The organism is Pseudomonas sp. GW821-FHT07F01, assembly GCF_059418825.1.
This window is the reverse complement of the sequence record NZ_JBWKQO010000009.1, coordinates 114555-168221: the sequence shown is the minus strand read 5'-3', so window position 1 is coordinate 168221 and position 53667 is coordinate 114555. Positions and strand designations below refer to the sequence as shown.

Below are 53667 nucleotides of genomic sequence, written 5' to 3'. Positions count from 1 at the left end.
GAACCAAGAATAGGGGCCAGTTGGGATGGCGGCGAATCAAGGCTGGCTATCGGTGCGATAGCCAGTAGAGGGGGGTAGAGGCACTCGGATCAGAGTTTCAGCTGGCCTATGGCTTTGCTCAACTCACCGGCCAGGGTCGCCAGTTCACTGCTGGTGGTGGCCGAGGCAACGGTCTGTTGCACGGTGTTCTCGGTGACATCGCGAATGCTCACTACCGCCCGGTTCATTTCTTCCGCTACCTGGCTCTGCTGTTCCGCTGCGACAGCGATCTGCGTGTTGCTTTCGCGCATCTGGGCTACGGCACCGGTGATTTCCGCCAGTGCCGCGCCGGCTTCCTGGGCCTGTTGCACGCAGTCATCGGCCTTGAACGAGCTTTCCTGCATGAAATCCACGGCATCCCGGGTACCGGCCTGCAGGGCCGAGACCATGCTGGTGATCTCGTCGGTGGAGGTCTGCACACGTTTGGCCAGGTTGCGCACTTCATCTGCTACCACGGCAAAACCGCGGCCCATTTCCCCTGCTCGAGCGGCTTCGATGGCGGCATTGAGTGCCAGCAGGTTGGTCTGCTCGGCGATGCTGTGGATAACGTTGACCACGCCATTGATCTTCTGGCTGTCCTCGGCGAGCTTCTGAATCATCTCGGCGGTCTGCTGCACGCCATTGGAAAGCCCGGCGATGGATTTCTGCACCCGGCCCACCACTTCATGGCCGGTACCGGCCAGGGTGTCGGCGGTCTGCGACAGGTCCCGGGTGGCACCGGCATGCTGGGCGATGTGATAGACGGTGGCGGACATCTCGTTGATGGCCGTGGCGGCCTGATCGGTTTCGCTCTGCTGGCCGAGCATGCCGTGGCGTACATCGTTCATGCTCGAGGCCAGGCGTGCGGCGCCCTGGTCCAGCTGCCGGGCGGTATTGGCCACGGTATTGACTACCCGCTGGTATCCCGCCTGCATGGCATTGAAGGCGCTGGCCATCTGACCCACCTCGTCCTTGCAGGACAGCGGCACGCGAGCAGACAGGTCGCCGGTCTTCTCCACGTGCAGCATGACGTCCTTGAGGGTGTTGAGTTGGCTGAGGAGAAAACGGATCAGCAACTGCGAGGCGCAGAGCATGGCGAACATCAGGATGAACACTGCGACGGCGTAATTGGTGAAACGATCGCTGAAGACCTGGGCCAGGCTCGGGGCGTAGGCCAGTACGGCGACCTGCTGGCCGTCGGCGCGCTGGATCACGTCAGCGCCCAGTAGCGGATTTTCACCGAACAGCGGCATCGGGTTGAGCTCGACCCAGCCGTTGGCGCCGTTGAGTTCGCTGAGAGTCTGCTCGTTGAGGCTGGGGGTCTGTCCCCGGGAGAAATACAGCAGGTGTTCGGCGCTGGGCAGCGCCTGTCCTTCGGGCCAGGCGCCGAGCAGCTTCGCCTCGGCCTGGGCCGCAGCCTGGGCTGTCTGGCTGCGAGCCTGTTGCTCCAGTTGCACGGCGTACAGCACCAATAACAAGGTGGTGACGAAGGCGACTGCATTGACCGCCCAGAATTTGTACTTCAGCGAGATATTGCTAAGCCAGGCACCCATGGAAGGTCTTCTCTGATTGAGCGAAACAGTATTGGCAAGGTGCCATTATTGTGCCGCCATGATCTCGGAAAAATCTTGATGTGGGTCAAGCAATCTCTGGCAAGCGAAAAAACGCCCGAGAGCAGGCGGTACTGTGGCTTGCAAGGTCTTCCAGGGTTTCACCGCGGTGCAACGCAACTTCTCGTAAAACCTCGGTCAGATAGGCCGGTTCGTTACGACCATTTTTCGGCTTTGGCCGCAAGCTGCGGGGTAGCAGGTAGGGGGCATCACTTTCCAGCATCAGGCGCCCGCGGGGGATGTCGCGTACCAGCGGGTGCAGGTGGGTGCCGCGGCGTTCGTCGCAGATCCAGCCTGTGATGCCGATGTGCAGGTCCAAATCGAGGTAGCTGAACAGGGCCTTTTGTTCACCGGTAAAGCAGTGGACTACAGCAGCCGGCAAGCGATCACGGAAATCCCGCAGGATGTCCAGCAAGCGCAGGTTGGCGTCACGTTCGTGGAGAAACACTGGCAACTGCAACTCGACAGCCAGGGCCAGGTGTTCTTCCAGGACTTTTTCCTGTTGCGGGCGGGGAGAGAAGTCCCGGTTGAAGTCCAGGCCGCATTCGCCCACGGCGCGTACCCGCGGCTCTCCAAGTAGAGCGCGCAAGCGTCGCGGGCTGTCGGCATTCCAGTCGCTGGCGCTGTGGGGATGCAGCCCGGCGGTGGCAAACAGTCTCTGCCCGTCGGCGTCCAGTTTCTGGCACAACTCCAGGGCCTGTTCACTGCCTTCGACGCTGGTTCCGGTGAGGACCAACTGGCACACCCCAGCCTCATAAGCACGATTGAGAACGGCTTGGTGTTTTTCGGCAAAACTGGGATTGGTCAGGTTGACGCCGATATCGATGAGTTGCATGGTGCTATCTCCGCCTGCGGCCGGAAAGCATATCAGAGCTGTAGATTTATAAGAAAAACCAAGAACTACAACGAGTTATAGCTGTCTTTTGCTGCCGGACCAGAGCAACGGCCACGTTCTTCAGCGCCATTGCACGGGTCTTTCGCAGCTTGCCAGCGCTCAAGGCGCTCTGTTTCTGGCAATCAATTCTTCAAAAAACGACGAAGGGTTGAACAGTATTCTTTGCGGAGAACGGATGACCCGATCCTTGATATTGCTCGCGCTGTGCCTGTCATTGCTGCTGCCCTTGCCGGCGCTGGCGCGCTTGCCCGGGCCACTGGAAGCACACGCCACGGGAAAAGTGCGCGACCTGGCGGAAATCCGCAGCAGCCGGGTACTCCGGGTGCTGGTCAATCAGAGCCGCAATAGCTCCGGAGAAGTCCAAGGCCAGGCCATAGGTGTCGAGTACCACCGCCTGCGCTCGTTCGAGCAGTACCTCAATGGCCATGCTCGCGACGGCCAGGAAATCAGCCTGAAGATCATTCCCAAAGCCAAGGATCAATTGCTGGGTGCATTGCAGCGGGGCGAGGGCGACCTGGTGGCGCCTGGTGAGCTGCTGGAAGCCCAGCCCGGAAATGCGGTCAGCTCCAGCGACCCGATCGTCAGTAATGTTCCCCTGCTGCTGGTCGGGATCAAGGGTGAGCGCCGTTATACACGGATCGAACAGCTGTCCGGCAAGACCCTGACCCTGACTACCGGTAGTGCGGCGGGGGACGCGGTCAGCCAGATCAATCAGAAGCTGGCCCTGCACAAGCTGGCGCCGATCAAGGTGGAGTGGGTCGACCCCAGCCTGGCGGTGGAGGATGTGCTGGAAATGGTCCAGGGCGGCATTTTCCACCTGACGGTTGTCGAGCAGCCGATTGCCGAACGCTGGAGCAAGATCCTGCCCAAATTGCGTTTGGACAGGCAGTTGAAGATCAGTGAGCCGGGTGAAGAACACTGGTTTGTCCGGCGCGATGCGTCGATGCTGCGGGCGAGTATCGACCGCTTCCTCAAGACCTATAAGGCGCCGGCGGATCAGGATGTGGCGTTCCTGCGTATCTACCGACGCCAGTATCAGGTGCACTATCCCCTGGCCCGGGCCGACCGTCAGCGTCTGGAAAAACTGCGTCCGGTTTTGCAGAAGCATGCCGGCGAACAGGGCATGGACTGGCTGAACCTGGCGGCGCTGGCGTTCAAGGAGTCAGCGTTGCAACCCCCTTCCAGAAGCGGCAGCGGCCCTACCGGGCTGATGCAGATCACGCCTTCGGCAGCGCAGCGGGTCGGGGTCAACAATATTCAGTCCGTAGATAGCAATGTGCAGGCAGGGGCCAAGTACCTGGCGATGATTCGCCGTAAATTTTTTGCCAGCCCCAAACTCAATGAGCGCGAGCGCATGGCATTTGTGCTGGCGGCCTACAACATGGGGCCGGAGCGGGTGCAGGGTATGCGCAGTGAAGCCCGGCGGCGGGGGCTCAACCCCAACCAGTGGTTCTTCCAGGTGGAGCGCATCGCCATGGAGCAAGTGGGCATGGGGGCCGTCAGCTATGTTAATAGCGTCAACAAATACTATCTGGCCTTTGATCGTGAACGAGACTCCCTGGAGCCTCCGGAGCGAAAAGTTGCGTCACGTAAATAATCTAAAAAATCGATTATTAGCTTGGGTAATTTCCGCTTTTAACATGATTAAAACTGATTAGTATGGCGACCAACTTTCCTACCTTCACACAGGACTACACAGCATGAGCACACTGACCAACAAGCTACTGGGCACTCGCGCGGGCTACGGCTTGACCGTACTGCGGATCTTCGTCGGCATCATCTTCGTGGCTCACGGCTCGCAGAAACTCTTTGGCTGGTTTGGTGGTGGCGGTCTGGCGGGAACGGCGCAGTGGATGGAGAGTATCGGCCTGGCTCCCGGCTATTTGATGGCGTTGTTATCGGGGGGCACCGAATTCTTTGCCGGTCTGGCATTGATCATTGGTCTGCTGGCGCGTCCCGCTGCATTGGGCCTGTCGTTTACCTTGCTGGTGGCGATTTTCTCGGTGCATATCAGCCATGGCCTGTTCATGGCCAACAACGGTTATGAGTTCGCTCTTGCACTGCTTGGCGGCACTGTCGCAGTTCTGATTGAGGGGGCCGGCAAGCTGTCTCTGGATGCGGCAATCGCCAAGTAAGTCGATGCGCGGGCGGTGTTCCAGAGGCTCTGGATCAGCCGTCGGCAAAGTTATCCCAGGCCTGCGAATGCAGGCCTTTTTCGTTGCTGACAAATCTTGACACTGACCTGTCGGCTTCTCTAGGATGCTGCTCATGCGCCGATTTAAACAGCTACTTGCGGGGCGCCAGGTGAGTCGAAAGATCACTGATAGAAGCTATAGTCAGGCTTCGAAATACCGCTAAAGCGCTGGTTCGGTGTTGCCTCTCACCTGCCCGGCAGAAATCTGAGGCAGAGACACAATACGATGAATGCACCACGCCCCCTTGTACGTCTTGCGCCGATCACGGCGAGTCTTTCCCAGCGCAATCCGAAAATCCTCCTGGGTGGCAAGCACCAGCCCACACTATTGCGTTATCTCGACGGTTGGCCACGACGTTCCCCGGGCCCAGCGGCGTTTCTGATTCAATTTGTCGAAGAAGGTGAGTCCCTGGCACGCTTTGCCAGCGACAGCTTCGATCTGGCGGTCATTCCGGCACCCAGTGCTGCGGATGCTGCTGAAGTCATCAAGCAACTGACCCGCGTCGCTCGCCAGGGGTTGATCATCCGCCGCCAGTTCAGCAGTTGACCCGCCGGTAGTGCATCACGGCTGCTGAACTGCGCCTTGTACAGATCGGAATTCCATTGAACAGAAACCGACTGGAACGTCTTCAGTCGTGGCGGCTGTCCGTCATTTGATGGCGATTAATGGCTTGATGATCAAACTACGGCATTGCGTTTGGCCAATTCGGCCAAGGCCACCAGGTTGGAAACATTGAAACGCTTGAGTAACCGCACTTTGTAGGTGCTGACGGTCTTGTGACTGATCAACAGCGCATCGGCAATCTGCTGGTTGTTCAGACCGGTAGCCAGCAGTTTCAGCACTGTTATTTCGCGGTCGGTCAGGCGGGAAATCAACACACTCTCCTGGTTGGCGGCGTTGGTGTTCTGCTGCAGGATATTAATGGTGTCTTCCGGAAAGTAGCTGTACCCGGAAAGGATGGCCTTTACCGCATTGGCCAATTCGTGAAGGTTCTCGGTCTTGCACAGAAAGCCAGCGGCTCCGGCTTGCAGGCAGCGCAGGGCGAAGTTTTTCGAATCACTTGAGGTCAGTACCAGGGTCTTGACGTGCAGCCCGGCGGACTTGATGTGCGCGATGACCGAGAAACCATCCAGGTTGGGGATGCCCAGGTCGAGGATCAGCAGGTCCGGCAGGTGCTTGCGCACCAGTTGCACTGCATCGGCACCGTTGTCGGCTTCGGCGACGATATTGTGATGATGAGGATCCAGCACCGACCTGATGGCCAGTCTGATCAGTGGATGGTCATCGACGATAATGATGTTGCCCATGTGGTACTTTCCCTTTGTTTTTGAGGTGTTGGTAGTTATTGGCCAGCTCTGTGGGGAATGGGTATCAAGCAGTGTGGCGTGCCGATTGCCGACGCTCTTGTCGAACCTATGCCCTGGGCCGTACGGCTCGGCTGTTTGGCCCTATGATTGGCTGACCTCTCTGAAATCTAAATCGGACAAATCTGATAGTGATGTCCATAGATCGGTGGCAGATGCCGCTCATGACGTGCCGGCTTTGTCGGCTCATACAACTAATGCGCAGCATGCATAAGGCTGGAGGCTGATTAGCCAATTGAGTACCAAGCTCATCACACAGGATGGTTACGACGCTCTGAAACAAGAGCTGGACTATTTATGGCGGGAGAAGCGCCCGGATATCACGCAGAAGGTCACCTGGGCGGCCTCGCTGGGCGATCGCAGCGAGAATGCGGACTATCAGTACAACAAGAAGCTTCTGCGGGAAATCGATCGTCGGGTGCGCTACATACGCAAGCGCCTGGAAGACATGAAGGTGGTTTCCTACGCGCCGGAACAGGAGGGACGGGTGTTCTTTGGTGCTTGGGTCGAAGTCGAAAACGAGGCGGCCGAGATCAAGCGCTTTCGTATCGTCGGTTACGACGAGATCTACCTGCGCAAGGACTACATCTCCATCGACTCGCCCATGGCCAGGGCGTTACTGAAGAAGGAAGTGGGTGACGAGGCCGTTGTCCACACCCCGGCAGGTGAAACCTGCTGGTGGATCAACCAGATCGATTATGTGAAGTAGGCTCGCCGACCTGGGCAGGCGAGCCTTGGGCTTTCAACCTTCGCGCAATACATTCAGCGGGCTGGCGTTCAATGCTCGACGGGTACCGAAAACTCCCGCCCCGCCTACCAGCAGCGCCCCCACCAGAGGCAACAGTAACAGCCATGGATGCGGGTGCCAGGGCAGATCGAAAGCGAACCGGTAGAGCACCAGGCTGACCAGTTCGCACCCCAGTGCCGCCAGCAGGCCGCTGACTGCGCCCAGCAGGCCGAACTCGATCCGCCTGGCTTTCACCAGCAGTTGCCGCTCGGCCCCGAGGGCACGCAGCAGCGCCCCCTGGCGAATGCGTTCGTCCAGGGTGGCCTGGAGCCCGGAAAACAGCACTGCCATTCCTGCCGCCAGGACAAACAGCAACACATACTCCACCGCCAGGGTGACCTGGGCCAGGATGCTGCGCAGTTGTTCCAGCAGGGCTTCGACCTGAAGGATGGTCACTGCCGGGAAGGCCCGGGACAGCTCGACAATCTGCTGATCGTGCCCAGGGCTCAGGTAGAAGCTGGTCAAGTAGGTGGCGGGCAGATCCTTCAAGGTGCCCGGTTGGAAGATCATGAAGAAGTTCGGCTGGAAGTTGTCCCAGTTGATGCTGCGCAGGCTGGTGACCCGGGCCTCCCGGTTGGCGCCGGCGACCGTGAAGGTCAGGTGATCACCCAGCTTAAGCTTCAGGCTCTGCGCCACCTTGGCCTCGACCGAGACGCCGGGCAACCCGTCATCCGGCTGGGCTGACCACCAACTGCCCTCGATAATGCTGTTGCCGCTGGGCAGATTGGCGGCCCAGGTCAGGCTCAGATCGCGTTGTATAGCCCGATCACCGCTGGAATCCTTGCTGACGATCTCCCTTACCGGCTCGCCATTGATGCTCACCAGGCGCCCCGGAACCACGGGGTACAAGGGCGCCGAAGGGGCGGAGAGCTGCACCAGGCGCTCGCTGAAGGCCTGTTTTTCCGCCGGCAGAATGTTCAGTGCGAAGTAGTTGGGGGCATTTTTCGGCAATTGGTTTTGCCAGGTGTCCAGCAGTTCGCCCCGCAGCAGGGCAATCAGCGCCATGGACAACAGTATCAGGCCGAAAGCCAGGGATTGCCCGGCCGCAGCCAGGGGGTGACGCAGCAACTGGCCCAGGCCCAGGCGCCAGGGCAGGGCGGCGCGGGCCAGCAGGCGCCGCAGGCTTTGCAACAGCAGCAGCAACAAGCCACCCAATACCAGTGCCGCCAGCACGCCACCGCCCAGCAGGGCGAAGGTCAGCACCAGGTCCAGGCTCAAGCGCCACATGATCAGGCCCAGGGCCAACAGAGCGGCGCCGTAGATCATCCAGGTGCTGGAGGGGATTGGCAGCAGGTCGCGCCGCAGTACGCGCAGCGGCGGCACCCGTCCCAGCGCAGCCAGGGGCGGCAAGGCGAATCCGGCCAGGGCCACCAGCCCGGTACCGATGCCGGCGATGGCGGGTAGCAATCCTCCGGGTGGTACGTCGTTGGGCAGCAGGTCATGTAGCAGGTAAAACAGGCCGAGCTGGGCCAGCCATCCCAGCAACGCCCCACTGAGGCTGGCCAGCAGACCCAGAACGCCCAGCTGTACGCTGAACAGCAGCATGGTTTCCCGGCGTGAGAGGCCCAGGCAGCGAAGCAGGGCGCTGGCATCAAAGCGTCGCGCGGCGAAGCGATTGGCTGACAAGGCTACTGCAACCCCTGACAGCAGCACCGCTACCAGGCTGGCCATGTTCAGATAACGTTCGGCCTTGCCCAGGGCTCCACCGATCTGCTGGTTGCCATCGCGGGCATCCTGCAGCCGCTGGTTGGCGGCCAGCGCCGGCTTGATCTGTTGACGATAGGCCTCAAGCGCCGGAGCCGGTCCGCGCCACAGTTCCTTGAAGCTGACCCGGCTGCCAGGCTGGACCACGCCGGTGGCTTGCAGATCTTGCAGGTTGATCAGGACCCGTGGCGTCAGGCTGTAGAAGTTGCCGGCCCGGTCAGGCTCGTAGGTCAGCACCCTGGCCAGGCGCAAGGTTTTCATGCCGACGTCGATGCTGTCGCCGATCTTGAGGTCCAGCGCAGTCAGCAAGCGCGGTTCGACCCAGGCGTCTCCGGGCGCGGGACCGCCGCCGGGCTCTTCGACCCCATAGGGGGCTGGGGCACTCTTGAGCTGCCCCCTCAGGGGGTAGGCTTCGTCGACGGCCTTGATGCTGGAGAGCTGGATCGCATTGTCGGTGGCAATGACGCTGGAGAACTCGACTATCCGCGCATGATCCAGCCCCAGTTTCAGGCCGCTGTCGAGCTGTTCCGGGCGTGCTGGGGAACTGCCTTCCAGCAGCAGATCGGCGCCGAGGAACTCGGTGGCGCGCAACAGCATGGCGCCGTTCAAGCGTGCACCGAAGTAGCCGATGGCCGTGCTGGCCGCAACCGCTACCAGCAAGGCGAAGAACAGTACCCGCAACTCACCGGCACGGGCATCGCGCAATAGTTGGCGGACAGCGAGGCTGAACAGGCGCGGCAGCGGCAGACGTGCCATCAGGGCTCCAGAGGGGCGACCAGCAGGCCCGCTTCAAGACGGATCAGGCGCCGGCAACGATGGGCCAGGCGTTCATCATGGGTCACCAGCACCAGGGTGGTGCCGCTTTCCTTGTTGAGTTCGAACAGCAGGTCGCTGATGCGTTCACCGGTATGGCTGTCGAGGTTGCCAGTGGGTTCATCGGCAAACAGCACATCGGGTTCGGCAGCGAAGGCCCGGGCAATGGCAACGCGCTGTTGTTCGCCACCGGAAAGCTGGCGTGGCGAGTGGCTAAGGCGCTGGCCAAGGCCAACCCGCTGCAGCAGTTCGGTGGCCCGCTCGCGGGCATCGCGACGGCCGTCGAGCTCCAGGGGCAGCATGACGTTTTCCAGGGCATTGAGGCTGTCGAGCAATTGGAAGGACTGAAAGACAAATCCTACATGCTCGGCCCGGATACGGGCCCGCTGATCCTCGTCCAGCTGGCTCAGGGCCTGGCCGGCGAGGGTGACTTCGCCGCTGCTGGGCAGGTCGAGCCCCGCCAGCAAGCCAAGCAGGGTCGATTTGCCGGAGCCGGAGGCGCCGACGATGGCCAGGCTGTCGCCCTGGTTCAGCTCGAGGCTGAGTTCATGCAGGATGGTCAGTTCACCTTCCGCGCTGGGAACCACTTTGCTAAGGTTCCGCGCAGTGAGAATGCTTGCGCCCATGGAGAATCCGATGCGTGTATGGTTTTTGAGTGCCGGCCTGGCCTTGATGTGCATGGCCCAGAACGCAGCGGCGGGTACGGTCCTGATCGTTGGCGATAGTATCAGTGCGGCTTTCGGCCTGGATACCCGTCAGGGCTGGGTAGCCCTGCTGGAAAAGAGGCTCAAGGACCAGGGTTTTAACGACAGGGTAGTCAATGCCTCGGTCAGTGGTGACACCAGTGCCGGGGGCCAGGCGCGGCTGCCGGCGCTGCTTGCAGAGCATAAGCCTGAAGTGGTGATTCTCGAGTTGGGGGGTAACGATGGCTTGCGCGGCCAGCCGCCCAGGCAATTGCAACAAAATCTTGCTTCGATGATCGACAGCTCCCAGGCCCAGGGTGCCAAGGTGCTGCTTTTAGGCATGCAATTGCCGCCCAACTATGGCGTGCGCTATACCCAGGCCTTTTCCCAGGTCTACAGCCAGTTGGCCAGCGAGAAAAAGGTGGCCTTGGTGCCGTTTTTTCTTGACGGGGTCGGGGGGCATCCCGAACTGATGCAGGCAGACGGTCTGCACCCTGCGGCAGCGGCCCAGGGCAAGTTGCTGGAAAATGTCTGGCCGACGCTAAAACCGCTGCTTTGACGCTTTTCTAGTGACAGTGTTTCGGCTAATGTGGCGCCCCCGATTTGGAGCCCCCGATGCCGCGTCCCGCCTGGTCCCTGTTTGCCTATCAACTGATCGAGCCTGATGAGCAGCTTGACCTGTTCGCCTGCCAGGAAGTTCGGGTGCATCTGGTGACGCGTCAACTGGAGTTGGGCGGCTCTGCCGACCGCACCTTGTGCGGCACTTTGTTGCCCGCGCAACCGCGCTGGTCGAGCGTGGATCGGACGATTTTCCAGGACCAGCGACTCTGCCCGTTGTGCCGGGCGATTCTGGAGTCGCAAAAACGTGGCACTCCGCCAATCTGGCCTGAGCTGCGTTTCGAGTTGTAGGCGGTCGCCAGCAGGCCGTTTCGACAGGGAATTCATGTGTCTGCGCTTGTCTCCCCGGCCTGGCTGCCGAAGCCGGAGGGCGGGGTGTACAATCGTGTTTCTTTCATTCGTTGTTCATGCGAAGGATTATCCGGATGTTGCCCCGCCTCCCTGTCGTCACCCGCTGCCTGACACTCGCCGCCTTGTGTGTGGCCGGTCCTGTTGCCGCATTGGAATTGCCTCTACCGCCGCCGGGTGAAGACATCGTCGGCCAGGTACAGGTGATCAAGGCCAAGTACGAGGATACCTTCGCCGACCTGGGTACGACCTACGACCTGGGTTACCTGGAAATGGTCGCGGCCAACCCGGGGGTCGATCCCTGGCTGCCGGGGGCGGGCACCGAGGTGATCCTGCCTACGCGTTTCATTCTGCCGCCCGGGCCGCGCGAAGGCATCGTGATCAACCTGGCCGAATATCGACTGTACTACTACCCCAAGGGTCGGAACGTGGTCTACACCTTCCCGCTGGGTATTGGTCGTGAAGGCTGGGGGTCACCGATCGCGCACACCAGCATTACCGCGAAAACCCCGAATCCGACCTGGACGCCCCCGGCGTCGATCAAGGCCGAGCATGCCGCCGACGGTGACCCCTTGCCGAACGTGGTACCTGCCGGGCCGGACAACCCCTTGGGGCCATTCAAGTTCACCCTTGGCACACCGGGTTACCTGATTCACGGTTCGAACAAGAAGTTCGGTATCGGCATGCGCACCAGCCACGGTTGTTTCCGCATGCTCAACAACAACGTGCTGGAAATGGCCGGCATGGTGCCAGTGGGAACTTCGGTGCGCATCATCAACGATCCGTACAAGTTCGGTATCAGCGGCGGGAAAGTCTACCTGGAAGCTCATACGCCGTTGGATGACAAAGGCAATCCTTCGGTGGTCGACAAGCACACCGCAGTGATCAATGCCTTGCTCAAGCGTGAGGACCTGGCTAACAACCTGCGCATGAACTGGGATGTGGTGCGGGATGTAGTGGCAGCCGAAGATGGCTTGCCGGTGGAGATCGCCGTGCCGACGACAGCGCCTGTGACAACAATGTCCAACGCGACCTACGATTTGCAGCAGTAAGCGCTTAAGTGCAACCCGCCGATACCTGCTGGTAGCGGCGGGTTTTTTATTGCCGGTGAAGAACTCCGGGCAATAAAAAAGCCGATCCAAAAAATGGATCGGCTCGATAACAATCCCGAGGGACTATTACTTGCGGCTAGCTTTTTCCAGCATACGCAGAGCGCGCTCGTTAGCTTCGTCAGCAGTCTGTTGTGCTTTTTGAGCAGCAGCCAGAGCTTCATCAGCTTTACGATAGGCTTCGTCTGCACGAGCCTGAGCACGAGCTGCTGCGTCTTCAGTAGCAGTCAGACGAGCTTCGGTTTCTTTGGATACGCTGCTGCAACCGGTAGCCAGAACTGCGGCCAGAGCCAGAGCAGAGAATTTCAGAACGTTGTTCATCGTGTTCCCCTTCAAGGACTTTCTATTAGTAGCTATCACCTCAGAGTGAGGAAATAGCCGGCGTACATACTACCCATTACTTGTAGTAAGTAAACTGACGTAGCGCAAGAAGCAAAAAAAATTCTAGGCGCTGTTTCTTTTTCGAGCAACTTTTTAGCGGGTTGTATAAAAAATATTCAGCGGCGAAGCTCCGGGGCCGAATGCTGCTTGTTTGCCAGCATCGTTATCGGAGTTTCCGGGCGCTGTTTCAGAGCCTAGGCTAAAGTCGGTCTATATTGTGTCGACTGCACTTTTCTTCAGAATTTGTTCAGCCCTGAACCTATGTTTAAGCATCTTGTGGGTGACTTTAAGAGGCGTCGCTCGTCTTATGTTTCAGCATCCGGCGATGTACCGTCTCAAGACGTTTAGGTATCGATCCCGACTAAGGCTCGTACTCAGCCTCAACAAGGTTTTGCGCCGATCTGTGACGAGTGTGGCTTGAGCATTTGTGCCAATGGCGCCTATATTTTGTAACGTGCTGATGGCGCAAGAGCGAGAGCTTCTACGGGCGGCCGACAGGCACGAGGTGGCGTAAGTTGTTCCTTCGCCGGAAAAACATCGGTAAGGTAGGGGTCAGCATTCCAGACCCGCAAGGAGTAGTGATGAGCGAGGCGTTGTCCATCCACCATGACCAGGCTGGTCATCAGTTCGAGACCAATGTGGACGGTCATCGTGCCTACCTGACCTATATGGACCTGGGTAAGCAGACCCTGGATATCTATCGCACTTTCGTGCCCAACGCACTGCGTGGACGCGGTATTGCCGCGGCGTTGACCGAGCAGGCGCTGGAGTACGCCGAACGCATGGGCTACACAGTGATTCCGTCCTGCTCGTACGTAGAGCGCTATATGGAGCGTCATCAGCGTCACGCAGCAAAGCTCTGACCGGGGCGACCATGAAAAACGCCGGGCTTGGCCCGGCGTTTTTGTGTCTGCAGGAAAGGATCAGCTGCGATCGCGTTTCGGCAAGACGTCCTTGAGCTTGGCGTGCATGCCGCGCAGGGTCTTCTCGGTACTTTCCCAGTCGATGCAGGCATCGGTGATCGATACGCCGTACTGAAGTTCCGACAGGTTCTTCGGAATCGCCTGGCAACCCCAGTTCAAGTGACTTTCCACCATCAGGCCGATGATCGACTGGTTGCCCTCGAGGATCTGGTTAGCCACGTTTTCCATGACCAGCGGCTGCAGTGCCGGGTCCTTGTTGGAGTTGGCGTGGCTGCAGTCGATCATGATGTTCGGCTTGATCTTGGCCTTGCTCAGGGCCTGCTCGCAGACGGCGACGCTGACCGAGTCATAGTTGGGCTTGCCGTTGCCGCCGCGCAGTACCACGTGGCCGTAGGCGTTGCCTTTGGTGGTGACGATCGACACGCCGCCCTGGGGGTTGATCCCCAGGAAACGGTGAGGGCTGGAAACCGACTGCAAGGCGTTGATTGCCACAGTCAGGCCACCGTCGGTGCCGTTCTTGAAGCCCACGGCCGAGGACAGGCCCGAAGCCATTTCGCGGTGAGTCTGGGATTCGGTGGTACGTGCACCAATGGCCGACCAGCTGATCAGGTCCTGCAAGTATTGCGGGGAGATCGGGTCCAGGGCTTCAGTGGCAGTAGGCAGGCCCATTTCAGCCAGGTCCAGCAGCAATTGGCGACCAATGTGCAGGCCGTCCTGGATCTTGAACGAGTCGTCCAGGTAAGGGTCGTTGATCAGGCCTTTCCAGCCGACGGTGGTCCGCGGTTTCTCGAAATAAACGCGCATCACCAGGTACAGGGTGTCGGAGACTTCAGCCGCCAGTGCCTTGAGCCGCTCGGCGTATTCGTGGGCTGCCTTGATGTCGTGGATCGAGCAGGGCCCAATGACGATGAACAGGCGGTGATCAGTGCCGTCGAGGATATTGCGGATCACTTCGCGACCCTTGGTCACGGTGCGCAAGGCGGTGTCGCTCAGCGGGATGTCTCGTTTGAGTTGATCAGGGGTGATCAGGGTCTCGTTGGAGGCGACGTTAAGGTCGTTGATCGGTAAATCAGCCATCGTGTTACTCGTCAGGTCACGGGTGCCGGCCGCCAGCGATCCCCGCGCGGCGGAGCACAGCGGATTTGAGCGCGTCGGGGAGCGGAACCTTAGCGCGTTAGCCGGTGACTCTACAATGGGCAGGTGGCGGTTTTATTGGGCTATGGCTGCACAAAAGCCTGGTGCACACGGTCTTCGGAATAGTCTTCTGCGTGCTGCTCGACCCAATCCAGCGCCAGCGCCTCAATGCATTGCTGTTCGCTCTGAGGTTCATGCAGGCGACAGTAGCGGGCGATCTGGCACACCTGCTCACCCATGCGCGCGCCGAACAGCGTTTGTTCGTCGACGAAAGCGATGCCCACCAGGTAGCCACGCTTGCGTTTCAGGCACCAGGCGACATAGCCGTTGTAACGGGCGTTATCCCCCAACGTTGGCATGTACACCTCCAGCGCGGTACCGCGGCGCCAGGCACGGTGGTAATTGCACGCCATGCCACCGAGGCTGATAGTGTGCAACCGCTGGCGTGAAATACAGGCGTGCTTGCGCAAGGTCAGTTCAACCGGAACATCATCAGGATGAGGCAGAAAACGTCCCATGACCGCAGACTCCGAGTGTCGTCCATTTGACATTGTTTCCCCCAGTATAGTGCTCGAATTGGAACTGACCGATTTCGATATCGACCAGCAATTACTGGGCCTGGGCGGCGTTTCCCTGGTTGTTTTCACCAGTGTCGGCTGTTCCAGTTGCCGTTGGGCCCGGGCGCGGTTGCCGGAGTTGGAGCTACCCATCGACCGTCTTTGCTGGGTCGATGCGGGCGATAATGGCGGTGCGGTTCAGCGCTATCAGGTGTTCCACTTGCCGGCTTTGTTCGTGGTCCGCGACGGTGAGTTTCATGGAGCGCTACAGTCGCGCCTGACGCAGCAGGATCTCAGCGAGAGCCTGCGTCAGGCGCTTAATCGAATACCAGAGGAGTTGCCTTGATGGGTGCAGGCCGTAAACCGCGTGTAGGCATTATCGGGACCGGAGCGATCGGAGGTTTTTACGGGGTGATGCTGGCACGTGCCGGTTTCGACGTGCACTTTTTATTGCGCAGCGAATATCCGGCAGTGCTCGAGCATGGGCTGCAAGTCAACAGCAGCCAGCACGGCAAGCTGACGTTGAAGCCGGCGCAGGCCTACGCCAATGCCGAACAGATGCCGCCTTGCGACTGGCTGCTGGTGGGCGCCAAGACCACCAGCAACCTTGATCTGGCGCCGGCGATCATTCAGGCCGCGGCCACCGATGCCAAGGTTCTGGTACTGCAGAATGGGCTGGATGTCGAAGACGACCTGCGCGCGGTGCTTCCCGATTCGCTGCATCTTCTGGGCGGCTTGTGCTTTATTTGTGTGCACCGCGCCGGGCCCGGGCAGATCGAGCACCAGGCGCTTGGCGCGGTAAACCTTGGTTACCACAGTGGCCCGGCCAGTGCCGATGCGACCCTGAGCCAGGCGATTGTCGAGGAGGGCGCCGCGCTGTTTCGCGAGGCGGGGCTCGATTCCCAGGCCATGGGCAACCTGCAGCAGGCGCGCTGGCAGAAGCTGGTGTGGAATGTCCCGTATAACGGCCTGTCGGTTCTGCTCCGAGCCAGTACCACGCCACTGATGGCCGACCCCGCCAGCCGCGAGCTGATCCAGGACCTGATGCAGGAAGTGCTGCAGGGGGCGGCGGCTTGCGGGCATGCCATCCCCGCGGCCTATGCGCAGCAACTGTTCAAGTCCACCGAGCACATGCCGGATTACTGGCCCAGCATGTACCATGATTTCCTGCACCAGCGTCCTCTGGAACTGGCAGCTATCTATGCTGCACCCTTGGCGGCAGCGCGGGCCGCAGGTTGTGAGCTGCCGAAGATCCAGGCGTTGTACCAGGCCTTGAGTTTCATCGACCGGCACCACGCCTGAGTTGGGCTTATTACCTTTAAGGGGATGAAATATGGCAAAGGGCCTGGATGGCAAGCTGGTGGTGGCGATCTCGTCGCGGGCGCTGTTCGACCTGGGCGACAGCCACAAGGTCTATCTGGCCCAGGGGGTCGAGGCCTATCGGCAGTACCAGATCGAACATGAAGAGGAAGTCCTCGAGCCCGGTGATGCCTTCCCTCTGGTCAAGAAACTCCTCAGCCTGAATGCCAGCCTGGGCCGAGCCCGGGTCGAGGTGGTGCTGGTCTCGCGCAACAGTGCCGACACCGGGTTGCGTGTGTTCAACTCGATCGAGCACTACGGCCTGGGCATTTCCCGAGCAGCCTTCGTCGGCGGCCGCAGCCCTTATCCCTATCTGGCGGCCTTTGGCAGCGACCTGTTTCTCTCCACCCATGCCGATGATGTGCGCAGTGCACTAGAGGCCGGCTTTGCTGCGGCAACCATTCTGTCCGGCGGCACCCGGCGCGCTGAAAATGGCGAACTGCGCATCGCGTTCGACGGTGATGCGGTGCTGTTTTCCGATGACTCGGAGCGTATCTACCAGTCCGGCGGCCTGGAGGCATTCCAGGCCAGTGAGCGGCAGTCGGCACGAGAACCGTTGCCGGGCGGGCCGTTCAAGGGGTTCCTGGCGGCACTCAACCTGCTGCAGGGAGAGTTTTCCGATGAGGCCAGTCCGATCCGTACCGCCTTGGTGACAGCCCGTTCCGCGCCGGCCCATGAGCGGGTAATCCGCACTTTGCGCGAGTGGAACATCCGCCTGGACGAATCGCTGTTCCTTGGCGGGCTGGAAAAAGCCGCCTTCCTCGAAGCCTTTGCAGCCGACGTGTTCTTCGACGACCAGGCCGGTCACTGCGAGCTGGCTCGCGAAGTGGTCGCCACCGGTCACGTGCCGCACGGCGTAAGCAACGAAACCAAGGCTTGAATCCTAAAATCCGTGGTTTTTCCTCGGACCTCCCACAGTTCCAGGCACTGCTAAGCTGAATCAATCTCCGCCATCTTGGCAGTTGAGGAGGTCATATGATTCGTTCGATGCTGTATGCCACTGACCTCGGTCTGTATGCGCCCTTTGTGATGCAACATGCCCTGGAGCTGGCTCGAACGTTCAATGCCGACTTACATGTAGTGCACGCCGTGGAGCCCATGGGCCTGTTCGCCGAATCAGTGTTGCAGAGCTACCTGGATGAGCAGTCGTTGAATGAGTTTCACCGCCAGGGCCTGAATACAGTGATGGCCAATATAGAGCAACGGGTGCTGGACAGTTTTCGCGAGGAGCTGGGGGAGGGGATGCAGGACTTGACCTTGATCCAGTCGGTGCGGGTGCTTCAGGGGGACCCGTCCCAGGTGATTCTGGAGCAGGCGGGGAAACTCTCTGTGGATTTGCTGATCGTAGGAAGTCACAGCCATGGGGTGGGGGCGCAAACGCCTTTGGGGCGTACCGCAACGCGAGTTCTGCAACTGGCCAAAGTCCCGGTTTACCTGGTGCCTCTGGTGCAGCGTCGACGTCAGGGCGATACCTGAGGATGGAATGGAAAATTCTGAATAAAAGTTCTAGATTTATTCTCCTGACCATTAATATAGTTATATACCGTCGCTGATACCCGTGGCGTCTACCTGCTTTGAGGGATTGATATGAAGCTTCAACAATTGCGCTACATCTGGGAAGTGGCGCACCACGACCTCAACGTCTCCGCTACCGCGCAAAGCCTTTACACATCGCAACCGGGTATCAGCAAGCAGATCCGTCTGCTCGAGGACGAACTCGGGGTCGAGGTCTTTGCCCGCAGTGGCAAGCATCTGACCCGCGTGACCCCGGCCGGCGAGCGCATCATCACCACCGCCGGCGAGATCCTGCGCAAGGTCGAAAGCATCAAGCAGATCGCCCAGGAGTTCTCCAACGAGAAGAAGGGCACCCTGTCCATCGCCACTACTCACACCCAGGCGCGCTACGCCTTGCCACCGGTGATCAGCAGCTTTATCAAGCAGTACCCGGATGTGGCCTTGCACATGCATCAGGGTTCGCCGATGCAGATTGCCGAAATGGCCGCTGACGGCACTGTGGATTTCGCCATCGCTACCGAAGCCCTGGAGTTGTTCGGTGACCTGGTGATGATGCCGTGCTATCGCTGGAACCGCTGCGTGGTAGTGCCTCAGGGCCACCCGCTGACCAAGCTGCCGAAGTTGACCTTGGAAACCCTGGCCGAGTACCCGATCGTCACTTACGTGTTCGGTTTTACCGGTCGCTCCAAGTTGGACGAAGCCTTCAGCCATCGCGGCCTGACGCCCAAGGTGGTATTCACCGCTGCCGACGCCGACGTGATCAAGACCTATGTGCGCCTGGGCCTGGGCGTGGGCATCGTGGCCAAGATGGCGGTCGACACCAAGCTCGACAGCGACCTGGTGGTGCTGGATGCCAGTGAACTGTTCGAATCGAGCATCACCAAGATCGGTTTCCGTCGCGGCACTTTCCTGCGTGGCTTCATGTGCGATTTCATCGAGAAGTTCGCCCCGCACCTGACCCGCGAAGTCATGGCCAAGGCCATTGCCTGCCATAACAAGCAGGAACTGGAAGAGCTGTTCGACGGCGTCGAATTGCCGGTCCACTGATCCCCAGCCTGCCTAGCGGACCTCGGTGACAGTGAACTGTTGCCGGGCGCCCGCCACCACGATCTCCACCTCATCGTCCTCGAACTTGCCCAGCAGGCTGTTGCCCAGGGGCGAGCGGGGGGTGATGACGGTCACCAGTTGCCCCACTACGTAGGCCTTCAGGCCCGCGCCATCCGGGCCGAGAAACAGCCACTGTTCGTGGCCGTTCTCATCTTCCAGCCCCAACAGCGCACCGATCTGAATCCCCTTCTGCGGGTCATGAGGGCGCAGGCTCAGGTTCTGCCAGAGGCCCAGGGCCTGGCGGATTTCCTCGACCCGTCGAGCCTGGCCGGCGGCCAGGTAGGAAGCTTCCAGCCCCAGGGTGTCGTACTTGTTCTCGGCGATATTTTCTTCGTGGGTGGCGGTTTCGTAAGCGGTTTGTGCCGCCCGCACCGCGACCTCCAGGTCGTCCCGGAGCTGTTGCAGAATCAGTTGGCAGACGGACTGTTTATCCATGGTCAATTACAGAATTGCAGGACGTTGGCCCGGCTTTTTTCGCTCGGCGCGGTCTGGTCCTGCTGCAACCAGAACTGGCATTTGGGGTTGGACAGGTTGCGCAGGTTGCTGCGGGCGTTGTCCAGGGATTGCAGTTCCTCGTTCTTGCGCAGGTTTTCCTGGTACTGCTCGAACATTCGGTTCTGTGGCTCAGGTGGCGCGGCCACCGGTGGTTTTGCCAACTGCTGCACCGCTTGTGCGACCGGAGCCAATTGCTGGCTGAAAAGGTAGTGCGAGGCCAGCCAGCAGGTCAGGGCGATCGCCAGGAAACCCAGCCACAGGCCCAGGGCAATGCTGGCGGTGAGCGCCAGGAAGTTGAAACTGATGCGCAAGGAGCGACGTGCGGTGGGACGATGGGACATGGCTGCCTCCTGGCGGGCGGTGTTGGGCAAGGGCCGATTGTCGCACGAAGATAATCGCGGTTGGCTCTTCTGCGCAGGAGCATTTATGCGGACAATCGGCGCCTTTGCCAATCGGGGAGTGGAATGAAAGCCTCCTGGGATATTTTCTGCAGCGTGGTCGACAACTACGGCGACATCGGCGTGACCTGGCGCCTGGCCCGGCAACTGGTGGCCGAGCATCAATGTGTGGTGCGCCTGTGGGTCGATGATTTGCGCGCTTTCGAAAAGATCTGCCCGCAGATCGATAGCCAAAAGGCCAGCCAGATTCAGGATGGCGTCCAGGTGCGGCACTGGCCGGCCCAGTGGCCGGACGAGGCGGCGGCCGATGTGGTGATCGCGGCTTTCGCCTGCCAGTTGCCCCACGCCTACATGGACGCCATGGCCGACCGTGCGCGTGCGCCACTGTGGCTGAACCTGGACTACCTGAGCGCCGAGGACTGGGTCGGCGGGTGCCATGGCCTGCCTTCCGTGAAGTTTCGCGGGGTGCAGAAGTACTTCTTCTTTCCCGGATTCCAGGCCGATACCGGCGGCTTGCTGCGCGAGGCCGGGCTGCTCGAGCAGCGCCGGGATTTCCAGGGCAGGCCCCAGGCCCGGCTGGATTTCCTGAAATCCCTGGGCGTATCGCCTGTTGCCGGCAGTCGCTTGATCTCGCTGTTCGCCTACGAAAATGCCGGGGTTGCCAGTTGGTTGCAGGCCCTGGCCGACGACGGGCAGCCGACTCATCTGCTGGTGCCCGAAGGCCGCGTGCTGGCCGATGTGCAGCGCTGGCTGGGAGAGGAACCGCTGGCGCCGGGCTGTCCACAGGTACGCCAGTCGCTGACCGTTCAGGTGCTGCCCTTCGTGCGCCAGGAGGATTACGACCGGCTGCTCTGGTGCTGCGACTTCAACGCGGTGCGCGGGGAGGACTCCTTCGTTCGGGCGCAATGGGCCGGGCGTCCGATGCTCTGGCACATCTATCGCCAGGATGAAGACATCCACCTGGACAAGCTCGAAGCTTTTCTCGGCCTCTATACCCGCACACTATCCCCGGGGGCCAAGGCTGCAGTACTGGCCCTGTGGCAGGCCTGGAACAGCGAAGCATCGATGGCTGAACCCTGGAAAAACCTGCTGCAATACTGGCCGGAAGTCGCCGCGCACGCCGAGCAATGGTGTCTGGAACAAGGCTCCCAGCCCGATCTTGCTGCGGCGCTGGTGCAGTTTTACCTAAATTGGATATGATACGCGGCCTAGATTTTTGTAAATCCCATCCAAATTCGGATATTCGCAATGAAAACTGGTAAAGAACTCAAACCCGGTACCGTGATCCGTATCGACAACGATCCTTGGCTGGTTCAGAAAGCTGAATTCACCAAGTCCGGTCGTAACAGCGCGATCATGAAGACCAAGCTGAAGAACCTGCTGACCGGTTACAAGACCGAAACCGTTTACGGTGCGGACGACAAACTGGACGACGTGATCCTGGATCGCAAAGAAGCGACCCTGTCGTTCATCAGCGGCGACACCTACACGTTCATGGACACCACTGACTACACCATGTACGAGCTGAACGCCGAAGACATCGAAGCGGTTCTGCCGTTCATCGAAGAAGGCATGACCGACGTTTGCGAAGCCGTGTTCTTCGAAGACCGTCTGGTTTCCGTTGACCTGCCGACCACCATCGTGCGCCAGGTTGACTACACCGAAGGTTCCGCTCGCGGCGACACTTCGGGCAAGGTGATGAAGCCTGCCAAACTGAAAAACGGTACCGAGCTGAGCGTTGCGGACTTCATCGAAATCGGCGACATGATCGAGATCGATACCCGCGAAGGCGGTTCCTACAAAGGCCGCGCCAAGGTTTAAACCTGGCTCGCCCCTGTAGACGAAAAAGCCCGACCTTGAGTCGGGCTTTTTTATGCCTGGAATTTGCCGTTTCAGACCGTAACGTGCAGGCGCACATCCACATTGCCACGGGTGGCATTGGAGTAGGGGCAGACCTGATGCGCGGCATCCACCAGGCTTTGCGCTTCGTCCTGGGCCAGGCCGGGCAGGCTCACATGCAGGTCGATATCCAGGCCGAAGCCGCCGGGGATCTGGCCGATGCCGACATGGGCGGTGATCGAAGCGTCGTCCGGGATCTTGCGCTTGCTCTGGCTGGCGACGAACTTCAGGGCACCGATAAAGCAGGCCGAGTAACCGGCTGCGAACAGCTGTTCAGGGTTGGTCGCCTGGCCACCGGCACCACCGAGTTCCTTGGGGGTGGCCAGTTTGACGTCGAGGATCTGGTCATTGGAAACAGCGCGGCCATCACGGCCACCGGTGGCGGTTGCAACGGCGGTGTAGAGAGTTTGCATGGTGGAAGCCTCGTGGTAGGTGATTTTCGCGCTAATTATTTGCGCGCTAATTAAGTGCGAAATAAATGTATCTCGCTAATATTTAGTGCGCAAGATAAATTTTGCTGAAAACCCCTCCATTAGCCTTGAGTCATGGGCAACTCATTGATTCTGAAAAAGATATTTTTTCGGTTGAGAAGCTAGCCTCAGCCATAGGGGGCTGGCTTGCCAGCAAAGCGTCAAAGACTGTCCTGCAGATGCCCGCGCAACACCTGCAAATCTTCCTGCAACTGACGCAATTGCTCCACGCTCCGGCCGCTGGCCCCGAGGATGCACTGGGGAATGTCCCGGGCTTGCTCGCGCAGCACCCGGCCCTGTTCCGTCAGTTGGACAATCACCACCCGTTCATCTTCCCGACTGCGGGTGCGGCTGAGCAGACCTTCGGCCTCCAGGCGCTTGAGCAGCGGAGTCAGGGAGCCGGGGTCGGTCAGCAGGCGCTGGCTGATCTCGCCGACCGTCAGCCCGTCCCGTTCCCAGAGCACCAGCATAGCCAGGTACTGCGGGTAGGTCAGCCCCAGCTTCTGCAGCAGAGGCTTGTAGACCTTGGTCAGCATCAGCGAGGTGGAGTGCAGGGCAAAGCACACCTGGTTGTCCAGCAGCAGTTGATCGCAGGAGTCCAGGGGGGAGCGTTCGGTGGTCATGTTGGCGGCCTTGATCATTAATGGTCATGAATCTAGCGGGCGAGTCTTTAATGCGCCAGATAATTTTCCTCAGGTCTCAGCCCATCGCGCTTTGCAATGCCAGGTCCCAGGGCGGAACCGGGCTGAAGCGGCTTTTCAGGTACTCCAGCAGCAGGCGGCTACGGGCATTGGGGTGCTGTTCCATGCGCAAGGCGTAGATGCCGGCGGTTTCCGGCTTGGGCAGGCCGCCTTCGCAGAATAGCGGCACCAGTTCGCCGCGCAGCAGGTATTCACTCACTAGCCAGGTGGGCAGGTGGGCAATGCCCAGCCCGGCCAGGGCCCCGGAAAGCAGGGCTTCAGCGTTGTTGGCACCAAGGCGTATACGCTGCGGACGATGGCTCTGCACCTGGCCGTCAAGCTCGAAGCGCCAGGCGAACAGCGGCGCCAGGCCATCCCAGTCGAGGCCGTCGTGCTGGCTGAGTTCGGCGGGGTGGCTGGGGGTACCGCGGCTTTTCAGGTAGGAGGGGCTGGCACAGGCGATACGCACGATGCTGGCCAGGGAGGTGGCGACCATCCGCGTGTCCACGCGCTGGCCGGCGCGCAGCACCAGGTCGACCTTGCCCAGGTGGGAGCCCTGCATGTCGACAAAGCTGTCGATCAGGTGCAACTGCACATCCAGCCCGGGGTAGAGCACCAGGAAATCGGCAATGGCCGGCGCCAAGTGGCGGCGCCCGAAGGCAGCGGGGGCGTCGATGCGGATCAGGCCCTCCGGGGCATGGCTCAGGGAAACTGCCTCGGCCCGAGCCAGTTGCAGCTCGGCAACGATACGCCGGGCCCGTTCGGCAAAGGCCTGGCCGGCGGCGGTGGCGACCACGGCGTGGGTGGTACGCATGAACAGAGTGGTGCCCACGGCGTTTTCCAGGCTGTCGATGCGCCGGGCCACGGCGGAGGGCGTCAGCGGATAGCGGCGTGCCGCTGCGGAAAAGCTGCCCGCCTCCAGCACATCAAGAAACAGCCCCAGTTGTTCGGTCAGTGTATTGGGATTCATGATCAGCTCGCTTATGCGAAAACGGCAAAGCCATTGTGCGTTGCTATGCGTTTCCGTGCCAGGGCCGACTGCGTAGCATGCAGCTCTCAGGTGAGGAGAGCGGTTGTGATCGAGTTGATGATGTATCTGTTGTTGGGCGCGGCGTTGGGTACGGTGGGCGGGCTGTTCGGTATTGGCGGTGGCTTGATCGCGATTCCGGTGCTCGGCGTGCTGTTTGGCCTGGACCAGCAGATTGCCCAGGGCACGGCGCTGGTCATGGTTGTACCCAATGTGCTACTCGCGCTGTGGCGCTATCACCAGCGCAACCGCATAGAGGCGCGCCACGCCTTGCCCCTGGCCCTGATGGGGTTCAGTTTCGCCTGGCTGGGCTCGATCTGGGCGGTGGGCATCGATGCACAGAAGATGCGCATCGGCTTTGTCGCCTTTCTTCTGGTGCTGTCGGCCTACAACCTGCTGCGCATGTTCATGGCCAGTGCCCCGGCCAGCAGCGAGATGCGTTACCCCTGGCCTTGGCTCGGGGTATTGGGCGCCGCTTCCGGGGCCATGGGCGGGCTGTTCGGGGTGGGGGGCGCAGTGGTTGCCACGCCGGTACTGACCAGTGTCTTCGGCACCACCCAGGTGGTAGCACAGGGTTTGTCCCTGGCGCTGGCGCTACCCAGCACCGGGGTCACCCTGGTGACCTATGGCTTTCACCATCAGGTGGACTGGGCGATCGGTCTGCCGCTGGCAGCCGGTGGCTTGCTGAGCATCAGTTGGGGGGTGAAGGTCGCCCACGCCTTGCCCGAGCGGCTGTTGCGCGGCCTGTTCTGCGGCTTCCTGGTGGTGTGTGCGGTGATGCTGGCGTTTAAAGTTTGAAGCCTTCGACGATGTGTTCGGCCAGGCATTCGGTGATGGGCGAGGGCTGGTTGAGGTTGCGCAGCAGCATGATGCTGGCCTCGGGCAGCTCCGGCAGCCCTTCGTTCTCGCCGAGGATGCGCAGGTCCGGCGTGATCAGGCTTTCCAGCTGCGCGGTGATCGCCAGCCCGGCGCTGACCACCGCCATGATTGCCGACAGGCTGGAGCTGTTGTAGGCAATGCGATAGTCGAGGCCGATGGCATCCAGGGCGTTGCAGGCCCACAGCCGGCAAAAGCAGTCGCTGTTGAACATCGCCAGCGGCAGTGGCGTCTGTTCATGGGGCGTGAAGCACTGGGCCACGGCCCAGACGAAGCGCTCCTTGCGCAGGAGTTGGCCGATCTCGTTGCCCGGCTCTCGGGTGACGATGGTCAGGTCCAGGTCCTGGCGTTGCAGCAGTTGCTTGGACGATTCGCAATGCACTTCGATCTGGATCAGCGGGTAGCTCTGGGCGAAGCGCGACAGAATCCCCGGTAGAAAACGCATCACATAGTCATCCGGCGTGCCGATGCGCACCAGCCCCACCATGTGCGGTTCGCGCAGGGTATTGAACACTTCGCTATGCAGTTTCAGGATGCGCCGGGCATAGCCCAGCAGTACCTGGCCCTCGGCGGTCAGCTTGACCTGGCGTCCGTCGCGCTGGAACAGCTGGCGTTGCAGCACGTCCTCTTCCAGGCGCTTCATCTGCATGCTCACCGCCGATTGGGTGCGGTTGACCCGTTCTCCAGCCCGGGTAAAACCGCCTTCATCGGCGATGGCGACGAAGGTGCGCAGCACTTCGGTGTCGATGCTGGGGAACTGGGACATTGATCAAATCCTGAGATGCATGGGGCAGGAAGCATTCCTGGGCCTGATCTTATTCCTCGAAAGGCCACGGCGTCATCCCTGGCGTTGCGCTTGCAGCCAGGCCAGCACCTGCCGGGCGTTCTGGTCCGGTGGAAACACCGGGTAGAACACCTTTTCGATCTGCCCGGCCTTGAGAATCAGAGTCAGGCGTTTCAGGAAGCGGGTGGCGTTCAATTCGAACACCGGCAGCCCCAGGGCTTCGGTCAATTGCCCCTGTGCATCGGAGAGCAGGGCAAAGGGCAGGTGCAGCCGCTCGACGGCTTCACGTTGATAGTCGCTGTCCTGGCTCGAGAGGCCGAACAGGTTCGCCGCCCCGGCGGCCGCGAGTTCCTCGGCCAGGTCGCGAAAGCCGCAGGACTGCGGGGTACAGCCGCGGGCGCCGGGGGTCATGTCCCAGCCCTCCAGCAGCGGCAAATCCGGTCGTCCCATGCGCGGGTAGACATAGAGCACCGTTACGCCGGGCAGCGTCGACAGGTCGACCCCTTCGCCCGAGGTGGAGGGCAACCGCAGCCCGGGCAAGTGCAGGCCCTGCAAGTGACGGGCTGCGCCATCGTCCTGGGGGGCCGGGATACGCGACCAGTCCACGCTCAACATGTCTCTCATGACGCTTCCTCCTGATCAGTAGCGCTGGGCAATCGCAATAGGGATAGCTGGATAACAGAGTGTCGATAGTGCTCCTTCAGTTCAAGTAGTACTGCGGATAAATGATGTTCGATCCAGCAATTAATGCTCGTGGCTTTTATTGGTTTTGTCTTTGGCTTTAGTTGTGCTGTGTTATTGGCGATAAGCCTTATCGGTGCTGGCTATAAGTTTTCAAAAAAGGTCTGGAGTGTTGGCTATAAGTTGTCGTTTGCTAATTTCGCTGCGCGATAAAAATCAATGAATATGCCCTGGGCCGATTGATGGTCAACTTTGTCGTTGTTTGGGTTTGCCTAAAGAAACATCCGCTACTAGTGTTGCGCTTGCCATGTACAGATGGTCTGTACTGGGATTGCGACCAACTTTGGAGGGTCCTTTCATGAACGTGAAAGCGGAACACACTGAGCCAACCACTGCCGAGCTGACACAGCTCAAGACCAAGCTCAAAGCCGGCAAGCTGGCGCCGGAAGACCTCAAGGCGCTGGTGGGCCTGGTGGAACGTACGGAGAAGGCGGCGAAGCAACTTAGGGCAGCCATCGTCGAGTAAATGACGCTAACGCTTTGGAGGGCAGGATCAGAAATGGACCTCACTACTCGAACTACTCATATCGATATATCTGAACCGTTGCGTAGCCCTCCATTTTTAGCGCGCAGCACTATCGGCAGTCACTCGGTACTGCTGCTGGGAAGTCTGGAAGCGCCTATCTCTACACTTAGTGATAATGCTTTTATTGTCGAACGCATTGCCCAGAGTCTCAACTTGTCGGCGCTGGGCGCCCAGTTCAATGCGGAAGAAGTTATTTTTCTGCTGAACGAGCAATATACCGCTGCAGAAGAGTTTGTTTATGGTCACCCCATCTGGCGAAAGATAAGAGAGGGTGATCAAGCTGCGCTTTACGCTTATATCCTGGAAACCCGGCACTACCTGGCTGCCGCGGCCTCGAGGATGTGCCCCTCGGTCAGCCCGGGCATAGGGTTGTCGCCGATCTCCCTGATGCTGTCCAGGCATGCGCTGGAGGAGTGGGATCATGCGCAGTTCTTCAATGAGGCCCTGGAGCTGATCGGCTGTTCCGGTGACATGGTCAGGCTGGCCCGGCCTTTGCCCGCAACCCTGGAGTGGATTCACCTGTCCCGGCAGATCGCGGCCATGGGCGAGCTGGTGTCGGCGGCCTGCTCCGGTTTCATGGAGCACTCCTCGGTGGAGCAGGAGGCGGTGCTGGGTTGGCATGAGTTGCTGGTGGGCCACAACCTGCTGAGCCGCAAGGCGACAGACAAGGTGCTGGGGCATTTTTCCACCGACATCCAGTATGGGCATTCGGATAACTGGAAGAAGGCCGTGCGCACTCAGGACTGCTACCCCGCGCCGGTGGTGGCCACGGTGCTCAATGCAGTCTGCAGCCTCAGCGAAATGATCTACCGCTGGCTGACTGCGCTGGAGCAGGGATGTGCCAGCTCCATTGTCACCGCGGCCCAACTGGTGGCCGAGGAGGGGCTGGACCAACTGTTGCACGCCGCTGATTCACCCCTGGACGTGGAAATTTTCCAGGGCCTGCCGGTCTGGCCGTCCAGTGTGATGAGCCTGGTCAACGGTGAGCGTTCCGGCGATGACAACCCTGCCGATACCGTCGTTGCGTCCTGCTATGCCCTGGGGCCGCGAATGACGCAACTGGTCATGAGCCCGGCGCCTTTTGGCGCACTGATCAGCCAGGTGCATGAGCAGTTGCTCAATGGCCAGAGCTCCAGCGCCGAGAGTGTGGCGGCCATCGAACAGATGACCACCGACTGGCTGGTATCGGTGGACGGCCACGGCCTGTGGCAACAGATGACCGAGGGCTGCGCGGATGAGCTGATCATCGGCTACATGCTGGAGAACTATCATTACCTGGCCTCGGCGACCCGACATGTCAGCCCGGCCATTGCCGCCTGTGCGGATGCGCGGATCCGCGAAAACCTGTTGCAGCACCTGCAGGATGAGCTGACCCACTGCGACATCCTCAAGCCCAGGCTGCGCGAACTGGGAGTCCGGCGCCCGGAAGCGATGCGACCCTTGCCGACCACCACTGCCTTTGTCGGTTATCTCAGCGACCTGGCACGGCATGACTGGAAGGGCTACCTGATCGGTTCGACCTATCTGCAAAAAAGCCTGAGCGAATGCCGTGGCGATGATCGTCACCTGCGTTTCTACTCGCAGGTGTCCGCCAACAACCCGCGCTGTGCAGCGTTGCTGGGGGCCATGGCAGCCCATGACGAACTGGATGACGAGCTGGGCCACGATCAGCGGCCGTCGCTCAACATCGAGTACCTGCTGGCGCGGGGCGACGTGGGCCGTGACTCGGTGGCGCGTGCGGCCATGCTCCCGTCACTGGCCTGGAGCTTTCTGGATGGCATCCGCCAGCACTATTGCACCGGCAAGGACGCGGTGCTGCAGCGCCAGGCCTGGAGCGCAACATGAACCAGCCCTATTTCCAGAACCTGGAGCCCCTGGCGCAGTTGCAGGAATTGTTATTCGAGCGTGATGACTTCGAGGCCCTGGCCAGGCGCTTGCCGGAACCCAGGATGGCTCTGGAAAAGTGGCGCGATGTGTTGCATGGCGAGCTCCTGTCGCTGTTTCGCTGGGGGCTGATTCGCGCCAGGGAGAGCCTGGATGACCAGGGGGCGGGCCAGGGCTATGGCCAGGAAGTCCTGTGCCTGCTGCCCTATTACGGCTTTTGTCTGCATGCAATCCGCCGCGCCGCGCCCTTTGCCTTGATGGGCATACCCACCACGGTGTCGGTGCGTCACGACCGTTATCAGGAGGCCAGTGCAGTGATTGGCGAGTTGGCGGCCGTGCTTGGCGTAAAGGATTGGCTGCGGGTCAGTGAGGAATCCTCGGCAGAGCTGGTGCGGCAGTTTCATGGGCGCGATGGCCTGATCGTGCTCACCGGCAAGCAGTCCACCTACACCAGTCTGCGAAACCGCTACCCGGACGCGCGGATCATTGCTGCAACCGGCTGTTGCGGGGTGGTCCTGTCGGTGGAGGAGCAGCCGGCCCGCGTCATCGAGGAACAGCGCCAGGAACACCGGTTGCCGGTCAGTTGCAGCAACCATGGCTACACCGTCCTTGCCGAAGCCCTGACCCCGCAGGCGGCGGTGCTGGCCATCAACGGCGCTCGGCCCGCGGTCAGCAGCACGGTGCAAGAGTTGCTCGGGCAACTGCACCCGTCCATTGTCCTGACTCCCCCTTCGGCTCTGCCGTTGCCCGATGATCTTGGCGGCTACAGCCTGCTGGCCTGTGAAGAGTCGGCGGCGGCCAGCCTCGATGGTTTCGGTCGCGACCCACTGGGCGGATGGCCGGGGGATTACCGGATCTGAAAGCGGTCCCTGGAAACACCGGCGGGGAACCAAGGCATCAAACCCTGAGATGTATTGCATAAGAAACATTCGTTGGATTGATCATTGTTCGGGGAAGAGACTGTGCTCATCCCCACTGGAGGACAGGATCATGAAAGCGCAAAAGGGTTATCTGCTGGTTCACAAACTGCCAATTCAGGCGTTGTCGTTACGTGCACTATGGCGCCAGGTGGTCCGCTGGCACGAGTTGGCGCAGGAGCGCCGGATGCTTGCCGGCCTGAGCGATTCGGCCCTGCATGACCTGGGGCTGAGCCGGGCGGATGTGGAGCATGAAGCGGTCCGCCCGTTCTGGGACGACCCGATGCACAAATAACCCGGTGGCCACTACACAAGCCGGTCCAGGGTGCGCTAGCGTGCGGGCAGACCAGGAGACGCTCATGCCCGCACTACCTTCTTTCTCGCTCAAGCAGGCCCGCCGGCTGGCGCTGGCCGCCCAAGGCTTCGGCGGGCGCCAGCCGCCGGCATCGATCAAGGCCTCCCGACTCAATCAGCAGATCGAGCGCCTGGGCCTGTTGCAGATCGATTCGGTCAACGCCCTGGTGCGCGCCCATTACTTGCCGCTGTTTTCCCGTCTTGGCAGTTATCCACAGCAGCTGCTCGATCAGGCCGCCTGGAGCCAGGGGCGCCAGCGCACCTTGTTCGAGTACTGGGGGCATGAGGCCTCGCTGCTGCCGATGTCCATGTACCCCTTGATGCGCTGGCGCATGCAGCGCGCACGCCAGGGGCAGGGTATCTACTCGCAACTGGCGCGTTTCGGCCAGGAACGCCAGGCCACTCTGCGCCGGGTGCTGGCGGCCGTGGAGCAGCAGGGCGCGCTGGGGGCCGGCAGCCTCTCCACCCGCGAAGAGCGGGCCGGCCCCTGGTGGGACTGGAGCGAAGAAAAGCATGCCCTGGAATGGCTGTTCGCTGCCGGTGAGGTGACAGTGTCCGGCCGCCGCGGTTTCGAGCGTCTGTATGACTTGCCGGAACGAGTGATCCCGGCGGCGATCCTCCAGCAGATGCCGTTGGAGGAAGCCCAGGCCCAGCGCCGGTTGCTGCTGCAGGCGGCCGGGGCACTGGGGGTAGCCACGGAAAAGGACCTGCGGGACTACTTTCGCCTCGATCCCGGCGATAGTCGCGCGCGGCTTGCCGAGTTGTGCGAGTCCGGCGAACTGCTGGGCTGTGAGGTCCAGGGCTGGAAGCAAAGTGCCTATTGCCTGCCCGAGGCGCGGGTGCCGCGCAAGGTCGAAGCCAGCGCGCTGTTGTCACCTTTCGATTCCCTGATCTGGGAGCGTAGCCGTACCGAGCGGCTGTTCGATTTCCGCTACCGCCTGGAGATCTACACGCCTGAGCACAAGCGGGTCTATGGCTATTACGTGCTGCCGTTCCTGCACAACGAGCGGATTGCCGCCCGGGTCGACCTGCGGGCGGAGCGGGCCCAGGGGCGTCTGGCGGTGCACGCGGTGCATGAGGAGCCATTCGGTCTGGACGACGAGGGTGTCCGGGCATTGGCCCTGCAATTGCGAAAGATGGCCGACTGGCTGGGGTTGGAACAGATTCAGCTCAATTGCCAGCGTGATGGCGCGCGACGCCTGCGTGAGGTGCTGGGGTGAAGAGCTTCGCGGGCCAGCCCGCTCCTACACAGCCCTTGCAGGAGCGGGCTAGCCGGCGAAAGCGCTCTTAGCGCTTGACCTGCTTCAAGGTCTCGGCAATCAGGAAGGCCAGTTCCAGAGACTGGTCGGCATTCATCCGCGGGTCGCAATGGGTGTGGTAACGGTCCGACAAACCATCCTCGGTAATCGGCCGGGCACCGCCGATGCATTCGGTGACGTTCTGCCCGGTCATCTCGATATGGATGCCACCGGCATAGCTGCCTTCGGCCTGGTGGACCTGGAAGAACTGCTTGACCTCGGTGAGGATCTGCGCGAAATCCCGGGTCTTGTAGCCGCTGCTGGCCTTGATGGTGTTGCCGTGCATCGGGTCCGAGCTCCACAGCACCTGCTTGCCTTCGCTTTCCACCGCGCGAATCAGCTGTGGCAGGTGATCGCCGACCTTGTTCGCGCCCATGCGCACGATCAGGTTGAGGCGGCCGGGATCGTTTTCCGGGTTGAGGATATCGATCAGGCGGATCAGTTCGTCGGTGTTCATGCTCGGGCCGACCTTGACCCCGATCGGGTTGTTCACCCCGCGCAGGAACTCCACGTGGGCGCCGTCCAGTTGCCGGGTGCGATCGCCGATCCACAGCATGTGCGCCGAGCAGTCGTAGTAGTCGTTGGTCAGGCTGTCGCGGCGCACGAAGGCTTCTTCATAGTTGAGCAGCAACGCTTCGTGGGCGGTGAAGAAGCTGGTTTCGCGCAGTTGCGGCGCGCTGTCCAGGCCGCAGGCACGCATGAAGGCCAGGGTTTCGTCGATGCGGTCTGCCAGTTGGCTGTACTTCTCGGCCAGGGCCGAGTTGGCGATGAAATCCAGGTTCCACTTGTGCACCTGGTGCAGGTCGGCGAAACCGCCCTGGGCGAAGGCTCGCAGCAGGTTGAGGGTGGCGGTGGCCTGGTGGTAGGACTGCAGCAGGCGGTCGGGGTCCGGCACCCGGCTTTTTTCATCGAAACCGATGCCGTTGACGATGTCGCCGCGATAGGCCGGCAAGGTCACGCCATTGATGGTTTCGTCGTTGGCCGAGCGCGGCTTGGCGAACTGGCCGGCCATGCGCCCGACCTTGACCACCGGGCAGCCGGCGGCAAAGGTCATGACGATGGCCATCTGCAGCAGCACCTTGAAGGTGTCGCGAATCTTCGCCGCGGAGAATTCGGCGAAGCTCTCGGCACAATCGCCACCCTGCAGCAGGAACGCCCGGCCCTGGGTGACTTCGGCAAACTGGCGACGCAACTCCCGGGCTTCACCGGCAAACACCAGCGGTGGATAACTGGCCAGGCTTTGCTCGACCTGCAGCAGGTGCGCGGCATCGGGGTAGTGGGGTTGTTGCTGGATCGGCAGGGCGCGCCAGCTGTCGGGGCTCCAGGGTTGGCTCATCGCGGACTCGAGTGCTTTAACGGTGGGAGGGGCATGTTAGCAGCAAATTAGTGCGTGACCTGCTCCTCTCGCTTGGCCGACAATCGCGCCTTTCCCGCTCGCTGCCGAGCGGTTGGTTTATCGCGCCGGCAAGGTTCTGTGCCCGCGCGGCTAGGAGATGAAATGACTGAGGAGCGCGTCGAGCGCCTGCTCGCCGAAGTGCATGACGAATTCGGCATGATCCGGGTCCTGGAAGTGGCGGACTATCGTTTTCTCGAATTTGGCGATGCCATCGAGCAAAGCTGTGTGTTCACGGCGGACCCCAGTTGGCTGGAGTACGACTACACCCGGGCCATGCTGATCGGTGCCCTGTGCCATGAGGCGCCGGAGAGCGCGTTGTTTCTCGGGCTGGGCGCCGGCACCCTGACCCAGGCTTGCCTGAAGTTCCTGCCCCTGGAAGATGTGGAAGCCATCGAACTGCGACCGGACGTGCCGCGCCTGGCTATCGAGTACCTGGGGCTGGACGACGATCCGCGTCTATATATAAGAGTCGGCGATGCCCTGGAGCTGCTGGACAGTGCTGAATCCGCCGACCTGATCTTCGTCGACCTGTACACCGACGTCGGCCCCGGCGTCGGGCATCTGGCCTGGGGGTTTCTGGAGAACTGCCAGAAGCGCCTCAACCCCGGCGGCTGGCTGGTGATCAACCAGTGGGCCACCGATGATGGCAAGCCCTTGGGCGCCGCCCTGTTACGCGGGCTCTATCACCGCCATTACTGGGAGTTGCCGGTGAAGGAGGGCAACGTGATTCTGATCGTGCCGTCCGACCTCGACCAGGAGCTGGACCTGCCAGGCCTGAATGCCCGGGCCCAAGCCCTGGCCCCACGCTTGGGCTACTCCCTGCAACCCTTGATCAAGGCGATCCGCCCGGCCACATAAGCCCTTGCTGGCGCCGGCTGGCCGGCGAAGCCGATCTGCCGGCCCCTGTTCAGCAGCCCTTGAACACCCCGGGCCGTTTTTCGATCATCGCCCGCACGCCCTCTTTGGCGTCCTCACTGTTCATCAGTTTGTGCACCAGCGGCGCCAGCCCCTGGGCGGCCGCCGTTTCCCCTTCGAGCCTGGCCTGGCGTGCCGACATCAGGGTCGCCTGCACCCCCAGCGGTGCCTGGCGGGCAATCCGTTCGGCCAGTTCGATGGCCCGGGGCAGCAGGTCTTCGCTGGCCATGACCTCCTGCACCAGGCCCAGGCGCAGGGCTTCATGGGCATCGAATTCGTCCCCGGTCAGCAACCAGCGCATGGCATTGCCCCAGCCGGCCAGTTGATGCAGGCGCAGGGTCGCGCCGCCGAAAGGGAAGATTCCGCGTTGCACCTCCATTTGCGCGAAGCGGGTATTGCTGGCGCAGAGATTGATGTCGGAGGCCAGCATCAGCTCGATGCCGATGGTCAGGCAGTAGCCTTGTACGGCGACGATCACCGGCTTGTTCACCTGTGGGCCGCTGAACACGCCCCAGGGGTCGCAGCCACCGGCTGGTGCTTGCCAGCCCTGGGCCAGGGCGGCGCCGACATTGGCCAGGTCCAGGCCTGCGGTGAAGTGCTCGCCGTGGCCGAACACCACCGCCACTCGCGCCTCGCTGCTGGCTTCGAACTCGCCGTAGGCCAGGCTCAACTGGTTGAGCAGCTCGAGGTCGAAGGCATTGCGCTTGGCCACCCGGTCCAGGCCGATAAGGAACAGGTGACCACGTAGTTCACGGCTGACACGGCTGGCACTGGGCTGATTCATGAGCGCTGTCCTGGGAAGAAAGAGGGGAGGTTGGCGCGGGCGGTTTCGTGCACAAAGGTGAACCGTTTAAGCGCGATGACCAACAGCGCCGGGCCTGAGCAAAATAGCGCGCCGCCGAAGTCTGCGCAAAGCCCATGACAATCGGGTGTTCAGCGGATTTTTCCGATAAAAAAAACTCCCTTTTTTGAGTAATTCCGGTATAGTGCGCGCCGGCCTTTAGCCGGGCCACGTTTAGGTAATGCAATTCCCCGAAGTCAGCTTCGGCTGCTTGTCCGCTGCGCGGACTATCCTTGACGATCCATTCATCCAATCGTTTTCGCAAATCCCCGCCGACAAAGCTGCCAGGGTGACTCTTGAGTCTTACACGGCATGCGCAGCTTTGGAGCATGGGTCTTTGCGGATGCACTTAGAGGCAGACCCATGACCCAGGAAATCGGCGGCTTCGCCGCTCTTGAACTTCATCCCAATATTGTCGCTGCAGTAGTCGCTACCGGCTATGAAGAGCCTTCGGCTATTCAGCAGCAGTCGATCCCGATCATCCTTGCCGGTCACGATATGATTGGTCAGGCGCAAACCGGTACCGGTAAGACCGCTGCCTTTGCCCTGCCTATCCTGCACCGCATTGATCCGTCCAAGCGCGAGCCGCAAGCTCTGATCCTGGCCCCAACCCGTGAGTTGGCGCTGCAAGTAGCAACCGCTTTCGAAACCTACGCCAAGCAAATGCCGGGCGTGACTGTTGTGGCCGTCTACGGCGGTGCGCCGATGGGCCCACAACTGAAAGCAATCCGTAATGGCGCACAGATCGTTGTCGCCACTCCGGGCCGTCTGTGCGACCACCTGCGTCGCGACGAAAAAGTCCTGGCCACCGTGAACCACCTGGTTCTCGACGAAGCCGACGAGATGCTCAAGCTGGGCTTCATGGATGACCTGGAAGTGATCTTCAAGGCCATGCCGGAGACCCGCCAGACCGTACTGTTCTCGGCCACCCTGCCGCAGTCGATCCGGGCCATCGCCGAGCGTCACCTGAAAGACCCGAAACACGTCAAGATCCAGAGCAAGACCCAGACCGTCACCGCGATCGAGCAGGCTCACCTGCTGGTTCACGCCGACCAGAAGACCTCTGCCGTTCTGAGCCTGCTGGAAGTTGAAGATTTCGACGCCCTGATCATGTTCGTGCGCACCAAGCAAGCGACCCTGGACCTGGCCAGTGCCCTGGAAGCCAAAGGCTACAAAGCCGCTGCGCTGAACGGCGACATCGCCCAGAACCAGCGTGAGCGCGTGATCGACTCCCTCAAGGATGGCCGCCTGGACATCGTTGTGGCGACCGACGTAGCCGCCCGTGGTCTGGACGTACCGCGCATCACCCACGTATTCAACGTGGACATGCCGTACGACCCGGAATCCTACGTGCACCGTATCGGCCGTACCGGCCGTGCCGGTCGCGAAGGCCGCGCGCTGCTGCTGGTGACTCCACGTGAGCGTCGCATGCTGCAAGTGATCGAGCGTGTAACCGGTCAGAAGGTTGCCGAAGTTCGCCTGCCGGACGCCCAAGCCGTTCTCGATGCCCGCATCAAGAAGCTGACCAACAGCCTGTCGCCGCTGGTGGCTGATGCTGAAGCGACCCACGGTGATCTGCTTGATCGCCTGACCGCCGACATCGGTTGCAGCCCGCGTGCCCTGGCCGCAGCCCTGCTGCGCAAGGCTACCAACGGTCAAGCGCTGAACCTGGCCGCGATCGAGAAAGAGCGTCCACTGGTGCCCAACAGCGCCCCACGTGGCGATCGTCCCGAGCGTTCCGGTGACCGTCCTGATCGTGGTGACCGTGAGCGTCGCGCGCCAATGCCTCTGGGCGAAGGTCGTGCACGCTGCCGCACCGCGCTGGGTGCCCGTGACGGCATCGCTGCCAAGAACCTTCTGGGCGCGATCCTCAATGAAGGCGGCCTGGCCCGTGAAGCTATCGGCCGCATCCAGGTGCGTGACAGCTTCAGCCTGGTCGAGCTGCCGGAGGACGGTCTGGACCGTCTGCTGACCAAGCTCAAGGACACTCGCGTTGCCGGCAAGCAGCTGAAGCTGCGTCGCTATCGCGAAGATTGATCGGCCCCTGGGCTGATTGATCAGGCATAAAAAATCCCCGACTGGTTCGGGGATTTTTTTTGCCTGTCATTTGCCTTGGCGCTGGCGGCCATCAGCCAAATCGGTAGATGTCCATGCCCAGGGCGCCCAGGGTGAAGCCCTGGTGGGCCACGCTGAATTTGCCACCGGCGCCCCGGGCGAAATACAGCGGCAGCAGGTGTTCATCACTGGGGTGGCTGCGCACGGCATTCGGTGCCTGCTGGCGGTAGTCATGAAGGGCCGCCTGGTCATCGGCCGCCAGCTTGTCGATCATCCAGTCGCGAAAGGCCTTGGCCCAGGGTTCGACGCTTTCCGGGCCAGCGTGCCAGTCCAGGTCCCGCAGGTTGTGGGTGATGCTGCCGGAGCCGATCAGCAACACGCCCTGTTCCCGCAGGCCCGCGAGGGCATGGCCGATACGGGTCTGCAGGGCCGGGCCCAGGCGGCTGGGCAGCGACAGCTGGACCACCGGGATGTCCGCCTGCGGGTACATCAGCGACAGCGGTACCCAGGTGCCGTGGTCGAAGGGGCGCTGGCTGTCCAGTTGGGCGGGCAGGCCTTCGGCCTGGAGCAGCTCCACCACCTGGGCTGCCAGTTCCGGATCGCCCGGGGCCGGGTATTGCACGGCAAACAGCGCGGCGGGGAAGCCGCCAAAGTCGTGCCAGGTTTCCGGGTGCGGGTTGCAACTGACCCGCAGATCGGAGCTTTCCCAGTGGGCCGAGACCACCAGGATCGCCCTGGGCCGGGGCAGCTCGGCTGCCAGGCGAGCCAGGGCCGGGCCGCTGGCGCCGGGTTCCAGCGCCAGCATGGGAGAGCCGTGGGAGATGAACAGGCTGGGAAGCATGAAGAGGCTCCTGAAGGTTAAGATGCGCCATCTTCAATCAGATCAATGATCTAAATCTAATATAAGTTTTAGCGCTTTTTGATCGAATTTTAAGGACTTCTCATGCAAGCGGACTTTTGGCAAAAGCGCTGGGAGCGCGATCAGATCGGCTTTCACCTGGCAGAGGTCAACCCTTACCTGCAGCAGTACTGGCCGGCCTTGGGCCTGGCGGCGCAAAGCCGCGTGCTGGTGCCTTTGTGCGGCAAGAGCCTGGACCTGATCTGGCTTGCCGACCAAGGGTTCGAGGTGCTGGGCATCGAACTGGCGGAAAAGGCGGTGGAGGATTTCTTTCGTGAGCACCAGTTGCAGCCGCAGATCAGCCAGCACGGGGTGTTCAAGGTCTACGCCCACGGGCCCATTGAGCTCTGGTGCGGTGATTTCTTTGCCCTGACCGCCGAGGACACCGCTGATTGCACGGCCCTGTATGACCGTGCAGCCATGATTGCCTTGCCCTCGCCCATGCGACAGCGCTATGCCGCTCACCTCAATGGCCTGTTGCCAAATGGCAGCAAGGGGCTGCTGATCACCATGGATTACGCCCAGGAGCAGTTGGACGGCCCGCCATTTGCGGTGCTCGACGATGAGGTCCGGCAACGTCTGGGGGGCGTCTGGCAACTGCAGGTAGAAACGGAGCGCGACATTCTTGGCGAGAGCTGGAAGTTTCTCCAGGGTGGCGTGACCCGGCTGGTGGAGAGGGTCTATCGCCTGAGCAAGCAGGGTGCCGCGAGATAGGTTTTTGGCGGCCAAGCAAAAGGGCGACTTGCGTCGCCCTTTTGGGTATTGCCTTGCACTGGATCAGCCGCGACGACGCAGGGCCTCGATACGCTCTTCCAGCGGAGGGTGGCTCATGAACATGCGAGCCAGGCCCTGCTTGATGCCACCGTTGATGCCGAAGGCATTCAGGGTGTCGGGCATGTGCACCGGCAGGCCCTGTTCCGAACGCAGGCGCTGCAGCGCGCCGATCATCGCGTTGGTGCCGGCCAGACGGGCGCCGGCTTCGTCGGCGCGGTATTCGCGTTTGCGCGAGAACCACATGACGATGGCGCTGGCCAGGATACCCAGAACCAGTTCGGCGAAGATGGTCGCCACGTAGTAGGCGATGCCCTGGCCTTCTTCGTTCTTGAAGATCACCTTGTCGACGAAGTTGCCGATGATCCGTGCGAAGAACATCACGAAAGTGTTCACCACACCCTGGATCAGTGCCAGGGTCACCATGTCACCGTTGGCGACGTGGCCGATCTCGTGGGCCAGCACGGCTTTCACTTCATCGGGCGAAAAACGTTCCAGAAGGCCCTGGCTGACGGCTACCAGCGCATCGTTCTTGTTCCAGCCGGTGGCAAAGGCGTTGGCCTCATAGGCTGGGAAAATACCCACTTCGGGCATCTTGATGCCCGCTTCGCGGGACAGTTGCTCGACGGTCTGCAGCAACCATTGCTCATGGCGGGTACGCGGTTGGGTGATGATCTGCGTGCTGGTGCTCATCTTCGCCATCCACTTGGAGATGAACAGCGAGAACAGCGAACCGGCAAAACCGAAGACCGCACAGAAAATCAGCAGCTGATTGAGGTTCAGATCAACCCCATTGGCCGCCATGAACCCGTTGAAGCCGAAAAGGCTCAGGGTGATGCTGGCAATCAGCACGACCGCAAGGTTAGTGGCCAAAAACAGCAGGATTCGCATCATGGTTGTAGAAATCTCCTCAAGCTAAAGATGTAGCGTACTGCGGGGTATATAAGGTGCGACAACCGCCTATTCAATACGGCTTCTATTTCAAACTGTGTCGCACAGGCCGGGTCTAGACGCTTGTAGTTCAACGCAATGAGCCAACGCCAGGGCGGCCGCCACCCGGCTGCGGTGCAGACGTGTGACAGTGGGCAGGACGGAAAGTGCAAGCTTATAGAAGGGGAGTGGAGCAGGGCAGTGAAGATGTGTTGCTGAATTAATCGCAGTGCGACCAGAGAAGGATCGCACTGCGATTTTTCCGTTACTGGCGGTAGGACTTGAGGAAGCTGCCGATCCGACCAATGGCCTGCTCCAGGTCATCCACCCGCGGCAGGGTCACGACGCGGAAGTGATCCGGCCATGGCCAGTTGAAGGCCGTGCCTTGCACCACCAGGAGCTTTTCCGAGAGCAGCAGGTCGAGGACGAACTTCTCGTCGTTGTGGATCGGGCAGATCTTCGGGTCGATCCGCGGGAAGGCATACAGCGCGCCCATGGGCTTGACGCAACTGACTCCGGGAATGTCGTTGAGCAGTTCCCAGGTGCGGTTGCGCTGTTCCAGCAGGCGGCCCGGGGGCAGCACCAGGTCGTTGATGCTCTGGTAGCCGCCCAGTGCGGTCTGGATGGCGTGCTGGCTGGGCACGTTGGCGCACAGGCGCATGTTGGCCAGCATGTCGATGCCTTCGATGTAGCTCTGGGCGTGCTGCTTGGGACCGGAAATGGCCACCCAACCGGAACGGAAACCGGCTACCCGATAGGACTTGGACAGGCCGTTGAAGGTCAGGCACAGCAGGTCCGGGGCCAGCGAGGCGGTGCAGATGTGCACGGCGTCATCGTAGAGGATCTTGTCGTAGATCTCGTCCGAGAACACCACCAGGTTGTGCTGGCGGGCCAGCTCCAGCATGCCCAGCAGTACTTCCCTGGGGTAGACGGCGCCGGTGGGGTTGTTCGGGTTGATGATCACCAGGGCCTTGGTGTTCGGGGTGATCTTGGCCTTGATGTCGGCCAGGTCCGGCCACCAGTTGGCCTGCTCGTCGCACAGGTAGTGCACCGGGTTGCCGCCGGCCAGGCTCACCGCGGCGGTCCACAGCGGGTAGTCGGGGGCCGGCACCAGCACTTCGTCGCCGTTGTTGAGCAGGGCCTGCATGGCCATCACGATCAGTTCGGAAACACCGTTGCCCAGGTAGATGTCTTCGATACCGATGCCTTCCACCTGCTTCTGCTGGTAGTACTGCATCACCGCCTTGCGGGCACTGAACAGGCCCTTGGAGTCGCTGTAGCCCTGGGCAGTGGGCAGGTTGCGGATCACGTCCTGGAGGATTTCGTCCGGCGCTTCGAAACCAAAGGGCGCCGGGTTGCCGATATTCAGCTTGAGGATGCGGTGGCCTTCCTCTTCCAGACGTTTGGCGTGCTTGAGCACTGGGCCGCGAATGTCATAACAGACGTTGGCGAGCTTGTTCGATTTGCTGACCTGCATGGCGATGTGTTCCCGAAAATGAACGATCCAGGCGGAGGATGAACTACCGTACTGGGAATCCTGCCGTGTCACACCGGCCTGTAACCCGCACCGGCTGCGGCAAAATCCGTTTGAATGGGTGTAACGCGGCTGCCAGACTGGCGTCTGACGAGGCGCAATCATACGTGCCGCCCGATCCGTGGAAAAGACACAGATCGGGCTTTTTCCGTTGCAGAGGAAGGACCATGGAAAAGCTGGAAAAAACCCTGGAAGAATGGCGGTCGATGCTCGACCCGGAGCAGTACAACGTCTGCCGGCTCAAGGGCACCGAACGGCCCTTCTCGGGCAAGTACAACGGCACCAAGACCGATGGGGTCTATCACTGCATCTGCTGCAATGAGCCGCTGTTCGATTCCAAGGCCAAGTTCGATTCCGGGTGTGGCTGGCCGAGTTTCTACGAGCCCATTGCCGACAGCGCCATGGTGGAGATCCGTGACATGAGCCACGGCATGATCCGTACCGAAGTGGTCTGCGCCAAGTGCGACGCGCACTTGGGCCACGTGTTCCCGGACGGCCCGCCGCCCACCGGCCTGCGTTACTGCATCAACTCGGTGTGCCTGGACCTGGTGCCGCGCTGACCGGTTGGCGATTCTTCGGAATCGCCTTTTGTTCAATTAAATTGCATGCAATTTAATTGAGCGCTATTTTGCTGCCTCTTACTTCCACACATGGAGTTGCCGTCATGACCGACTCACTGCTGACCATTCCCTGCACCACCATCAAGGGTGAACAAAAGACCCTGGCGGACTTCGCCGGCAAGGCCGTGCTGGTGGTCAACACTGCCAGCAAGTGCGGCTTCACCCCGCAATACAAGGGGCTCGAAGAGCTGTGGCAGACCTACAAGGACCAGGGGCTGGTGGTATTGGGCTTTCCCTGCAACCAGTTCGGCAAGCAGGAACCAGGCAACGAAGGGGCGATCTCCGAGTTCTGCGAGCTCAACTACGGTGTGAGTTTCCCGCTGTTCAAGAAGATCGAGGTCAATGGCGCCGGGGCCCATCCACTGTTCGCTCAGTTGAAAAAGCGCGCACCCGGCGTGCTCGGTTCCCAAGGCATCAAGTGGAACTTCACCAAGTTCCTGATCGGCCAGGACGGCAAGCTGGTCAAGCGTTTCGCTCCGGCAACCAAACCCCAGGACCTGAGCCGCGAGATCGAAGCCCTGCTCAAATGAACGACCTGTCCGTGGATTCACTGAAACTCGATTCCCAGCTGTGCTTCAAGCTGTACGCCGCCTCGCGGGCGGTGGTCCGTGGCTACAAGCCGATGCTCGACCGCCTGGGCCTGACCTACCCGCAGTACCTGGTGATGCTGGTGCTGTGGGAATGGCAGGCAACGCCTCCGTCCCTGCCGACGGTCAAGGCCCTGGGCGAGCGCCTGGCCCTGGATTCCGGGACCCTGACCCCGTTGCTCAAGCGTCTGGAGCAGTTGCAACTGGTGCAGCGCCAGCGGTCCGGGCGCGACGAGCGCGAGGTGCACTTGAGCTTGAGCGAGCGCGGCCTGGCGCTGCGTGAGCAGGTGCCGCCGCTGAAGGCGGCGTTGCTGTGCGACAGCGGGATCGATCTGGACAACCTCGATCAGCTGCGCGCCGGTCTGGATCAACTGCTGCAGCAGATCAAAGCTTTGTCGTAGTCGGCACCCAGAGGTCGAGCAGGGCGATCAGTTCCTCGCGACGGAACGGTTTGGCCAGGTAGTCGCTCATGCCGGCGGCGCGGCAGCGTTCACGCTCCTCGGGCATGGCGTTGGCAGTCAGGGCGATGATCGGCAGATCCGGCCAGCGCCCGCTGCGCCGGATCTGCCGGCTGGCTTCGTAGCCATCCATGACCGGCATGTTGCAGTCCATCAGCACCAGATCGAAACGATGCAGCTCCAACTGATTGAGGGCTTCGGCGCCATGGGCGGCCACGGTCACCGCGCAGCCGAGCTTGCTCAGCATGCCCTTGGCCACCAGTTGGTTCACCGGGTTGTCCTCCACCAGCAGAATGTCCGCCCGGCGCCGTTGTACCGGCATTTCCAGCTGAGCATCGTTGAGGGTGATGGTTTCCCCCAGCAACGAGCGTCGCAGGGTCTGATACAACGCATTGCGCGCCAGGGGCCGGGCCTGCTGTTGCAGCGGTGCCAGGGCGTTGGCCTCTTCGCTGGGCAGGAAGCTGCCATAGGCGGTCACCAGCAGGATTGGCGCGCGGATCGCCGGGCGCAGGCCGAACAGGCATTCCGGGCAGTCGGTGATCAGCAGGTCGGGGTCGAGGCCGGCCAGGGAATCCTCGATATCACAGCGCTGATAGCTCAGGCCCCAACTGGGCAGCAGGCTGGCCAGCAGCTCGGCGAGGCCGCTGCCGGCCTCGGTGATGGCGATGATCTTCCCGGCCAGCGCCGGCGGCGGGGCGGCCGGAGTGTGGCAGGGCAGAGGCAGGTCGGCGCAGAACTGGCTGCCGAAGCCGACTTCCGAACTGATGCTCAGGCGGCCGTCCATGGCTTCGCAGAGGTTGTAGGTCAGGGCCAGGCCCAGGCCGGTGCCTCCGTATTGGCGAGTGATGCCGGCGCCGGCCTGGGTATAGGGCTGGAAGATGCGCACCTGGGCTTCCTGGGCGATGCCGATGCCGGTGTCGCAGATCTCGATGCGCACCCCGTCGCCCAGGGTGCTCAGGCGTACATCGACGCGGCCGAAACGGGTGAACTTGAGGGCGTTGGACAGCAGGTTGCTGACGATCTGCCGCACTCGGGTCGGGTCCCCCAGTACCAGGGCGGGGAAGTCCGGGGCGATCAGGCAGGCCAGCTCCACGCTGGCCGCGGCGTTTTGCGACAGCAGGTTGGCGGTGTCCTCCACCAGTACCCCGAGATCGAAGGGAATGCGCTCCAGCTCCAGTTGCCCGGCGTCGAACTTGGACATGTCGAGAATATCGTTGAGCAATTCCACCAGGACCTTGCCGGAGTCATGGGCAATCGACAGCTGCTGGCGCTGCTCGGGGTTCAGCGGGCTGTCCAGGGACAGCGCGATCATCCCCAGCAGGCCATTGAGCGGGGTGCGAATCTCGTGACTCATGTTGGCCAGAAACGCCGCCCGCGCCTGGGCCATGTCCAGGGCAGTGCGCCGGGCGATCTCCAGTTCCTCGTTGGACTGGCTGAGCCGGGCATTGCTGGCCTTGAGCTCGGTGGTGCGGGCCGAGACGATGTTCTCCAACTGCCCGAGGTATTCGGTCAGGCGGTTTTCGGCGTTGCGCCGCTGCTGGATCTCGGTGGCCATGATGTCGAACTGCTGGTTGGCCACCTTGACCAGCACCCCGACCTCGTCGTTCTCGTGGCCATGGGGAAAGTCCAGCTTGGCCTGTTTCGGGCTGCGCGGGTCGCGGCTGCTGAGCTCGCGGATCACCCGCACCAAGGGCTTGGTCAGCATCACGTAGAACAGCGCCAGGAGAATTCCGGTGAGGATCAGGCTGCGGGCGAACCCGTTGATCAGGGTGACTTCGGCACGCCGCAGGAAACGGCTGCCGAAGGCGTAGGTATCCACATCCAGGTGCAGGGTGCCGAGGGACTCCTCCGGCAGGTGGCTCAGATACAGGCGATCCTCGAACTGGCGATCGGCGCCGAACAGGAAGTCGCTGATGGCCCGATAGCGGCTCTGTTGCGGTGGCCGTTCGACGTTGGCCAGCAGGGTATTGTTGTTGTCGATCAATTGCGCGCGAATGATCGCCGGGGAGCGCAGCAGGCCCAGGGTCAATTCCTGGGCCAGCTCGGCGTCGATGTTGTAGGCGATGCGCGAGGCCGGATTGTGGCTGATTTCCAGCAGCGATTGGATTTCACGATTGATGGAGGCGTCTTCGCTGGCATAATCGATGCCGATTTGCAGCAGACTGAGCGCGGTCCCCAGAATGAAACCCACCAGCACGGTGAGCCGGGCCTGTTTATAGGACAGGCGGTTGGTGAACTTGATATCCATGGGGGGTTGAACCACTTTCGTTTCCCTTCGCTGCGCAAGCATAGCTGATCATTTTTGGTTGCCGGGCTGGCCGGGCAGCAGCTGATAAAGCGATAGACCCCTTGATCGGGATTGCGTTTGCTCTGTGTGCCGCATCATTACCTTGAACGTGCCTGAGGAAAAGTCGTGGATGCTCGATTGAATGCATTTCTTGAACGTGCCGATGCGGTTCTGGCGCGGATTGAACCCTTGTTGCCCACCCTGCGCCAGCCCATCGACTGGAATCAGTGCCTGGCGGCCCGCTGGCAGCGTGAAGGGCGCAGCGGTTTCCTGCTGCCGCTGGAAGTCAGCCTGGACATGCGCCTGAGCGACCTGATCGGGGTCGACAAGCAGCGTGAGCAACTGGCGCGCAACACCCAGCAGTTCCTTGACGGCCTGCCAGCCAACCATGCCCTGCTCTGGGGTTCGCGTGGTACTGGCAAGTCTTCCCTGGTACGGGCCCTGCTGGCCGAGCACGCCAAGGGCGGCCTGCGGCTGATCGAGATCGAGCGCGACCACCTGGCGGACCTGCCGCGGGTGGTGGAACAGCTGGTCAAGCTGCCCCAGCGTTTCGTGCTGTTCTGCGACGACCTCTCGTTCGAGGCCGGCGAGGGCGATTACCGGGTGCTCAAGAGCGTGCTCGACGGCTCCCTGGAACAGGCCCCGGAGAACGTGCTGCTGTACGCCACCTCGAACCGTCGGCACCTGGTGCCGGAAAAGGAAAGCGACAACGAGAACTGGAAGCGCGTCGACGGCGAGCTGCATCCCAGTGAAGCCGTGGAAGACAAGATCGCCCTGTCGGACCGTTTCGGCCTGTGGCTGTCGTTCTATCCCTTCACCCAGGAGCACTTCCTCAACGTGGTGGAGCACTGGATCGGCGAACTGGCGCGCAAGGCCGGCCTCGACTGGCAGCGTGACGAAGAACTGGACATCCTTGCGGTACGCTGGGCCACCGGCCGGGGCAACCGCAATGGCCGTTGTGCCTATCAATTTGCCCGCTATTGGGTGGGCCTGCAGTTGTTGGAGCAAAAAGCATGATCGATTTGCAAAGCGCCGGCCAAGGCCTGGACGGTTACGGGCTGCTGTGCGCGCAGTTGGAGTCGCTGCTGGCCGATGAGCGTGATTTCATCGCCAACGCCGCGCAGTTCTCAGCCTTCCTCTATAGCCAGCTGGAGGACCTGAACTGGGCGGGGTTCTACCTCAACCGCAACCAGGAGCTGGTGCTCGGGCCGTTCCAGGGGCAGATCGCCTGCGTGCGGATTCCGTTTGGCCGCGGCGTCTGCGGTACCGCGGCGGCGACTCTGCAGACCCAGCGGGTGGAAGATGTGCACGCCTTTGCCGGGCACATTGCCTGTGACAGCGCCTCCAACAGCGAGCTGGTGGTGCCGCTGGTCAAGGACGGCCGGTTGATCGGCGTGCTCGACCTGGACAGCCCGAAGCTGGCGCGCTTCGGTGTTGCCGATCAGGCGGGAATCGAGCAACTGGCGGCGATCTTTCTGCGCCTGAGCGACTGCTGAAGCCCTCAGGTGCTCAAGCCCGCCTTCTTGAGCAGTGAATCCTGGTCCACCGGGTCGACCTGTTGCGGCGTCAGGAAACGCTCCGCGTAGCGCTGGTAGATCCGCTGCTGGATGAACAGTTCGAACAGCTCGGGATCGATATGGGCATCGCGGCACATCATGGCCATGATGTTCAGCGCCTCGCTCAGGGTCTTGCCCCTTTTGTAGGGGCGGTCTGCCGCCGTCAGGGCCTCGAAGATGTCGGCGATGGCCATCATCCGCGCGGGCAGGCTCATCTGTTCGCGCTTGAGCTGCTTGGGGTAGCCGGTGCCGTCCATCTTCTCGTGGTGGCCGCCGGCGATCTCCGCCACGTTCTGCAAGTGGCTGGGGAAGGGCAGGTGCTCGAGCATGATGATGGTCTGCACGATGTGGTGGTTGATCACATAGCGTTCTTCGGCCGTCAGCGTGCCCCGGGCAATGCTCAGGTTGTACAGCTCACCACGGTTGTACTTGTGGCTGGGCACCTGCAGTTTGAAGCCCCAGGGGTTGTCCGCCGCCATGACTTCCGTGGCGCTGCGCTCCAGCAGGTGTTCGGGCTTGTCCGCCAGTAGCGGTTCCAGCACCGGCAGGCTCGGCGCCGGGGTGCGTTCCTGGCGCTGGTTCTCCTCCCAGGAAACCCCCAGGCGATCGTCCAGGGTCCGGCTCCAGGTGCGTTGGGCGATGCGCTGCAGGCGCTGCTGATCGGCCTCGGCCATGAATTCGGTGCCCATGTTGCAGCGGGCGACAAAGGCGAAGTCATCGTCCAGGGCCAGCAGCCGGGCCTCGCGCTCGGCGGCAAGAGGCTGTTCGTCGCCGCCCAGGGCCAGGGCGCGCCAGTAGTCGATCCAGGCGTCGCGCTTGAGCACCTCGAAGCGGGTGCGGATTTCGTGGATGCGGTTGTTCAGGGTTTCCAGCTTGGTGGCTTTGTCCACCACGTATTCCGGGGTGGTGACCTTGCCGCAGTCGTGCAGCCAGGCGGCGATGTGCAAGGCTTCCCACTCGTCCTCGCCGGGCTGGTAGGCAGCGAATCGCGGGTCCTGGCTGGCGGCGGCCGCCTCGGCCAGCATCAGGGTCAAGGCCGGTACCCGCTGGCAGTGGCCGCCGGTGTAGGGGCTCTTGGCGTCGATGGCCCCGGCCAGCAACTGGATAAAGGCATCCAGCAACTGTTTCTGCTTGTTCTGCAGGCGCTGGCTCTCGATGCACAGGGCGGCGGTGGCGGACACAGCCTGGATAAAGGCGATGCGGTCCGGGCTGAGTTTGTCCAGGTCGGCCTCGGCGCCGCTGTCCACCAGGAACAGCAGGAGCATGCCTATGGTTTCGTTGTGCCGGTTGCGCAGGCGGATGCCCACCAGGTGCGCACTGGGGCTGTCGAGGGCCAGCAACACGCTCTGCAGGTCCGCGGCCTGATCGAATCCCAGGGTGGTGACCACGCTGTCGTTGTGGGTCAGCTGGCTCAGCCACTCGGGAGTCCGGCTGTCCGCCAGTTCCCGGGAGCCGATGGGGAACTGCCTCATGTCCTGGGGCTGGCCATCGATGATCAGCCCATGGGGCTCCAGGCGCGTGCCCTTGCTTTCACAGAGGTAGATCAGGCCGGCCTGGGCCTGGGCGATCTTCACGGTCTCGAACAGCACCCGTTGCAGCAGCGGGTCGAAACGGGTTTCGGCGGACAGGCTGGCGTTGATCTCGAAAAAGCTCGCCAGGGTGTCTTTCATCCGCGCCATCGAGATGCTCAGTTGATCAACTTCCAGCACCGGTGAACGCCGGGAAACCGGATAGTCGAAATCGAAACTGCGGATCGCGTCGGCCTCCTGCACCAGGGCGTGCAGCGGCCGTACCAGGACCCGGGAGATCAGCCAACCAAGGGGCAGGCACAGCAGCAGGGTGGTGAGGGTGATCAGCGCGCCTTGCCAGCGCAGGCGATAGGCGTCGGCCAGAAGTTCGTCCTCGGGCACCAGCAGCGCCAACTGCAAGCCGCCGGGGCCACCCTCGGCGATATGGCCGCTGGCGACAATCCAGCTGCGCCCCTGGGCCTGCAGATGGCCGCCTTCGGTCTGGCCACGCATCAGGGCAGCGAGCGCCGGGCTCAGGTCGTTCGCCTTGACCAGTCGCGCACTGCGTTGTTCCGGCAGCAGCTTCTGGCTGTCCGGGTAGGCCACGACGTTGCCCTGGTCATCCAGCAGGGCAACCTCGGTGGAGGGTGTGACGCGGTGCTTGGCCAGGGTCGAGGACAGCTGTTCCAGGGTCAGGTCGGCGGCGATCACGGCCATCTTGCCGCTGTGCCGGGCCAGGGTGGTGCCGACGTTCTGGGTGGAAAAGAACACATAGGGGCGGGTAGTGATCTGGTCGGCGTCGCCCCGGGCGCTGGAGAACCAGTCGCGGTTACGTGGGTCGTAGCGCTCGTCGGGGTGCTCCAGGCGGTCGATCAATACCAGCGCGGGGTCATAGAACAGCGATTGGGAATGGACTTGGCCGGTGCGGGAGTCGCGTTCGATGCTCCACACCTCGTAGGCGCTGTTCTGCGGGGCCTGGCGCCTTTCGCGGATCTGCGGATTGCGCAGTGGCCGCACCATGAAGAAATCGCCATTGGCGTAGCCCAGGTACAGCGAAGCCAGGTCCGGGTTGTCCAGCAGGGCCTGGCTGAAAGGCCGCAGCAGGGTCAGCCGGTCTTCCAGGTTCGCCGCCTGGGCCGCCGGCGAGCCCGCCAGCAGGCTGAGCAGATGGCGCATGGGATCGTAGGTGGCCTTGACGTCGCTGCGTACATCCAGCTCGATGCGCTGGAAAAGCTTTTCACTGCTGTCGAGGATCAGCCGCGTGGTCTGCTGGTAGTTGTAGAGGCCCAGCACCACACCCGTCAGGAGCAACAGCAAGGTGAACATTGCACTGATATGGATATGCAGAGGAAAGCGGCGTTGTGCTAAGGCAGGGGTGCTCAGCATTCCAATTCACTCCAAAGGCACACGAGGCATGGCTCAGGACCCAAGCATAGTTAAGGCTGGCATTGCCTGCCTTGGCTTTACCGGGGGCCGAGGGTGTCGAGGAAACCGTTGCTACGGGTTTCATGGGTGTGGCTGACGGCGAGGCAATACTGGCCTTTTGCTATTTTCCTGGCAAGAGGCAGGCCGGGTTGCTTCGCGGGGCAGCGCAGGTTGCGATCGAGCCTGGCCTTCGAGGTGTCGGTGCAGGGATTGGGCAAGGCGTATCAGGGCCAGGTCCAGGGCGCGCACAGCGGTGCTGATGACGGTAGCCCCGGCCCGTTCCAGGCAAGCCCGCTCCAGGTTTTCACAGCAGTTCTGCAAGGGGGTGGCCCGGACCATCAGCGCCGAGCCCCTGATCTTGTGGGCCAGCTCCAGCAGGGCGGTGAAATCGTCGGGCGGGATCCTCCCCAGCAGGTGGCGATCCTCACGGCAACACTGCGACAGTTTTTCCAGCATGCTCCGGACAAGCTGCGGCTTGCCATGGGTCAGGGTGAACAAGGCCTCGATGCTGAAACTGTCAGGCCTTGGCCGGGGGTGCAGCGTCGCCAGGCGTGAGCCCAGCAACTCCAGCCCCAAGGGCTTGCACAGGCAATCGTGCATGCCGGCATCCAGGCCACGCTGATGCGTCTGCGGGTCGTTGCTGGCGCTGCAGCCGATCAGGTTGACCGCCGGCCCGGAGCCTTCGCTGCGGCGTATGGCCTCGGCCAGTTGGTAGCCATTCATCAAGGGCATGTTGCAGTCGACGATCAGCAGGTCGAAGTCGCCCTCGCGCCATAGCTGATAGGCCTGCAACCCGTTCCCGGCGCAGGTGACCCGGTGCCCGAGGTGCTCCAGTTGCCCTTGCAGCAAGGTCAGGCTGGCAGGGTGATCGTCTGCCAGCAGCACATCCAGCGGCAGTTGGGCAGCAGCCGGCGTGGCGGCGACGGGCCTGGGGGCGACGGCCGTGCGGCCGGGCAAGGTCAGCCTGACCTGCACTTCGCATCCGGGGCCCGTGCGGCCGTGCAGGCTCAGGCTGCCCCCCATCTGCAGGCACAGCTGATGGCTGATGGGCAGGCCGAGGCCACTGCTGTCCCGTGGCGACTGGCTGGTCGGTTCCACCTGGGCGAAGGGCTGCAACAGGCGCTGGCGCTCCTGTGGGGGAATGCCGATGCCGGTGTCCAGCACCCGCAGCAGCAGGTCGAAGTGCCCGGGGCGCGCCGCCGGCAGCAATTGCAGCTTGACCTGCACCTTGCCCTGTCGGGTGAACTTGAGGGCATTGCTCAACAGGTTGGTCAGGATCTGCTTGAAACGCAGGCCATCTACCAGTACCTGGGGTTCGGGGGGCGGGGCCTGGAATTCCAGGCTCAGGTCCAGGTTCTTCTGCCGGGCCAGGGCCTGGAACACCCCCAGCACTGCCTCGGCGCTGTGGCTCAGGCAGGTCCAGGCCGGGTTCAGTTGCAGTTGCCCGGACTCGATCCGGCTGATGTCCAGCAGGTCGCCGAGCAGCTCCCGCAGGTCACTGGCGGCACCCAGGGCCAGCTCCAGGGAACCACGGTTGGCTGAGCCGTCCTCGGTGCGTTGCAGCACCAGTTCCAGGAGGCCGATGAAGGCGTTCAGTGGTGTGCGGATCTCATGGCCAAGGTGGCCGAGGAACTGGCCTTTCAGGCGGTTGGCCCGCTCGGCCTGCTGCAGGCTGGTGCCCAGGGTTGCCACCGTCTGTTGCAGCGCCTGGACCTGTTGCCGGTGTTGGCGCAGTTGCCGGTACAGGCAGGCCAGGCCCAGCCCGGCCGCCATCGACAGCAACAGCAGGGCAGCGACGCCCATCGGCAGCAGGGCCGGGGTCATGGCCAGGGTACCCGGCACATCGGGGAAGGGGCTGGCTGGCGGTTCATATCAATGCGTTACGCTTGGCCATGTCCACCAGTTCACTCATCGAGGTGGTCGCCAGTTTCTGCATGATGCGTTTCTTGTAGGTGCTGACGGTCTTGTTGCTGAGAAACATGCCGGCGGCAATTTCCTTGTTGGTCTGGCCCATGGCGAACAGCTGCAGGACCATCAATTCCCGGTCATTGAGTGAGTTGAACTGCGCCAACTCCAGCGGCGAGCCAAGGGTGTTGCGGTCAACCTGCAGGGCCAGGCTGGGGAAGTAGTTGTAGCCGCTGCAGATCGCCTTGATGGCGCTGAGCAGCTCGCTCATGTCCTCCTGTTTGCAGACGTAGCCGCAAGCCCCGGCGCGCATGCAGCGGTTGGCGAACAGGGCAGCGGACTGGGCGGTCAGGACCAGGATCCGCGAGCGCCTCGGCATGTTGCCGAGGCGCTCCAGCAGCTCCAGCCCGTCCAGCTTGGGAATGCAGATATCGAGGATGACCAGGTCCGGTTCGCAATCACGGACCATCTGCAGTGCATCGACGCCGTTATCGGTTTCACCAACGATCGAATACCCCTCGTGCTCCAGCAGGATACGAATGGCCATGCGCACCACGGGATGATCATCAATGATTAGTACCGAGCCCATACAGGCCTCCAGCCGACCAATGGAAAGCCCGAACGTTAGCCCAGCTGGTGGAGGGGAAAAGTTGCGAAAGAGCGGTTAGACGCAATCTAGGAAGCGTCTTACACAGAATAAGGGGAGGGATTACAGGCGGGTGGCATCTAATGGAAGTTCAACAGGGTGGGGCACCCAGGCCGCCCTCCCGGGAAGGAGGGCGGCCATGACCTCATGGCGTTTTCTGATCGATACCGGCTTGCAGCAGCTGGCTGTTGCTGTGGCCGCCGACACGCAGCGGGCCGAGGTTGAACACCTGGTCCTTGCTGGTGGCCTCGTCCTGTTTGCGGGTCAGCTCGCTACCGGCGCCCAGGGCCAGGTTGACCGGTGACTTGGACAGGTTGAGCCCGGCGTCGACGCGGTAGTCCGAGCCGGCCAGGGCGTTGCTGGTGACCTTGGAGCCCCCCAGGTCGACCCGACCCTCGCTGGCACCGATGCGTGCACCGGTGAGCGTGGTTTCGCCGCTGACCCGCAGGTTCACCCCTTGCTGACCACGGATGCCCGAGGCCTGCTCCACACTGTCCTTGCCAGCATGGCTGAAGCCCAGGTTCAAGGTCGGGGTGTAGGAGGTGTTGCCGCTCTTGTCGCCGAACAGTACGCCTTCAGCGGTGTTGGCCACCTTGCTGCCGGTGGTGTTCTTCTCGCTGACCGAGTAGCTGTCGCTGGTTTTCGGCCAGAAACGTTCCTTGAGGCTGGAGAAGCCATTGCCCACGGCGTCGGCCTTGTCGGCCAGGTAGCTCTTGGCCTTGTCCACACCGTTGCCAAAGGCGCCACGGGGCTCGGGGTTGACGTCGTAGCTGCCGCTGCGGCTGAGCTTCTCGCCCAGGCGCTCCTTGGCGTTGCTGGCCTGGGCGACCACTCTGTCCTTGGCCGAGCCGAGTTTGTCGACGCCCTTGTCCACGGCGTTCTCCAGTTTCTCGCGGTGCTTGTCGAAGCCTTTCTCGGCCTTGGCCTTCAGGTCGTCCTTGAGCGGGCCGGCCGGCTTGGCCAGCTTGTCCACCAGCCCGGGCTGGTTCTTCGCCACCTCCAGCTTGGCGTCGATATTGACCTGGGTGCTGCGCAGGCGGTCCTGGCGGCTTTCGATGTCGAGGCGGCCACCGATGGCTCCGTCGACCCGTTGCGCCTCGATGTTGGCCCCGGCCAGATGCACGTTGCCGGCGCTGTTGAGGACCACCTGGTCGGCCTTGATCAGGCTGTTGTGCTGGGTAGTGCTCTGGCGCTGGTCGACGTCGATCTTGGCCCGGGCGTTGATCCCGCGGTCGATTTTCGGCGAGTCGTGCTCGCTGGCATCGGCCAGGGTGGTCTTGCCCATGCTGCCACCGGCGCCCAGGGTCAGGCCCCAGTTGTCATGGGCCTGGGTAGAGTGCGCCGACTCCTGGAAGATGCCGCCCTGGGCCGCATCCAGGACGACCTTGCCGGCATCGATCCGGGTGCCCTGCAAGTGAATCGCGTCGTCGCCGGTGGCGGCGCTGCCCAGCAGGACCTGGCCCTGGCTGTAGAGTTGCGCGCCGCGCTGGCTCTGATCGTTTTCAGAGACCCGGCCAATGTTGAAGTTGGCGCTGAGGTTGGCGCTCTTGCCGCTGCTTTGCTCGCTGCTGGTTTTACTGGCACCGGCGGTGAGCCCGCCACCCAGGTTGCTGCCCTGGCTGGTGTGGGTGTCCACGGCGGCTTGCAGGTCCAGCTTGCCGCCAGCGCCCAGGCGGATATCGCCGGTAGGCCGTGCCGCGTTGCCGATCTGCGTGCCTTGCAGCGTCAGGTTGGCGCCGCTGTCGAGCTGCACCGGGCCCTGGCCCTGGATGCTGGCAACCCGCGCCTGGCTGTCCTGCTGCTCCAGGCTCTTGTGGTCCAGCTGGACACCGGCACCCAGGTTGAGGTTGCTGCCGTTGCTGCCCG

At 61.9% G+C, this 53667-nt stretch carries 54 protein-coding genes (1 of these 54 cut by a window edge); 29 read left to right on the top strand and 25 right to left on the bottom strand.

From position 1 onward, the window contains the following. Positions 1–89: 89 nt before the first annotated feature. Complete coding sequence (locus AC07R1_RS29340; RefSeq protein ID WP_011062559.1) at positions 90–1571, bottom strand: methyl-accepting chemotaxis protein; 1482 nt, start codon at positions 1569–1571, stop codon at positions 90–92. Positions 1572–1656: 85 nt separating this feature from the next. Next, a complete protein-coding gene (locus AC07R1_RS29335; protein ID WP_011062558.1) occupies positions 1657–2463 on the bottom strand; it encodes a TatD family hydrolase in 807 nt (268 codons plus the stop codon). A 235-nt stretch (positions 2464–2698) separates the two neighbouring features. On the opposite strand from AC07R1_RS29335, the gene AC07R1_RS29330 reads away from it, so the two are divergent. The 3 genes from AC07R1_RS29330 to AC07R1_RS29320 all read left to right on the top strand — a co-directional run bounded on the left by AC07R1_RS29330 (position 2699) and on the right by AC07R1_RS29320 (position 5264). Next, complete coding sequence (locus AC07R1_RS29330; RefSeq protein ID WP_495111196.1) at positions 2699–4120, top strand: MltF family protein; 1422 nt, start codon at positions 2699–2701, stop codon at positions 4118–4120. Between the two features lie 103 nt (positions 4121–4223). Then, positions 4224–4658: a DoxX family protein gene (locus AC07R1_RS29325; RefSeq protein ID WP_011062556.1), complete on the top strand. Its 435-nt coding sequence runs from the start codon at positions 4224–4226 to the stop codon at positions 4656–4658. A gap of 285 nt (positions 4659–4943) precedes the next feature. After that, positions 4944–5264 (top strand): hypothetical protein, encoded by a 321-nt coding sequence (locus AC07R1_RS29320; protein WP_011062555.1) that lies wholly within the window; start codon positions 4944–4946, stop codon positions 5262–5264. A 131-nt stretch (positions 5265–5395) separates the two neighbouring features. On the opposite strand, the gene AC07R1_RS29315 is transcribed toward AC07R1_RS29320, so the two are convergent. Continuing rightward, the gene (locus AC07R1_RS29315; RefSeq protein ID WP_011062554.1) at positions 5396–6025 is read right to left on the bottom strand and encodes a response regulator transcription factor; all 630 of its coding nucleotides are present in this window, start codon (positions 6023–6025) and stop codon (positions 5396–5398) included. Between the two features lie 292 nt (positions 6026–6317). On the opposite strand from AC07R1_RS29315, the gene greB reads away from it, so the two are divergent. Continuing rightward, the gene (gene greB / locus AC07R1_RS29310) at positions 6318–6791 is read left to right on the top strand and encodes a transcription elongation factor GreB (protein WP_011062553.1); all 474 of its coding nucleotides are present in this window, start codon (positions 6318–6320) and stop codon (positions 6789–6791) included. Positions 6792–6824: 33 nt separating this feature from the next. On the opposite strand, the gene AC07R1_RS29305 is transcribed toward greB, so the two are convergent. After that, positions 6825–9329: an ABC transporter permease gene (locus tag AC07R1_RS29305; RefSeq protein WP_495111195.1), complete on the bottom strand. Its 2505-nt coding sequence runs from the start codon at positions 9327–9329 to the stop codon at positions 6825–6827. Next, positions 9329–10012, bottom strand: coding sequence for an ABC transporter ATP-binding protein (locus AC07R1_RS29300; protein WP_011062551.1), 684 nt, complete (start codon positions 10010–10012; stop codon positions 9329–9331). Before AC07R1_RS29300 ends, AC07R1_RS29305 begins: the two co-directional genes overlap by 1 nt. 10 nt (positions 10013–10022) lie before the next feature. Between AC07R1_RS29300 and AC07R1_RS29295 the strand changes: the two genes are divergently transcribed. The 3 genes from AC07R1_RS29295 to AC07R1_RS29285 all read left to right on the top strand — a co-directional run bounded on the left by AC07R1_RS29295 (position 10023) and on the right by AC07R1_RS29285 (position 12087). Then, the gene (locus AC07R1_RS29295; RefSeq protein WP_019092884.1) at positions 10023–10628 is read left to right on the top strand and encodes an arylesterase; all 606 of its coding nucleotides are present in this window, start codon (positions 10023–10025) and stop codon (positions 10626–10628) included. Between the two features lie 56 nt (positions 10629–10684). Then, positions 10685–10978, top strand: coding sequence for a hypothetical protein (locus AC07R1_RS29290; RefSeq protein WP_007931378.1), 294 nt, complete (start codon positions 10685–10687; stop codon positions 10976–10978). A 134-nt stretch (positions 10979–11112) separates the two neighbouring features. Continuing rightward, a complete protein-coding gene (locus AC07R1_RS29285) occupies positions 11113–12087 on the top strand; it encodes a L,D-transpeptidase family protein (RefSeq protein ID WP_015636545.1) in 975 nt (324 codons plus the stop codon). A gap of 126 nt (positions 12088–12213) precedes the next feature. Here AC07R1_RS29285 and oprI read toward each other — a convergent pair whose 3' ends face one another. After that, complete coding sequence (gene oprI, locus AC07R1_RS29280; RefSeq protein ID WP_003448337.1) at positions 12214–12465, bottom strand: outer membrane lipoprotei OprI; 252 nt, start codon at positions 12463–12465, stop codon at positions 12214–12216. Positions 12466–13106: 641 nt separating this feature from the next. Here oprI and AC07R1_RS29275 point away from each other — a divergent pair. Next, a complete protein-coding gene (locus tag AC07R1_RS29275) occupies positions 13107–13388 on the top strand; it encodes a GNAT family N-acetyltransferase (protein WP_011062548.1) in 282 nt (93 codons plus the stop codon). Between the two features lie 60 nt (positions 13389–13448). Here the strand turns inward: AC07R1_RS29275 and AC07R1_RS29270 are convergent, their stop codons facing one another. Both AC07R1_RS29270 and AC07R1_RS29265 read right to left on the bottom strand, forming a co-directional pair. Beyond that, positions 13449–14525 carry a 3-deoxy-7-phosphoheptulonate synthase gene (locus AC07R1_RS29270; RefSeq protein ID WP_011062547.1) on the bottom strand — a complete coding sequence of 359 codons (1077 nt, stop codon included), beginning with the start codon at positions 14523–14525 and terminating at the stop codon, positions 13449–13451. A gap of 140 nt (positions 14526–14665) precedes the next feature. Then, on the bottom strand, positions 14666–15100 hold the full coding sequence (locus AC07R1_RS29265; protein ID WP_011062546.1) for a PilZ domain-containing protein: 435 nt from the start codon (positions 15098–15100) through the stop codon (positions 14666–14668). On the opposite strand from AC07R1_RS29265, the gene AC07R1_RS29260 reads away from it, so the two are divergent. The 5 genes from AC07R1_RS29260 (at position 15099) to cysB (ending at position 19060) form a co-directional block, all read left to right on the top strand. Continuing rightward, a complete protein-coding gene (locus AC07R1_RS29260; RefSeq protein ID WP_011062545.1) occupies positions 15099–15485 on the top strand; it encodes a thioredoxin family protein in 387 nt (128 codons plus the stop codon). The genes AC07R1_RS29265 and AC07R1_RS29260 overlap by 2 nt on opposite strands. Continuing rightward, the gene (locus AC07R1_RS29255; RefSeq protein WP_065365473.1) at positions 15485–16441 is read left to right on the top strand and encodes a putative 2-dehydropantoate 2-reductase; all 957 of its coding nucleotides are present in this window, start codon (positions 15485–15487) and stop codon (positions 16439–16441) included. Before AC07R1_RS29260 ends, AC07R1_RS29255 begins: the two co-directional genes overlap by 1 nt. A 31-nt stretch (positions 16442–16472) precedes the next feature. After that, positions 16473–17378, top strand: coding sequence for a 5'-nucleotidase (locus tag AC07R1_RS29250; protein WP_015636544.1), 906 nt, complete (start codon positions 16473–16475; stop codon positions 17376–17378). A 95-nt stretch (positions 17379–17473) separates the two neighbouring features. Then, the gene (locus tag AC07R1_RS29245; RefSeq protein WP_011062542.1) at positions 17474–17974 is read left to right on the top strand and encodes a universal stress protein; all 501 of its coding nucleotides are present in this window, start codon (positions 17474–17476) and stop codon (positions 17972–17974) included. A 111-nt stretch (positions 17975–18085) separates the two neighbouring features. Further along, a complete protein-coding gene (cysB, locus tag AC07R1_RS29240; protein WP_011062541.1) occupies positions 18086–19060 on the top strand; it encodes an HTH-type transcriptional regulator CysB in 975 nt (324 codons plus the stop codon). 12 nt (positions 19061–19072) lie between these two features. Here the strand turns inward: cysB and AC07R1_RS29235 are convergent, their stop codons facing one another. Next, a complete protein-coding gene (locus tag AC07R1_RS29235) occupies positions 19073–19555 on the bottom strand; it encodes a GreA/GreB family elongation factor (protein ID WP_495111194.1) in 483 nt (160 codons plus the stop codon). A 2-nt stretch (positions 19556–19557) separates the two neighbouring features. Then, positions 19558–19956 (bottom strand): hypothetical protein, encoded by a 399-nt coding sequence (locus AC07R1_RS29230; protein WP_011062539.1) that lies wholly within the window; start codon positions 19954–19956, stop codon positions 19558–19560. A gap of 123 nt (positions 19957–20079) precedes the next feature. Between AC07R1_RS29230 and earP the strand changes: the two genes are divergently transcribed. Together earP and AC07R1_RS29220 are read left to right on the top strand one after the other, a co-directional pair. Then, positions 20080–21213 carry an elongation factor P maturation arginine rhamnosyltransferase EarP gene (gene earP, locus AC07R1_RS29225; protein WP_011062538.1) on the top strand — a complete coding sequence of 378 codons (1134 nt, stop codon included), beginning with the start codon at positions 20080–20082 and terminating at the stop codon, positions 21211–21213. Between the two features lie 48 nt (positions 21214–21261). Next, entirely contained in the window at positions 21262–21834 is a 573-nt protein-coding gene (locus AC07R1_RS29220; RefSeq protein ID WP_007931398.1) for an elongation factor P, read from the top strand. A 71-nt stretch (positions 21835–21905) separates the two neighbouring features. On the opposite strand, the gene AC07R1_RS29215 is transcribed toward AC07R1_RS29220, so the two are convergent. The 3 genes from AC07R1_RS29215 to AC07R1_RS29205 all read right to left on the bottom strand — a co-directional run bounded on the left by AC07R1_RS29215 (position 21906) and on the right by AC07R1_RS29205 (position 24032). Continuing rightward, a complete protein-coding gene (locus AC07R1_RS29215; protein WP_011062537.1) occupies positions 21906–22325 on the bottom strand; it encodes an organic hydroperoxide resistance protein in 420 nt (139 codons plus the stop codon). A 218-nt stretch (positions 22326–22543) separates the two neighbouring features. Next, positions 22544–23005, bottom strand: coding sequence for a MarR family winged helix-turn-helix transcriptional regulator (locus tag AC07R1_RS29210; protein ID WP_011062536.1), 462 nt, complete (start codon positions 23003–23005; stop codon positions 22544–22546). Between the two features lie 76 nt (positions 23006–23081). Then, a complete protein-coding gene (locus AC07R1_RS29205; protein WP_495111193.1) occupies positions 23082–24032 on the bottom strand; it encodes a LysR family transcriptional regulator in 951 nt (316 codons plus the stop codon). A 105-nt stretch (positions 24033–24137) separates the two neighbouring features. Between AC07R1_RS29205 and AC07R1_RS29200 the strand changes: the two genes are divergently transcribed. Then, complete coding sequence (locus AC07R1_RS29200; protein WP_011062534.1) at positions 24138–24887, top strand: sulfite exporter TauE/SafE family protein; 750 nt, start codon at positions 24138–24140, stop codon at positions 24885–24887. On the opposite strand, the gene AC07R1_RS29195 is transcribed toward AC07R1_RS29200, so the two are convergent. Continuing rightward, positions 24877–25731 (bottom strand): LysR substrate-binding domain-containing protein, encoded by an 855-nt coding sequence (locus tag AC07R1_RS29195; protein ID WP_011062533.1) that lies wholly within the window; start codon positions 25729–25731, stop codon positions 24877–24879. The genes AC07R1_RS29200 and AC07R1_RS29195 overlap by 11 nt on opposite strands. Positions 25732–25803: 72 nt before the next feature. Beyond that, entirely contained in the window at positions 25804–26373 is a 570-nt protein-coding gene (locus tag AC07R1_RS29190; protein WP_495111192.1) for a peroxiredoxin, read from the bottom strand. A 415-nt stretch (positions 26374–26788) separates the two neighbouring features. On the opposite strand from AC07R1_RS29190, the gene AC07R1_RS29185 reads away from it, so the two are divergent. The 5 genes from AC07R1_RS29185 to AC07R1_RS29165 all read left to right on the top strand — a co-directional run bounded on the left by AC07R1_RS29185 (position 26789) and on the right by AC07R1_RS29165 (position 31391). Next, entirely contained in the window at positions 26789–26956 is a 168-nt protein-coding gene (locus AC07R1_RS29185; RefSeq protein WP_015636538.1) for a hypothetical protein, read from the top strand. A gap of 447 nt (positions 26957–27403) precedes the next feature. Beyond that, positions 27404–28861 carry a thiaminase II/PqqC family protein gene (locus AC07R1_RS29180; protein WP_169892177.1) on the top strand — a complete coding sequence of 486 codons (1458 nt, stop codon included), beginning with the start codon at positions 27404–27406 and terminating at the stop codon, positions 28859–28861. Next, positions 28858–29760: a hypothetical protein gene (locus AC07R1_RS29175; RefSeq protein ID WP_015636536.1), complete on the top strand. Its 903-nt coding sequence runs from the start codon at positions 28858–28860 to the stop codon at positions 29758–29760. The genes AC07R1_RS29180 and AC07R1_RS29175 overlap by 4 nt, the downstream gene beginning before the upstream one ends. A 130-nt stretch (positions 29761–29890) precedes the next feature. Then, positions 29891–30112, top strand: coding sequence for a DUF1127 domain-containing protein (locus AC07R1_RS29170; protein ID WP_041119391.1), 222 nt, complete (start codon positions 29891–29893; stop codon positions 30110–30112). Positions 30113–30176: 64 nt separating this feature from the next. After that, positions 30177–31391, top strand: a complete 1215-nt coding sequence (locus AC07R1_RS29165) for a winged helix-turn-helix domain-containing protein (RefSeq protein WP_015636534.1) — start codon at positions 30177–30179, stop codon at positions 31389–31391. Between the two features lie 67 nt (positions 31392–31458). Here AC07R1_RS29165 and AC07R1_RS29160 read toward each other — a convergent pair whose 3' ends face one another. Then, on the bottom strand, positions 31459–32805 hold the full coding sequence (locus AC07R1_RS29160; protein ID WP_011062528.1) for a class II 3-deoxy-7-phosphoheptulonate synthase: 1347 nt from the start codon (positions 32803–32805) through the stop codon (positions 31459–31461). 162 nt (positions 32806–32967) lie between these two features. Between AC07R1_RS29160 and AC07R1_RS29155 the strand changes: the two genes are divergently transcribed. Then, the gene (locus AC07R1_RS29155; protein WP_011062527.1) at positions 32968–33723 is read left to right on the top strand and encodes a spermidine synthase; all 756 of its coding nucleotides are present in this window, start codon (positions 32968–32970) and stop codon (positions 33721–33723) included. Between the two features lie 49 nt (positions 33724–33772). Here the strand turns inward: AC07R1_RS29155 and AC07R1_RS29150 are convergent, their stop codons facing one another. Then, positions 33773–34564: a crotonase/enoyl-CoA hydratase family protein gene (locus AC07R1_RS29150; RefSeq protein ID WP_019092873.1), complete on the bottom strand. Its 792-nt coding sequence runs from the start codon at positions 34562–34564 to the stop codon at positions 33773–33775. A gap of 420 nt (positions 34565–34984) precedes the next feature. Here AC07R1_RS29150 and AC07R1_RS29145 point away from each other — a divergent pair, with 420 nt between their 5' ends. Next, the gene (locus AC07R1_RS29145) at positions 34985–36658 is read left to right on the top strand and encodes a DEAD/DEAH box helicase (RefSeq protein ID WP_011062525.1); all 1674 of its coding nucleotides are present in this window, start codon (positions 34985–34987) and stop codon (positions 36656–36658) included. A 91-nt stretch (positions 36659–36749) separates the two neighbouring features. On the opposite strand, the gene AC07R1_RS29140 is transcribed toward AC07R1_RS29145, so the two are convergent. Further along, positions 36750–37517, bottom strand: coding sequence for a DODA-type extradiol aromatic ring-opening family dioxygenase (locus tag AC07R1_RS29140; RefSeq protein WP_019092872.1), 768 nt, complete (start codon positions 37515–37517; stop codon positions 36750–36752). Between the two features lie 102 nt (positions 37518–37619). On the opposite strand from AC07R1_RS29140, the gene AC07R1_RS29135 reads away from it, so the two are divergent. Beyond that, complete coding sequence (locus tag AC07R1_RS29135) at positions 37620–38288, top strand: thiopurine S-methyltransferase (protein ID WP_011062523.1); 669 nt, start codon at positions 37620–37622, stop codon at positions 38286–38288. A gap of 63 nt (positions 38289–38351) precedes the next feature. Here the strand turns inward: AC07R1_RS29135 and htpX are convergent, their stop codons facing one another. Next, a complete protein-coding gene (htpX, locus tag AC07R1_RS29130) occupies positions 38352–39239 on the bottom strand; it encodes a protease HtpX (RefSeq protein ID WP_015636531.1) in 888 nt (295 codons plus the stop codon). A gap of 301 nt (positions 39240–39540) precedes the next feature. Continuing rightward, entirely contained in the window at positions 39541–40752 is a 1212-nt protein-coding gene (locus tag AC07R1_RS29125; protein WP_011062521.1) for a pyridoxal phosphate-dependent aminotransferase, read from the bottom strand. Positions 40753–40976: 224 nt separating this feature from the next. Between AC07R1_RS29125 and msrB the strand changes: the two genes are divergently transcribed. The 3 genes from msrB (at position 40977) to AC07R1_RS29110 (ending at position 42417) form a co-directional block, all read left to right on the top strand. Beyond that, positions 40977–41369 (top strand): peptide-methionine (R)-S-oxide reductase MsrB, encoded by a 393-nt coding sequence (gene msrB / locus AC07R1_RS29120; RefSeq protein ID WP_011062520.1) that lies wholly within the window; start codon positions 40977–40979, stop codon positions 41367–41369. A 104-nt stretch (positions 41370–41473) separates the two neighbouring features. Further along, entirely contained in the window at positions 41474–41959 is a 486-nt protein-coding gene (locus tag AC07R1_RS29115; RefSeq protein ID WP_015636530.1) for a glutathione peroxidase, read from the top strand. Next, positions 41956–42417 carry a MarR family winged helix-turn-helix transcriptional regulator gene (locus AC07R1_RS29110; protein WP_123472840.1) on the top strand — a complete coding sequence of 154 codons (462 nt, stop codon included), beginning with the start codon at positions 41956–41958 and terminating at the stop codon, positions 42415–42417. The genes AC07R1_RS29115 and AC07R1_RS29110 overlap by 4 nt, the downstream gene beginning before the upstream one ends. Here the strand turns inward: AC07R1_RS29110 and AC07R1_RS29105 are convergent. After that, positions 42401–44722, bottom strand: a complete 2322-nt coding sequence (locus AC07R1_RS29105) for a hybrid sensor histidine kinase/response regulator (RefSeq protein ID WP_011062517.1) — start codon at positions 44720–44722, stop codon at positions 42401–42403. The genes AC07R1_RS29110 and AC07R1_RS29105 overlap by 17 nt on opposite strands. Before the next feature lie 165 nt (positions 44723–44887). On the opposite strand from AC07R1_RS29105, the gene AC07R1_RS29100 reads away from it, so the two are divergent. Together AC07R1_RS29100 and AC07R1_RS29095 are read left to right on the top strand one after the other, a co-directional pair. Next, the gene (locus AC07R1_RS29100) at positions 44888–45778 is read left to right on the top strand and encodes an ATP-binding protein (RefSeq protein ID WP_019092871.1); all 891 of its coding nucleotides are present in this window, start codon (positions 44888–44890) and stop codon (positions 45776–45778) included. Then, positions 45775–46257, top strand: coding sequence for a GAF domain-containing protein (locus AC07R1_RS29095; RefSeq protein WP_011062515.1), 483 nt, complete (start codon positions 45775–45777; stop codon positions 46255–46257). The genes AC07R1_RS29100 and AC07R1_RS29095 overlap by 4 nt, the downstream gene beginning before the upstream one ends. Positions 46258–46262: 5 nt before the next feature. On the opposite strand, the gene AC07R1_RS29090 is transcribed toward AC07R1_RS29095, so the two are convergent. From AC07R1_RS29090 to AC07R1_RS29075, 4 genes are all read right to left on the bottom strand, one after another. Beyond that, the gene (locus tag AC07R1_RS29090) at positions 46263–49211 is read right to left on the bottom strand and encodes an HD domain-containing phosphohydrolase (protein WP_492618235.1); all 2949 of its coding nucleotides are present in this window, start codon (positions 49209–49211) and stop codon (positions 46263–46265) included. 120 nt (positions 49212–49331) lie between these two features. Continuing rightward, the gene (locus tag AC07R1_RS29085) at positions 49332–51074 is read right to left on the bottom strand and encodes a response regulator (protein WP_495111191.1); all 1743 of its coding nucleotides are present in this window, start codon (positions 51072–51074) and stop codon (positions 49332–49334) included. 43 nt (positions 51075–51117) lie between these two features. Next, positions 51118–51744, bottom strand: a complete 627-nt coding sequence (locus AC07R1_RS29080) for a response regulator transcription factor (protein WP_019096116.1) — start codon at positions 51742–51744, stop codon at positions 51118–51120. Positions 51745–51946: 202 nt separating this feature from the next. Further along, on the bottom strand, positions 51947–53667 hold the end of the coding sequence (locus AC07R1_RS29075) for a hemagglutinin repeat-containing protein (RefSeq protein ID WP_495111190.1). It continues 3238 nt past the right edge of the window; 1721 of the gene's 4959 nt are visible here — the last part of the coding sequence; its start codon lies off the right edge, out of view; it ends in the stop codon at positions 51947–51949.

Excerpts from the sequence above, each read along its gene's own strand:
- AC07R1_RS29340 (WP_011062559.1), bottom strand. The coding sequence starts at position 1,571 with ATGGGTGCCTGGCTTAGCAATATCTCGCTGAAGTACAAATTCTGGGCG.
- AC07R1_RS29335 (WP_011062558.1), bottom strand. The coding sequence starts at position 2,463 with ATGCAACTCATCGATATCGGCGTCAACCTGACCAATCCCAGTTTTGCC.
- AC07R1_RS29330 (WP_495111196.1), top strand. The coding sequence starts at position 2,699 with ATGACCCGATCCTTGATATTGCTCGCGCTGTGCCTGTCATTGCTGCTG.
- AC07R1_RS29325 (WP_011062556.1), top strand. The coding sequence starts at position 4,224 with ATGAGCACACTGACCAACAAGCTACTGGGCACTCGCGCGGGCTACGGC.
- AC07R1_RS29320 (WP_011062555.1), top strand. The coding sequence starts at position 4,944 with ATGAATGCACCACGCCCCCTTGTACGTCTTGCGCCGATCACGGCGAGT.
- AC07R1_RS29315 (WP_011062554.1), bottom strand. The coding sequence starts at position 6,025 with ATGGGCAACATCATTATCGTCGATGACCATCCACTGATCAGACTGGCC.
- AC07R1_RS29305 (WP_495111195.1), bottom strand. The coding sequence starts at position 9,329 with ATGGCACGTCTGCCGCTGCCGCGCCTGTTCAGCCTCGCTGTCCGCCAA.
- AC07R1_RS29300 (WP_011062551.1), bottom strand. The coding sequence starts at position 10,012 with ATGGGCGCAAGCATTCTCACTGCGCGGAACCTTAGCAAAGTGGTTCCC.
- AC07R1_RS29295 (WP_019092884.1), top strand. The coding sequence starts at position 10,023 with ATGCGTGTATGGTTTTTGAGTGCCGGCCTGGCCTTGATGTGCATGGCC.
- AC07R1_RS29290 (WP_007931378.1), top strand. The coding sequence starts at position 10,685 with ATGCCGCGTCCCGCCTGGTCCCTGTTTGCCTATCAACTGATCGAGCCT.
- AC07R1_RS29285 (WP_015636545.1), top strand. The coding sequence starts at position 11,113 with ATGTTGCCCCGCCTCCCTGTCGTCACCCGCTGCCTGACACTCGCCGCC.
- oprI (WP_003448337.1), bottom strand. The coding sequence starts at position 12,465 with ATGAACAACGTTCTGAAATTCTCTGCTCTGGCTCTGGCCGCAGTTCTG.
- AC07R1_RS29275 (WP_011062548.1), top strand. The coding sequence starts at position 13,107 with ATGAGCGAGGCGTTGTCCATCCACCATGACCAGGCTGGTCATCAGTTC.
- AC07R1_RS29270 (WP_011062547.1), bottom strand. The coding sequence starts at position 14,525 with ATGGCTGATTTACCGATCAACGACCTTAACGTCGCCTCCAACGAGACC.
- AC07R1_RS29260 (WP_011062545.1), top strand. The coding sequence starts at position 15,099 with ATGACCGCAGACTCCGAGTGTCGTCCATTTGACATTGTTTCCCCCAGT.
- AC07R1_RS29265 (WP_011062546.1), bottom strand. The coding sequence starts at position 15,100 with ATGGGACGTTTTCTGCCTCATCCTGATGATGTTCCGGTTGAACTGACC.
- AC07R1_RS29255 (WP_065365473.1), top strand. The coding sequence starts at position 15,485 with ATGGGTGCAGGCCGTAAACCGCGTGTAGGCATTATCGGGACCGGAGCG.
- AC07R1_RS29250 (WP_015636544.1), top strand. The coding sequence starts at position 16,473 with ATGGCAAAGGGCCTGGATGGCAAGCTGGTGGTGGCGATCTCGTCGCGG.
- AC07R1_RS29245 (WP_011062542.1), top strand. The coding sequence starts at position 17,474 with ATGATTCGTTCGATGCTGTATGCCACTGACCTCGGTCTGTATGCGCCC.
- cysB (WP_011062541.1), top strand. The coding sequence starts at position 18,086 with ATGAAGCTTCAACAATTGCGCTACATCTGGGAAGTGGCGCACCACGAC.
- AC07R1_RS29235 (WP_495111194.1), bottom strand. The coding sequence starts at position 19,555 with ATGGATAAACAGTCCGTCTGCCAACTGATTCTGCAACAGCTCCGGGAC.
- AC07R1_RS29230 (WP_011062539.1), bottom strand. The coding sequence starts at position 19,956 with ATGTCCCATCGTCCCACCGCACGTCGCTCCTTGCGCATCAGTTTCAAC.
- earP (WP_011062538.1), top strand. The coding sequence starts at position 20,080 with ATGAAAGCCTCCTGGGATATTTTCTGCAGCGTGGTCGACAACTACGGC.
- AC07R1_RS29220 (WP_007931398.1), top strand. The coding sequence starts at position 21,262 with ATGAAAACTGGTAAAGAACTCAAACCCGGTACCGTGATCCGTATCGAC.
- AC07R1_RS29215 (WP_011062537.1), bottom strand. The coding sequence starts at position 22,325 with ATGCAAACTCTCTACACCGCCGTTGCAACCGCCACCGGTGGCCGTGAT.
- AC07R1_RS29210 (WP_011062536.1), bottom strand. The coding sequence starts at position 23,005 with ATGACCACCGAACGCTCCCCCCTGGACTCCTGCGATCAACTGCTGCTG.
- AC07R1_RS29205 (WP_495111193.1), bottom strand. The coding sequence starts at position 24,032 with ATGAATCCCAATACACTGACCGAACAACTGGGGCTGTTTCTTGATGTG.
- AC07R1_RS29195 (WP_011062533.1), bottom strand. The coding sequence starts at position 25,731 with ATGTCCCAGTTCCCCAGCATCGACACCGAAGTGCTGCGCACCTTCGTC.
- AC07R1_RS29190 (WP_495111192.1), bottom strand. The coding sequence starts at position 26,373 with ATGAGAGACATGTTGAGCGTGGACTGGTCGCGTATCCCGGCCCCCCAG.
- AC07R1_RS29185 (WP_015636538.1), top strand. The coding sequence starts at position 26,789 with ATGAACGTGAAAGCGGAACACACTGAGCCAACCACTGCCGAGCTGACA.
- AC07R1_RS29180 (WP_169892177.1), top strand. The coding sequence starts at position 27,404 with ATGCTGTCCAGGCATGCGCTGGAGGAGTGGGATCATGCGCAGTTCTTC.
- AC07R1_RS29175 (WP_015636536.1), top strand. The coding sequence starts at position 28,858 with ATGAACCAGCCCTATTTCCAGAACCTGGAGCCCCTGGCGCAGTTGCAG.
- AC07R1_RS29170 (WP_041119391.1), top strand. The coding sequence starts at position 29,891 with ATGAAAGCGCAAAAGGGTTATCTGCTGGTTCACAAACTGCCAATTCAG.
- AC07R1_RS29165 (WP_015636534.1), top strand. The coding sequence starts at position 30,177 with ATGCCCGCACTACCTTCTTTCTCGCTCAAGCAGGCCCGCCGGCTGGCG.
- AC07R1_RS29160 (WP_011062528.1), bottom strand. The coding sequence starts at position 32,805 with ATGAGCCAACCCTGGAGCCCCGACAGCTGGCGCGCCCTGCCGATCCAG.
- AC07R1_RS29155 (WP_011062527.1), top strand. The coding sequence starts at position 32,968 with ATGACTGAGGAGCGCGTCGAGCGCCTGCTCGCCGAAGTGCATGACGAA.
- AC07R1_RS29150 (WP_019092873.1), bottom strand. The coding sequence starts at position 34,564 with ATGAATCAGCCCAGTGCCAGCCGTGTCAGCCGTGAACTACGTGGTCAC.
- AC07R1_RS29145 (WP_011062525.1), top strand. The coding sequence starts at position 34,985 with ATGACCCAGGAAATCGGCGGCTTCGCCGCTCTTGAACTTCATCCCAAT.
- AC07R1_RS29140 (WP_019092872.1), bottom strand. The coding sequence starts at position 37,517 with ATGCTTCCCAGCCTGTTCATCTCCCACGGCTCTCCCATGCTGGCGCTG.
- AC07R1_RS29135 (WP_011062523.1), top strand. The coding sequence starts at position 37,620 with ATGCAAGCGGACTTTTGGCAAAAGCGCTGGGAGCGCGATCAGATCGGC.
- htpX (WP_015636531.1), bottom strand. The coding sequence starts at position 39,239 with ATGATGCGAATCCTGCTGTTTTTGGCCACTAACCTTGCGGTCGTGCTG.
- AC07R1_RS29125 (WP_011062521.1), bottom strand. The coding sequence starts at position 40,752 with ATGCAGGTCAGCAAATCGAACAAGCTCGCCAACGTCTGTTATGACATT.
- msrB (WP_011062520.1), top strand. The coding sequence starts at position 40,977 with ATGGAAAAGCTGGAAAAAACCCTGGAAGAATGGCGGTCGATGCTCGAC.
- AC07R1_RS29115 (WP_015636530.1), top strand. The coding sequence starts at position 41,474 with ATGACCGACTCACTGCTGACCATTCCCTGCACCACCATCAAGGGTGAA.
- AC07R1_RS29110 (WP_123472840.1), top strand. The coding sequence starts at position 41,956 with ATGAACGACCTGTCCGTGGATTCACTGAAACTCGATTCCCAGCTGTGC.
- AC07R1_RS29105 (WP_011062517.1), bottom strand. The coding sequence starts at position 44,722 with ATGGATATCAAGTTCACCAACCGCCTGTCCTATAAACAGGCCCGGCTC.
- AC07R1_RS29095 (WP_011062515.1), top strand. The coding sequence starts at position 45,775 with ATGATCGATTTGCAAAGCGCCGGCCAAGGCCTGGACGGTTACGGGCTG.
- AC07R1_RS29090 (WP_492618235.1), bottom strand. The coding sequence starts at position 49,211 with ATGCTGAGCACCCCTGCCTTAGCACAACGCCGCTTTCCTCTGCATATC.
- AC07R1_RS29085 (WP_495111191.1), bottom strand. The coding sequence starts at position 51,074 with ATGACCCCGGCCCTGCTGCCGATGGGCGTCGCTGCCCTGCTGTTGCTG.
- AC07R1_RS29080 (WP_019096116.1), bottom strand. The coding sequence starts at position 51,744 with ATGGGCTCGGTACTAATCATTGATGATCATCCCGTGGTGCGCATGGCC.